Source organism: Chloroflexota bacterium (genome assembly GCA_018825785.1).
Taxonomy (GTDB): Bacteria; Chloroflexota; Dehalococcoidia; order JACVQG01; family JAHKAY01; genus JAHKAY01.
Map to the genome: position 1 here is coordinate 1 of JAHKAY010000014.1, position 45,845 is coordinate 45,845.

The window sequence follows — 45,845 nt, forward strand, 5'->3', positions numbered from 1 at the left end:
GAGGCATGTCTGCTGATTGTCTTATACTCAATCCGCAGTGAGCGGCAGTTCTGCGAGCGGCTTCAGTACGACCTGCTGTTCAAGTGGTTCCTGGACCTGAATATCATGGATCCGGCTTTTGATTCAACGACCTTCAATCTAGCTACCTCCCCCCACATCATAACACAACAAAGAAGGCCCCCCCGACGCCCGCGCCACCCCCTCCACCACCCTCACCGTAAGCAATATCTAGCGACAGAAACAGGGGAAAACAGACTTTGTGGTTACTCTCCCCAAACAGTTGTGTCTTCCTAACCAAGTGTTTTTGTAATGATGTTGGCTATAACCGAAGTAATGACATTCGGTATCCAGCTTTGCTTTAGGGAGTCTAAGACTGCACTGATGCGCTTCTTGTCTGGAGTTGTGGAGCGTAGTTCGGCTGCCAGATTGTCTAGAGCCTTTACTAGTGCTGACATATCTTGCTGAATTGCAGCGTTAGCAGCTTTCTGAGCTATTTCTATATTGGCTCCGCTTAAGCTTGATACAAACCCAGTTGTTATTGACCCAGGCCCACCGCCGACGGCTGTAACGGAAAGGCCGGTTCCCCCGCCTCTTGCGATAGCCTGTGTCCCTATTACATGAATTTCAAAATTGAATTGACTCGGGTTCTCTGCAAGTGATTTTGCAATCGCCTCAATTAGTTCAGCAGCTTCTCGGATTTCCACCTTTCACCTCCACATCTTCAGTTCAAAACTCCTTAGCTTGGCCATAGGAGAACCCTGTCCATTCTTCTCCTGACGGTTGGATTCAAATGCTCCTTTACCCTGCCCCCTACCTCACCACCAAATTCAGCAGCCGGCCGGGGACGAAGATGGCCTTTTCTATCGCTTTGCCCGCAAGGTGGGCCTGGACCTTCTCCCGGGAGAGCGCCAGTTCTCTGGCCTGCTCTTCGGTGATTGAGGCGGGGACCTGGACCCGGTCCCGCAGCTTGCCGTTGACCTGGATTACAAGCGTAATCTCATCCTCCCTGGCCAGCTCGGGGTCGTGTTTGGGCCAGGGCTGGAGGTGTATAGAATAAGGCTGGCCCAGCCTCTCCCAAAGCTCCTCCGCGAGGTGGGGGGCGGTGGGGGCCAGGAGCAGGAGCAGGGCCTTTCTCGCCTCCTCCCAGGCCGAAGGCTCCACGTCCGCCGCCTCCTTCACCTTCCCCATCAGGTTGGTGAGCTCCATGAGGGCGGCCAGCATGGTGTTGAAGTGGAAGTCCTCCATGTCCTCCGACACTTTCTTTATGGTCTGGTGGAGTGCCCGGCGCAGGGCCTGGGTGGCCTGGGGTTGGGGGCTTCTGGGGGTATAGGGCTCCATGACCAGGTTCCAGACCCGGCTGAGCCAGCGGGCCATGCCGGAGATGCCGCTATCGTCCCACTCCCCTCCATGCTCCCACGGGCCGATGAACATGAGATAGGCCCGCACCACATCCGCCCCCAGCTCCTCCACATAGGGGTCGGGGGTGATGACATTTCCCCGGCTTTTGGACATTTTATGCCTGTCCACCACGATGACCCCCTGGGAGAAGAAACGGGTGAAAGGCTCCCCGAAGTCCACCAGCCCCATGTCCCTCAGGGCCTTGGTGAAGAAGCGGGCATAGAGGAGGTGCATGGTGGCGTGCTCTGCCCCCCCGGTATAGAGGTCCACCGGCAGCCAGCGCTGGAGCTTCTTTTTGTCCCAGGGATAGCGCCGGTAATGGGGGCTGGCATAGCGGAAGAAATACCAGGAGGAGCACATGAAGGTGTCCATGGTGTCCGTCTCCCGCCGGGCGGGGCCGGAGCAGTTGGGGCAGGTCGTGTTGACGAACTTCTCGTGATATTTAAGAGGGGACTCCCCCGTTGGCCGGAACTCGGCATCGGGGGGGAGGAGCACCGGCAGGTCCCTTTCGGGCACGGGGACGATACCGCAGGTGTCGCAATAGACCATAGGGATGGGGGCCCCCCAGTACCTCTGGCGGGAGATGAGCCAGTCCCGTAGCCTGTAGCTCACCGCCTTCTTCCCCCAGCCCTTCTCCTCCAGGTATGTAGTAATTGCCTCCTGGGCCTGGGTGCTGGGCATGCCGTCAAAGGGTCCGGAGTTGACCATGGCCCCCGGCTCCACCCAGGCCTCCTCCAGCTCCCCCCCGTTCCAGCCAGGGGGGGCCACCACAGGGATGATGGCCAGGCCGTATTTCCTGGCGAAGGCGAAGTCCCTGGTATCATGGGCGGGGACCCCCATCACCGCCCCCGTCCCGTAGGTGGGCAGGACATAGTCGGCGGTCCAGATGGGCATCCTCCGGCCGCTGAGGCGGTTGAAACAGTAGGCCCCGGTGAAGACCCCCTCCTTCTCCTTCTCCTCCGCCAGGCGCTCCCTCTCTGCCCGGCCCCGGGCCCAGGCGATATAGCGCTCCACCTCCTCTTTTCTCTCGGGGGTGGTGAGCTCACGGACCAGCGGGTGCTCCGGGGCCAGGACAAAGAAAGTGGTGCCATAGACGGTATCGGGGCGGGTAGTGAAGACCCTTACCTCCCTGCCGTCCTCCAGTCCAAAGGATATCTCGGTTCCATAGCTTTTGCCCACCCAGTTGCGCTGCATCAGCTTTATCTTGTCTGGCCAGTCAGTACCTTTGTGTTCCATGAGCTCGTCGGCGTACTTCGTGATGCGGAAGAACCACTGCTCCAGTTCCCGGCGGGTCACCGATGTAGTACAGCGGTCACACTCTCCCACCCCCACCACCTGCTCGTTGGCCAGGACCGTCTGGCATTTGGGGCACCAGTTCACCGGTGCCTTGCCCCGATAGGCCAGCCCCGCCTTGTAGAGCTTGAGGAAGAACCACTGGGTCCATCTGTAGTATTCCGGCAGGCAGGTGATAACCTCCCGGTCCCAGTCATAGCTGGCCCCCATAGAGCGGAGCTGCCGGCGCATGTTCTCAATATTCTTCATGGTCCAGGTATAGGGATGGATGCCCCGGGCGATGGCTGCGTTCTCCGCCGGCAGGCCGAAGGCATCAAAGCCCATGGGGTGCATCACATTGAAGCCCTGCATCCTCTTGTACCGGGCACAGGCATCGGCGGGGGCCATGGCATACCAGTGGCCGATGTGCAGGTCTCCCGAGGTATAGGGGAACATGGTGAGGGCATAGAACTTGGGCCGGAGGTCGCCCTCCCGGGCCTCGTAGAGGCTGCCCTGCTCCCAGCGGGCCTGCCACTTCCTGTCTATTTCCCGGGGGTTATAGCTGAGAGGCATATTCCTCCTGAGACAAAGAGTCTTTCAGGAGAAAATCTTAGCCTAAGAGGGAGGGGGCGTCAACGGGCGGGGTCTTTTATCGGTGGGACCCGGCTTCAGTGTGCTCACTGAGGGGCAGGAACCTGTTTCCAATCAAGTAGAGGGCCGCAAAGAGCGCAAAGGTGCCAAGAACAATTACTATCTCTGTCAAACTGGGGATAAAATTAAAATTCACCACGTGTGCCTCCGCTCCCGCGGAGGTGAGTTGCCCAGCAGCCACAAAGTCAAATCTTGCTACGAACATGCCGATCATCACCAGAAACGCGGCGAGGCCGACCCCAAGAAGCGTTCGCGTTTTCGGAATAAGCAGGATAATCAGGGGCACGAAGAGTCCCAGGAATACTTCAAACACCCAGAAGCTCAACGCCAGCCTCCCGTTTACAAGGAGCTGGGTAGCATCAACCTTGTCCTGTGTGGAGCCGTAAAGGCCGGCTACGATTCTCCAGGTGGTGAACAAGAGAAACAGAGCCAGGAAGACGAGAAGGAGTTTGCCCAGGGCAAGCACCAGTCCACGCACAGCACCCATCTCTTTTCCGCCGAGCTTATACGTCAGAATTATGACCAGGGCCAACAGCGCTGCCCCCGAGACCAGGGCAGACAAAATGAAGTATATGGGCATGTAAGGGCCATACCACAAGGGCGAAGCCTTTACCACGCCAAACACCGCTCCCAGGGTGCCGGGAGCGGCAATAGCTAAGACAAAGCCACCTATCCCGGCGAACCAGGCAAAACTCTTGTATTTCTTTAAGCGCTGCTGAGCGGCGGCCTGGCTTCCTGCTGACGAGGGGTTACTGGAGACCGGAGACCTCCTCAGCATCTCCACCCTGCTCAAATAGAAGAACTCGACTATGAGGACCACGAGGTACAAGCCGTAAAGCACGCCCATCCACCAGATAGCCGACGAGAAACCAGGAGTGAGGACAGCCCAGATGGGCAACCTCCAGGGCCGCTCCAAGTCGCCAGCAAGAGCCCAGAAACCGGCGACGAGAGAAATCATGGCAAAGAAAACGGCCCTTCTGGCAAGGGGTTCATACCTTTCCATGCGGAACACATGCCCTAAGGAAGAGATGAGACACATCCCTGAGGCTGAGACCGCAAAAAACACGTAGGTGGAGATAAGAACTCCCCAGGGCATCCATCGCGAGGCGTTATATACACTCTCATGGCCCCGCCAGAAGCCGTACAGGATAGCCGCGGCTCCAAGAGCCGCCAGGGCGAGCAGGACCACAACCCACACCAGGAATGGAGTGAGCTTGCCCCCCCCCGTTTTCCCGCTAAGGCGGTCCTTCGTCCCTCGTTACCCTTCAAGGGTCATCCTCTCAGTTGACTCCTTCCGGGAGTCTCACATAATAGACCTTCGGCTTTGTCCCATATTCTGGTTTGAGGACCTGGACCGATTCCACCAGCAGCTTTGTCACCGGGCTTTCAGGGTCCCTGAGGTCGCCAAAAATCCTGGCCTGCGTGGGACACACTTGCACACAAGCCGGTTGCAGGCCCTTGACGACCCGATGGTAGCAGAAAGTGCATTTATCGGCTACCTTTGTCTCAGGATGAAGGTATCTCACCCCGTAGGGACAAGCGACTATGCAGTATTTGCAGCCGATACAGCGCTTTTCATCTACAAGAATGACCCCGTCCTTTGTGGTATAAGTGGCCTTGACCGGACAGACTGATACACACGGGGGGTTCTCGCACTGATTGCAGAGCTTGGGCACGAAGAAAGTCTCTTTAATCTGCAGACCCTGGTAACTCGGATTTTCACTCAAGGGTGGGAAGCCGGCTATGCCGGCATCAGGCGAGTCCTTCAACACCTCGCCATTCTCAGTTATTACATATCTATCTACCCAGGTCCTGTAGGACTCCGGTTCCATTGGGACGTGGTTCTCCTGCTTGCAAGCTAGAACACACTTGCCGCAGCCTATGCATTTGCTGGTATCAATGGCAAATCCCCAGTAGTGCTCGTCGGCACTGTAACCGTTGCCTGTCTGCCCCTCGGCGCGGGACTTGAGGAGCAGGCCACCAGTAACGACGACCAGGGTCACGCCTCCGGCAGTCTTCAGGAAATGGCGGCGGGATATTCTCTCTTCGTTCATTGCACTGAACCTTTGTGGCAGTTGAGACACATTTCAGCGGTGAACCCTACGTGGTCCTTGGCAAGTTTGGGGGCACGAAATACCCCCTTTTCGTGGCACGACAAGCAGACGCCGATACGCCCTTGAAGGGTATGAGGAACAGGGGGCGACTCTGCGATTGGGCGGATATAGGGAGAGTGACAATCCAAGCAAGGCTTCTCCGGGTAGTGTGCCTCGGAAATTATCTGGGAAAAGGTGCTGGGTTTGGACTCTAGCTTGTTATGACATGACATACATAGGTCCCCGGAAGTATCTACAGGAACTATCAGTGAGCTGTTGTCCACATGGGCTTGCGAAGGGCCATGACAGGTGTCACAATCTGCAGTCTTGTGCGCAGAGTCCAGCCAATCATTGTAGATATCGAGATGGCAAGCTTGGCAACGAGATGACTCGCTGTATTCTATGCTGAGATTGGCAATTCGTTCTATAGATTTCTCCTGAAACGCAGGGATAGATGACCCCAGGACCACTTTGATACCGACGAACAAAACGAGTACTAAAGCTGCTGCTACGGCGACCGCGATTCCCAGCTTCTTCATGCGCCTCGCTCAGGTCAGCCAGATATCTCTAAGTGCATTTTGCGATACAATACCACAAAAATTGTGTCAATACCAGAGCACCTGCCACCCATGCCTCCTTTCCACCGCATCGGTTGCCAGTTCTAGCGGTGCCCCAGGGCCCGCACCAGGTCCTTCACGCTGTTCACCACCACCCGCCTTCCCCCCACCACTTCCGCACTGTTCTGAGACATATTCAGGTAGATGAACTTTATCCTGGGGTTTTCCCTCCAGAGATGGAAGGAAAGATGGGACCAGCTATCGGGCAGGTCGGCATCATCCACAATAATGCACTCGGGGTGGGCCTGCTCCACCTGGGTGGCAGCCCCCTCATGGTCCAGGTCCACGCCGATGACTTCCAGGTCCGTCCTCCCCTTAAGAAGACCTTCCACCGTCTGGGACAAGAGGGAGCGCCGATAGAGAACCACTACCCTCTTGCCCATGGCCGTTTCCGTTTTCATTGTTCCTTTTGTCACAAATGGTATAGGATAGTCCGGCTACACCACATCGGCCTGAGGCTCTATTTCAGGGCCCAAAAAAGGCCCACGCGCTGCCGGGCGGATGGGCCTTGACGGGCAGTAGTAGAGCCTTGGGACTAGGTCTCCTTTACCAGGCCCTGGCGGAGGGCGTAGGCGGCGGCCTGGACCCGGTTCTGGAGTTGGAGCTTCGCCAAGATATTGTGAACATGGTTCTTGACCGTCCGCTGGCTGATGCCCAGGCGGCTAGCGATCGCTTTGTCAGAGAAGCCCTCCGAGAGGAAGCGCAACACCTCCATCTCCCGGCGGGTGAGGTTGGGCGGGGGGAGGAGAGAGGGGGTTTCCTGTTTCTTGGCCTGCTCGGCGAACTCCTCCCACAGCTTGCGGGCTATCACCCTGGAGAGCGCCACCTCCCCCCGCAAGACCCCCAGCAGCATATCTATCAGGTCCCGCGACTTCACCGTCTTGAGCAGATAGCCTTCAGCCCCAGCCTTAATGGCCTCAAAAAGGTCCTCCTCCTCCTCTGACACAGTGAGTATGACGACGCGGGTGTGGGGCATCTCCTCCTTTATCCTCCGGGTCGCGTCCAGGCCCCCCATCCCGGGCATGAGGATATCCATCAGGATGACATCGGGCAGAAGTTCCCGGGCCTTCTCCAGGGCCTCCTCCCCCGAGGCCGCCTCCCCCACGATCTCAATCCCGTCTTGAGTGGAGAGGAGGGCTGCCAGCCCTTCCCGAAAGAGGGCATGGTCATCCACCAGAAGCACCGTAGTCTTGTCCTGCATCCCTACCTCCTTGATAGCTGGACCCTCACCCGGGTGCCATGCCCCGGGGTGGTATCAACCTTGAAGGTGCCCCCTATCTCCTCGGCCCTTTCCCTCATTGTTTGGAGGCCGAACCGGGGCCCCCGTTCTTGTAGCACCTGGGCCAGGTCAAAGCCCTGGCCATCGTCTTCTATGACTATCTCTATCACCTGGTCCTGGACCCGGACAGCAATAGTGACCTGGGTGGCCCGGGCGTGCTTTCGGACATTGGTCAGGGCCTCCTGGACCACCCTCAACAGCTGCACCTGGGCTAGGGGAGGGATATCAGGCTCCCCCACCCCCTCTACCCTCATCTCCGTCCTCAGCCCCGTTTGCTCCCCAAAGCGCGTGAGGTAGTCCTGGAGGGTAGCCAACAACGAACGGTCGGGCCGGCGGGTGGTCCTCAGGCTCAGGATGGACTCCCGCACATCGGCCACAGCGCTGTGGACCGCCTGTTCCATCTCCCCCAGCGCCCTCTTGGCCTTCTCCACCTGTCCCGAGGAGAAGAGCTGGTCCAGGGCAATGAGCCTCAGGCCCAGATAGCTCAGGGTCTGGCCCAGGCTATCATGCATCTCCCGGGCAATCCGGTCCCTCTCCCCCAGGATGGCCAGCTCCCGGTTCCTGGCCTCCACCTCTGCGGTGCGCTCCCGCACCTTCTCCTCCATCTCCCGCCCCCACCTCTCCAGTTGAGAGCCGGTCTCCTCCTGGGCCTCCAGGCGCTCCTGGATGGCTTTCTCCAGCTGACGGCGCCTTTCCGCCTCAAATACGCTGAGCACCCGCACCAGGAAGAAAACGATGACCAGGGCAGTGAGGGCCCAGAAGGCCTGAGGGGGCACCCGGACCCATCGGAAAAAAGATGCGTAGTTAAGGAGCGAGGCGGGAAAGAAGGGCCCGGGGGGGACAATGAGCCCGGCGACAATGGCATTGAAGAAGAAGGCCCCCGCCACCACAAGGCTGTCCCGGCCCTCCCGGAAATAGCTGTGGAGGCGGAACCACCTCCACTGGCCGGCCATGGCCAGCCCCGCCAGGAGAGAACCCGGCAGGTAGAGGAGATAGCGGGCCAGGATATCGGCACTCCCCAGCCATGCCTCCTCCAGGCCAAGGAAGGCCCTGGTCGCGCTCGGATGGCACTGGAAGCAGGCGCCCGTGGGCCTTTGCGCCTCAAGGGCGGGGAACCATACCAGGTGGGGGGCCACCACCGCCAGGAGCCATAACCCGAAGAGCCCCAGGGGCAGCGCTTTGAGCCAGCGCTTGCCCCCCGAGTTGGCGGAAATGAGGCTCGCCCCGAAAAGGGCCAGGGCAAGGGTCGAGATGGCCAGGGCAAGGGTCCTCACCACCCGCCAGGAAAAGGCTGCCCCCCCGGGGTCCCCTATCAATAGACCCATGTCTAGCCAGGGCACCGCGCTGTGCAGGATACCAAAAGCGGCCAGATACTTCAGACTGGAGGCCAGAGGCAGGGCAGTGGTGCGGCGGGACTCCAGGGCTACCGTCAGGCCCATAACAAACCAGGCCAGCCCGTAGACAAAAAGGACTAGAACCAGCACCCCGGGGCTGATCTGAGCCATTGTCCTCTTCCCTTTCTCTAGGCCCGAAGGCCTATCCCATTATATACCTCTGAACAGGTTTGTTGAAAAACCTGGCTAAACAGAATCTCAACCCAACCTCTACTAGTTTTGGGACTATCGTTTGATGCGTTCCCCGCAGCCGGGGGCTAAAATGAATCTTGAAGTGAAAGCTATCAAGAGCGTAGCCAACATGGAGAAGAGGCCCCTGGGCCTGAGGCAGATTTACCTCTGGCCCAGTCTAGCCCTGATGGCCCTCATTACCATCATGGGCGTGGCCATCCCCTGGAAGCTCGTGGGCAGCAACCGAGTGATAGGGGCGGAGACTATCATTCCCCACCTGCTGGCCTGGACCGTCGTCTTCCTGGCCTTTTCCCTGCTCATATCCTGGCTGAGCCAGAGGCTTTCTCTCCAGCTTGGGCACCTGGCCCGGGCTGTGGAGCGGGTGGCGGCGGGGAACTATCAGGAGAGGGTCCCGGTCCAGGGCAGCCGGGAAATGCGCCACCTGGCCTCGGCCTTCAACCATATGTCCGAAGCCCTGGGGGAAAGCCGGGGGCGAGAGATAAAACTCCTGGAGGAAATGAGCCAGATGGAGGCCCTGAATGAGCTGGAACGGCTGAAGACGGACTTTCTGGCCACCATCTCCCACGAGCTGCGCACCCCCCTCACCCTCATCACGGGCTATGCCGAGCTCCTTTCCTCTCGGGAGAAGCTCTCCCCCAGGGGCCAGGAGATGGCGCAGACTGCGCTCCGGGAGTCCCAGCGTATGGCCAGTCTGGTGGATGACCTTCTCGACCTGTCCCGGATGGAAACAGAAGGGCTGGAGCTGCACAAGGAGCCGGTAAACCTCATCAGGCTGATAGAGGAGAGGCTGGCCTATTTCTCCGCCCTCTCTCCCCAACACCACCTGGAGACCCGCATCCCTCACGGCCTGCCCTGGATTATGGCCGACAGGGCCCGCATAAGTCAGGCCATCAACAACCTGCTGGACAATGCTATCAAGTACTCTCCCAACGGGGGCACCATCACGGTGGACCTCCTGCGCCAGGCTACGGCGATCGTGGTCAGCGTGGAAGACAAGGGGGTGGGCATCACCCCGGAAAAACAGAAGCTGCTGTTTACCAAGTTTTACCGGGCCGACGAATTTCTTAAGCTCGCCGTCCGCGGCACCGGCCTGGGCCTGGCCCTGTGCAAATATATCGTGGAGGCCCACGGCGGCCGTATTTGGGCGGAGTCCCAGAAAGACCTGGGCTCAACCTTTTCCTTCAGCCTCCCCATCTACCAGAACGCCGCCATGGCCCCATCCAAGAGCATCGCCCTATTTCCGCCTGCGCCCCAGCACCAGGCCGGTGTAGAGGGAAACCAGCAGAAGTAGGTCCGCTACCGGCCACCCCACCTCGGACCGGGCCCGGGACTGGCACCCCAGCCCGGACGCTGGAGGGGGCGCCGGTGTCAGAGCAGGAGTGGCAGCGGGGGTGGGGGTCGAACACTTTACATGCCAAACTAGGCCGTGGAGGATTCGAACCCCCGACCAAGGGATTAAAGGAGCCTATGCCCCCCTCCCATCCTAGCCCATCACATACGAACTGGGCCTCTGTAGTCCAACCCCCGGGGGGGATTTTATATCTGTCGGTGTTGTGCTGTCCCAGGGGGTCTCTTTCAGTGGATTGGCAAAAGGATTGGCAAAATTCCCTGCCTGGGCCCCTGGCTCATCCCCGAGGAGAAGCCCTACGTCCCTATCCCGCGCTTGTCTTGGGAGATTTGATAAACCGGGCCAGTTGTGCTACAGTAATAGAAACCCTGGGTGGTCGAAGCAGTTCGAACCGGTGGGCCTCCAAGGACCCCCGAGTAGGTTCCGAAAGGGGAGACGGAGACGAGAACCGGGAAGACTGGTGAGGTCACTCGGGGTTTCTTCTGTCCCCGTGGCTTCAGCCTTCGCTGGGCTTGAGGAGAGCCGCATGGGGCAGCTCGCGAGGTACCCTTGGCAAAGACAAAGGAGAAGCAGAACGATGAAGAAGGCGGCCCTGCTCCTGATGGTCTTGGCCCTTTGGTCTGCCTTCTCTTCTCCGGCCATGGCCCAGCCCCCGGTATGCCTCTTCTATGGCCTGGCTCGGGTTGATGGGGCCCCGGTTACGGGGGGGACAGTGGTCTCTGCCTGGGTGCAGGGGGTGAAGGTGGCAGAGACCACCACTGCCGATGATGGAAGCTACAGGCTTATGGTGGTGCAGCCGGAAGGGCAGGTCTTCTCCGGCGCGACGGTGGAATTCAAGATAGGTGAGTCCACTGCCCGGCAGAAGGGGGTCTGGGTGGCGGGGGAAGCCTTTAACCTCAACCTGGACTATGGGGCCCCCACGCCTGCTCCTACACCCACGCCGACACCTACCGCCACTCAACCCCCTCCAGAGCAGCGGGGCGGTCCCGGCTTCAGCGCCGCACTGATAGCTATTGCGGCGGCTGTGGTTGCGGCCTTCTTAACATGGTTTTTCGTGTGGTCGAGACGTCGCAGGAAGTAGGAACAGCAGAGGGTGAACTAGGTCTGTCCAAACCGTCTGGCGGGAGATACGTAGTGACTACGGTGTCTGCGAATGTCTAGGTGGTCAAGGACTAATTGACTCTACGGTCTTCAATTCCCAGGAATGCAGGAATGGTTGGGTTTCCTGAGCCGGAGGGTCACTTCGTATCTATTGGTTTGGTGCCGGTTCCCAAGGGACTGGAGGGCTATTCCCCGACCGGTTTTGCCGAGTTTGCTGAGAATATGGAATATGTTAGGACTTCTCAAGGGAGTTTTTCAGCAGCATGCTAGGTGAGTTGGGATTCTTCCTCCCACTGGAGAGCGTGCCCTAGATATTGCTTACGGTGAGGGAGGTGGAGGGGGCGGCGCGGGCGGCGGGGAGGGGGCCTTCTATGAATTCCGAGAGGGACTTGCCGGGGGGGACCATAGGATAGACATTCTCCTCGGGCTCCACCATGAAATCGATTAGATACGGCCCGGGGCTTTCCATGGCCCGGTAGATGGCGGGGAGGACCTGGTTGCGCTGGGTGACCCTCTCGCTGGGGATGCCGTAGGCCTCGCCTATCTTGACGAAGTTGGGGTTCCAGAGGGGGGTGGCCACATAGCGGCGGCTGTAGAAGAGCTCCTGCCACTGGCGGACCATGCCCAGAAAACCGTTGTTAATGATTGCCATTTTCACCGCTGCCCTCTCCTGGGCGATGGTCCCCAGCTCCTGTATGGTCATCTGGAAACCCCCATCCCCTGCCACGCACCAGACTGTCTCCTCGGGGCAGCCTATCTTGGCCCCCAGGGCGGCGGGCAGTTCAAAGCCCATGGCCCCCAGCCCACCGGAGGAGATGAGGCTGTTGGGGCGGGTGTAGCGGAAATACCGGGCGGCCCACATCTGGTTCTGCCCCACCCCGGTGACAATGATGGTCCTGCCCTGGGTGGCCTCGTAGATGGAGTGGATGACATACTGGGGGAGGAGGTTTTCCCCGTCTGGGATGGAGGTATCGGGGTGTTCCTGCTGCCAGTGCTGGACCTGGGCTATCCAGTCGGGACGGGTCCGGGTCTGGACCGCCTTGTTGAGCCCCTTGAGGACCAGCCGGCAATCCCCCACGATGGGCACATGGGCAGGCACATTCTTGCTAATCTCGGCCGGGTCAATGTCTATGTGGATGACCTGGGCCAGGGGGGCGAAGGCGCTGACCTTGGCCGTGGCCCGGTCATCAAAGCGCATCCCCACGGCGATGAGGACATCGGCCTGGCCTACAGCCATATTGGCGGCCGCCGTGCCATGCATGCCCATCATCCCCAGGCTGAGGATGTGGTTCTGGGGGAAGGCCCCGGTGCCCAGGAGCGTTGAAGCCACCGGTATCTGGGCCTTCTCGGCCAGCTCCTGCAGTTCCTCGTGGGCCCCCGAGATGTTGACCCCCCTCCCCACCAGGATAAGGGGTTGGGAGGCGCTGTTGATAAGCTGGGCGGCCCGCTTTATCTGGGCGGGGTGGCCTGTCAGGGAGGCCTTATATCCCCGGGGGACGGCCCTCTCCGGGTAGGAGAACTCCGTCTCCTCGGTAAAGACATCCCTGGGGATATCAAGGAGGACGGGGCCGGGCCGGCCCGTCCGTGCCAGGAAGAAGGCCTGCTTGATAGTCCGGGCCAGCCCCTTCACATCCAGTACCAGGTAGTTATGCTTGGTGATGGGGAGGGTGATGCCGGTGGTGTCCACCTCCTGGAAGGCATCCTTGCCGATAAAGGGACGGGCGACCTGCCCGGTGATGGCGATAAGGGGAGAGGAATCCAGGTGGGCGCAGGCGATGCCGGTGACCAGGTTGGTGGCCCCGGGGCCAGAGGTGGCGAAGCAGACCCCCACCCGGCCTGTGGCCCGGGCATAGCCGTCGGCGGCGTGGGCCGCCCCCTGCTCGTGCCTCACCAGAATATGGCGTAGCTGGGGGTACTGGGGCAGGGTATCATAAAGGGGGAGGACGGTTCCCCCGGGAAAGCCAAATACCACCTCCACCCCTTCCCTGACGAGGGCCTCGCAAACTATCTGGGCCCCGGTGAGCTTCATCCCTTGCTCTCCATAAGGACGGCCCCCTGGGAGGCGGAGCTCACCCTTTCCGCATAGCGGGCCAGGTATCCCTTTTCCACCCTGGACCTCCAGGGGGAAAGGGCCTTGAGACGCCGGGCCAGCTCTTCCTCCGCCAGCTCTACATCCAGGCGGTGGCCTGGGATGTCTATCCTGATTATGTCGCCGTCGCGGAGGGCGGCAATAGGCCCCCCGGCCGCGGCCTCGGGCGAGACATGGCCTATTGCGGCGCCCCGGGTGGCCCCGGAAAAGCGGCCGTCGGTGATGAGGGCCACCCTGTCGTCCAGGCCCATCCCGGCAAGGAGGGACGTAGGGGTGAGCATCTCCCTCATACCCGGCCCTCCCCGGGGGCCTTCATAGCGGATGACGATGACCTCGCCTTTCTTCATCTCTCCCTTCAGGATATACTGGGTGGCTTCCTCCTCGCTGTCAAAGACCCGGGCGGGGCCCCGGTGGACCAGCATGGAGGGGGCCACCGCCGCCGCCTTGACCACCGCCCCCTCTGGGGCCAGGGTGCCGAAGAGGACGGCAATGCCGCCTGTGGGGGAATGGGGGCGGAGGCGGGGGCGGATTACTTCCTGGTCCCTCACCTTTGCCCCGCTGAGCACCTCCCCCATAGGTTTGCCCGTCACGGTCATGGCCTGGGAGTGGAGGAGGGGGGAGAGCTCCTGCATCAGGGCGGGGATGCCCCCAGCCCGGTCCAGGTCTTCCATATGGTATACCCCGGAGGGGCTGATTTTAGTGAGGTGGGGGGTGCGGCGGCTTATCTCGTCTACCTGCTCCAGGGGGAAGGCGATGCCGGCCTCGTGGGCCAGGGCCATGAGGTGGAGGAGGGAGTTGGTGCTACCCCCCAGGGCCATATCCACGCTGAAGGCATTGTGGAGGGCATCCCGCGCGATGATGTCCCCTGCGCGGAGGCCCTTCCGCCAGACCCTCACCGCCTGCCTTCCCGCCTCCCGGGCCAGGGCAGACCTCCGGGCATCCACAGCGGGGATGGTGCCATTGCCGGGGAGGGCCAGGCCCAGGGCTTCAGTAAGGCAGTTCATGGTATTGGCAGTAAATAGTCCGGCACAGCTACCGCAGCCGGGGCAGGCGGCCTGGGCCAGCTCCTCCAGCTCCGCCTCGGTCATCTCCCCCCGGGAGGCCCGGCCCACGGCGTTGAAGACATCGCTCAGGTCCACGCATTTCTCCCCCTCCTTCCCCTTCAAGCGGCCTGCCAGCATGGGGCCGCCGCTGATAAAGATGGAGGGGAGGTTAAGGCGGACAGCGGCCATGAGCATCCCCGGGATTATCTTGTCGCAGTTGGGGATGAAGACCAGGGCGTCAAATGCGTGGGCCTGGGCCAGGGTCTCCGCCGAATCGGCAATCAGCTCCCGGCTGGGCAGGCTATATTTCATCCCTGGGTGGTTCATGGCCAGGCCGTCGCAGACGGCGATGGTGTTCACCTCAAAGGGCACCCCGCCCTCTTCCCTCACCCCCTGTTTTACCTCCTGGGCGATAAGGCCGAGGTGCCGGTGGCCGGGGACAATCTCAGAAAAGCTGTTGACGATGCCTATGAAGGGCTTGTCCAGGTCCCCCGGGCCCAGTCCCAGGGCATAAAGGAGGGAGCGGTGGGGGGCCCGCTCTATGCCCCTCTTTACCTGGTCGCTGATCATTCCTTTTCTATTTCCCCTATTTTTTCAATGCGGCGCAGGTGCCGACCGCCCTCAAACTCCGTGGTGAGGAAGGCCTGGACGATTTCCTTTGCCTTTTCGTCAGAGGTCTCCTCGGCGGAGAGGCTGAGGACATTGGCATCTATATGCTCCCGGGCGCGGCGGGCCAGGAAGGTGTCCAGGGCCAGGGCGGCCCTGATACCGGGGAACTTGTTGGCGGCAATGGCCATGCCGATGCCGGTGCCGCAGACCAGGATACCCCGGTCAAATTCCCGCCGGGAAACAGCCCCGGCTACCTTGGAGGCGATGTCCGGATAGTCCACGGGGTTGGTATCATAGGAGCCAAAGTCGTGATAGGTATGCCCCATCTCCGTGAGGGATTCCATCAGTTTCTTCTTCAGTTTGAAACCACGATGGTCGCAACCAATAGCGATCTTCATCTCAGCACCTCCAGGGCTGCTTCTAGGCACTTTTCTATCTCTTCTCGGGGGATGGCCCCTTCTCTCAGGACCAGGGGGGCCTTCCCCGTGAGGTCCACAATCGTGGACTCCCTGCCTCCGGGAGTGGGACCGCCTTCCAGCACCAGGTCTATCTTTTCCCCCATCTGTCCTCTTACCTCTTCGGCTGTCCGGGCGGGGGGGTGGCCGGAGAGGTTGGCACTGGTCCCGGTGATAGGAGCGCCCAGGCCCTCTATCAGGGCCAGAGGGGTGGGGTGATGGGGCTGCCTCACCGCCACCTTGCCCGAGCCCGCCGTAACCAGCTCCGGCACTGCCTCAAGGGCCACCAGCACCAGGGTGAGGGCCCCCGGCCAGAACCTTTCGGCCAGGGCCACGGCCTGAGGTGGCAGAAAGGCGAGCCCTGAGACCTGGTCCAGGCCCCCCACAAGGACGGGCAGGGGCTGATGGCGGGAGCGGCCCTTGAGCTCAAAGACCCTCTCCACCGCCCTGGGGAGGAAAATATTTGCCCCCAGGCCATAAACCGTATCGGTGGGGAAAGCCACCACCCCCCCCCGCCTCAGCACCTCTATAGCCCTCGCTATCTCCTGAGGCAGCTCCATAATCCTTAATCCTTGGCGCAGAGTATAGCACAATGTTATGGCGGATGCACCCATTCCCTTGACCCCCGCTCTTGCCAGGTGTTAAATTGAAGGCATGAAGAGGATAGCTACCACCGGGGATATTGAGGTCTCCACCTACCTGGAGATTGCTAAGGAGAAGGCGGGGGAAAAGCCCCTGCCGGAGGTAGAGCGACCTATCCGGGAAGGGGTGGTGGTAATTGACTTCGGCTCCCAGTATAGCCTGCTCATTGCCCGGAGGGTGCGGGAGCTTCAGGTCTACTGCGAGCTGGTCCCCTATGATGCCCCCTATGAGCGAATAGCCAACCTGCGCCCCCGGGGCTTTATCCTCTCGGGGGGCCCGGCCTCGGTCTATGAGCCCGGCGCGCCTATGGCTCCCGGCTATGTCTTTGAGAGCCGGCTGCCCGTCCTGGGCATCTGCTACGGGATGCAGGTTCTCACCCACCAGCTGGGGGGCAAGGTGGTCCCGGGACAGAGGCAGGAATATGGCCATGCCCTCCTCCATCTGGGGGCCGATTCTCCCCTCTTCGCTGGCCTGCCCTCACCCATGACGGTGTGGATGAGCCATGCTGATCTAATCGGGGAGATGCCCTCTGGATTCAAGAGCCTGGCCTATACCGAAAACTCCCCTATTGCTGTCATGGGCAATGAGCAGGGGGTCTTTGGCCTCCAGTTCCATCCTGAGGTGGTCCATACCCCCTACGGAAAGGAAGTCCTGCGCAATTTTCTCTACCGGGTCTGCGGCTGCGGGGGGAACTGGACCCCGGGCAATTTCATCGCCGAGAGCATCGCCCGCATCCGGGAGCAGGTGGGAGAGGGGAGTGTCATCTGCGCCCTCTCCGGGGGGGTGGACTCCTCGGTGGTGGCCACCCTTATCCACCGGGCGGTGGGCGACCAGCTCACCTGCATCTTCGTCAACAATGGCCTCCTCCGCCTCCAGGAGCCGGAGCGCACCCTCAACACCTTCCAGAAGAACCTGGGGATGAACATCCGCTACGTGGACGCCACGGAGAGGTTCCTTGAGCGCCTGGAGGGCATCACCGACCCGGAGCAGAAGCGGCGGGCGGTGGGGGAGGAGTTCATCCGGGTCTTTGAGGAGGAGGCGGCCAATATAGGGCAGGTGGAGTTCCTGGGGCAGGGGACCCTCTACCCCGATGTCATAGAGTCCTCCAGCCCGGATAGCCGGGCCTCGGCCCGCATCAAGACCCACCATAATGTGGGGGGGCTTCCCAGCCGGATGAGCCTCAAGCTGCTGGAGCCCCTCAGGTATGTCTTCAAGGACGAGGTGAGGGAGGTGGGGATGGCCCTGGGGCTGCCCGAGGAGATGGTGTGGCGCCAGCCCTTCCCCGGGCCGGGCCTGGCCATCCGTATCATCGGCGGGGTGAGCAGGGAGAAGCTGGACATCCTGCGGGCCGCCGACTGGATTGTGATGAACGAGATAAAGAAGGCCAAGCTCTACCGCCAGCTCTGGCAGAGCTTTGCCATTCTCACCGATGCCCGCAGCGTGGGCGTGATGGGCGACCACCGCACCTATGGCTATGTGGTCGCGTTGAGGGCTGTCACCAGCGAGGATGCCATGACCGCCGACTGGGCCCGGCTGCCCTACGACCTCCTGGCCCGCATATCCGCCCGCATCGTCAACGAGGTCCCTGGCGTCAACCGGGTGGTCTATGATGTTACCTCCAAGCCCCCCGCCACCATTGAGTGGGAGTAACTCCGGCTACCATGATTCTTCCTTGCAGTCACGACCCCAATGCCACCAATCAAATAGAACCTGCGATTGAGCTTCTGCAGCACTTGGATGCGAAGCACCCGGATATTCTTGTAGCCCACGGACTGATACCAGAGGACTATCACCCAAAGTTGGTTTTTCGATCCGCTGTTGAGAGCATCAGGGGGACCTACATCGCCTCGTCACTCACTCAAAGGCAAGGCCTTGTAGGACGTGTTCTTGAAAGAATGAGGCAAGGTGGTTCAATTGTCGAATACCAGCCGCAAGGGCCGCACGAGAGATTTGATTTCCAGGTTATGATGGCAAAGAAGCCGAAGGAGATGGCCGCCGTAGAGGTGAAGGGTGGAGAAGGTAACAGCATAAATATATCTGACAGACCCCTTTGGTGTAACGAGTTCATCCTGTGGTGCCACCTTGATGGAGCTATTGTTAATCAGCCGTCTCACGGAGCGGCCGCCATCATTTTCAACAGAGTGTCAAGCGAAATGGTCAAACGTGGCAAACATGTTGATGCTATAATATTCAAAGACAGTCGGTGCAATACTTCGCTTCGCGTTTGTCCCAAGTACCAAGGTAAAACGCCTTCCACAGAACTCGGCGTTGCTCCAGACATTTTTCTCTTGCCGCAAACAATGCCATCAAAGGAAGATCCAAATCCTCCCCCTCACAACCTGGACAGCCTCCGCCTGCCTGCGAGAATCCTTGAAGCGCACGGCGTAACCTCAAGCCGTCTTGAGGACCACGTATGGCAGGTCACTATTGGTTTGACCCAGGGCGAGACACGCACGTTAAGAGAAACTAAAATCTTTCACAAAGGCCACCTACTTGAAGTTAGGAGAACCGCAAGGTAGGCCATGGTACAAGGCGACCAACTAACACTATTTCAGGGGGACAGTCTTGAGTTAGATGTGAGCGTCTGGGCCGGCTCCTTCAATGCCAGGGAAAGCTCGATGCATCAATTGGCTCCCTATGTCGGGAAGCTTAAGTCGGGCATGGTTAGGGTATTAATAAGCCTATACTCTCAGCCCGGTGATATCGTTCTTGACCCGTTTTGCGGCTCTGGGGTCGTGCCTTTAGAGTCTGTACTGATGGGACGACATGCAGTAGCCAATGACCTCAGCCCATATGCGTATGTGATAACAAGAGGAAAGCTTTCCGCGCCGAAAAGCAAACATGATGCTCTGCGTCAAGCGGAGGAGGCTATTCAAGAAATCGAGCATCGCGCGCCTACTGTTGAGTGCAATAGTGCTCCCGATTGGGTCCGCAAGTTTTTCCATCCTCAAACGCTCAAAGAGGTTCTCGTGGGTTTTGATGTTCTGAGGGAACGTCAGGACTACTTCCTTATGGCCTGCCTCCTCGGCATCCTTCATCATGTTCGGCCGGGCTTCCTGTCCTACCCGGCAAGCCACCTGACTCCATACTTACGTGTCAAGAAGTACCCTCGCGAACTATTCGCTCACATGTATTGCTACAGAGATCTAGGGTCAAGACTGTTAGCCAAAGTGGAACGAGCCTATCGGCAAACTATGTTTGCACCTCCTATGGAAGAGGTTTCATGGAAGGTTCTGCAAGAGAATGCCATGAATCTGTCGCTAGCCAGTGACTGTGTTGACGCTATCATTTCAAGCCCGCCATACTTTGGCGCGCTGGATTATGCAAGGGACAATAGGCTTAGACTTTGGTTTCTCGGTACTTCCGACTGGAAGCAATTGGACCGCTCTCTCACAGCTAACGACAAGGTCTATGTACCTCAAATGGCAAAATCCTTAGCAGAAATGGGCAGGGTCTTAAGGACTGGGGGGCATTGTGTCCTTATACTGGGGGATGTTCAGCGTAATGGGGCTAGAAAGGATACGGCTAGTGTCATTTCGGAATTGGCTCTCGAAGTAAGTGAAGGTCAAATGGTTACGAAGTCCATTTATTCGGACGAGATACCCGACATTCGGCGCTCAAGGAGAGGAACAAGAACAACCAAATATGAGCGCATATTGGTGATGCAAAAGGCTGGGTGATTTGTTGTGAAGATGCTTGTTGTCGGCTCCGGGGGGAGGGAACATGCCCTGGCCTGGAAGCTGGCCCGGAGCCCGGGGGTAAAGGAGCTGTTTATCGCCCCGGGAAATGCCGGAACGGCCAGCCTGGGGACAAACCTCCCCATCAGGGCCAACGATATCCCTGCCATAGGGGAGGCCTGCCGCCGCCTGGGAATAGGCCTGGTGGTGGTGGGGCCGGAGGCCCCTCTGGCAGCGGGGATTGCCGACCACCTGGAGGGGTTGGGCATCAAGGTCTTCGGGCCCTCACGGGCCGCCGCTCAGATTGAGGCCAGCAAGGTCTTCGCCCGCCGCCTGATGGAGAAGTACCACATCCCCTGTCCCAGGGGCGTGGTCTTTGAAGATTACTCCCAGGCCCGGAGCTATGCGGAGTCCCACCCCTTCCCCCTGGTGGTCAAGGCCGATGGCCTGGCGGGGGGGAAGGGGGTAACGGTGGCCCGCAACCGGGAGGAGGCCCTCCAGGCCCTCCACCAGGCTATGGTGGCCCGGGCCTTCGGAGAAGCCGGGGAGAGGGTCGTCATTGAGGAATACCTCACGGGGAGGGAGGTCAGCCTCCTGGCATTCACCGATGGCAGGACGGTGGTGCCCATGGCCCCCGCCTGCGACTATAAGCCCGTGTTTGACGGGGACAGGGGTCCCAACACCGGGGGGATGGGGGGCTACACCCCCCCAGGCTTCTTGCCCCCCGGGCTTATGGAGGAGGTAGAGAGCGCCGTCCTCCGCCCGGCGGTGGAGGCCATGGCCAGGGAGGGGAGGCCCTATAAGGGGGTGCTCTACGCCGGGCTCATGCTCACCGGGGAGGGGCCGAAGGTGCTGGAGTTCAACTGCCGCTTCGGCGACCCCGAGACCCAGGTGATGCTCCCCCGCCTCGAGACCGGCCTCCTGGACATCATGCTGGCCGTCGTTGCCGGGGAGCTGGACAGGGCCAAGATAGACTGGTCGGAGAGGGCCTGTGTGGGGGTAGTGATGGCCTCGGGGGGCTACCCAGGGGAATACAGGAAAGGGTATCCTATCTCTGGCCTGGACCGGCTGCCCCCTGATGTCCTGGGCTTCCATGCCGGGACCAGGGCAAGGGACGGCCAGGTCATCACGGATGGAGGCAGGGTGCTCACCGTTGTTGGCCTCGGGGAGAGCGTCCCCTTGGCCCGGCAGAGAGCCTATGAAGGGGTGGGCCTCATCCATTTTGAAGGCTGTCACTACCGGCGGGATATAGCCCTTGTGGAGGAGATAGGCCCCCAAAAGGCCTCGAGGCTTCTTGGGGGGCCCCGGGATGATCTTAGAGGAGGTGGTCTGATGGCTCTGGTAGGAGTAATGATGGGCTCCCGGACCGATTCCCCCTATGTCCAGCCCTGCCTGGACATGCTCCGGGAGCTGGGGATAAGCTGTGAGGTGAGGACCCTCTCCGCCCATCGCCAGCCCGATGCCGTGCGGGAGTATGCCCTCACCGCCCGGGACCGGGGGGTGGAGGTGATAATAGCGGGGGCAGGGATGGCCGCCCACCTCCCCGGGGTGTTGGCCTCCTGGACAGACCTGCCCGTTATCGGCATCCCCCTCTCCACCTCGGAGCTGGAGGGGCTGGACTCCCTCCTGGCCATCGCCCAGATGCCGCCGGGGGTCCCCGTGGCCTGTATGGCGGTCAACGGTGCCCGCAATGCCGCCGTCTTTGCCGCCCGCATCCTGGCCCTAAAGCATGATAAAATAGGCCAGGCCCTGGAAAACTACCGCCAGCGGCTCCAGGAGGCGTGAGTGATTGAGCGCTACTCCCGGCCGGAGATGAAGCGGGTCTGGTCGGAGGAGAACAAGTTCCAGAAGTGGCTCCGGGTGGAGGTCGCCGTCTGCCAGGCCTGGGCTGAGCTGGGGGCCATTCCCAAGGAGGCTGCCGATAAGATAGCCCGGGAGGCCCGCTTTGAGCTGAAGAGGATTGAAGCCCACCTCAAGGAGACCCACCACGATATGACCGCCTTTCTCCGCGCGGTGGGGGAAAGCCTGGGGGAAGAGGGGCGCTTTGTCCACTTCGGCCTCACCTCCTCCGATGTAATAGACACCGCCCTGGCCCTCCAGTTCCTGGAGGCGGCGGACCTCCTGGAAAGGGACCTGGGGCAGCTCCTAGAGGTGCTGGAGACCAGGGCCAGGGAGCATCAGGGAACCCTGATGATGGGCCGGACCCACGGGGTCCATGCCGAGCCTACTACCTTCGGCCTCAAGCTGGCCCTCTGGGCCCAGGAGGTCAAGCGCCACCGCCAACGCCTGGCCGAGGCCAGGAAGATGGTGGGGGTGGGCAAGGTATCGGGGACGGTGGGCACCTATGCTACAGTCCCCCCGGAGGTGGAGGAGCTCGCCTGCCGCCGCCTGGGCCTGGAGCCCGACCCCATCTCCAACCAGATTGTCCAGAGAGACAGGCATGCCCAGTTCATCACCACCCTGGCCCTCATCGGCTCCTCCCTGGAGAAGTTTGCCACGGAAGTCAGGTCCCTTCAGCGCACCGAGGTCCTGGAGGTGGAGGAGCCCTTTGAGCCCGGCCAGACGGGGTCCTCGGCCATGCCCCACAAGCGGAACCCGGAACTTTCAGAAAGGGTCTGCGGCCTGGCCCGGCTCCTCCGGGGCTTTGCCCTCACCGCCCTGGAGAACATCGCCCTCTGGCACGAAAGGGATATCAGCCATTCCTCCGCCGAGCGCATCATCTTCCCTGATTCCTCTCTGGCCCTGGACTACATGCTGGCTACCTTCACCTATGTGATGAAGGGGCTCCAGGTCTATCCCCAGAGGATGAAGGAGAACCTGGAGCGGACCCAGGGGGTCATCTTCTCCCAGCGGGTCCTCCTGGCCCTGATTGAGAAGGGCCTGGACCGCCAGGAGGCATACCGGATTGTCCAGGAGAATGCCACAAGGGCCTGGAAGGAGGGGAGGCCCTTCCTGGAGCTCCTGAAAGGGGACAGGCGGGTGAAGCTCTCCTCTCGGGACCTGGAGGCCCTCTTTGACTACGGCTACTACACCCGGTATGTGGGCCAAGTCTTCCAGCGCCTGGGGCTGGCGGGGACGCCGGCCCGGGCCTGAACGGTTGCTCCATTGTCCACCCTCCTGAAGGTTGACCTTCCCCTGCCCCTCTTTCACCGGGGGAAGGTGCGGGACAACTACGACCTGGGGGACCGGCTGCTCATGGTGGCCTCGGACCGCATCTCGGCCTTTGATGTGGTCCTGCCCAATGCCATCCCGGACAAGGGCAAGGTCCTCACCCAGCTCTCGGCCTTCTGGTTTGAGAAGACAAGCCGCATCATCCCCAACCACCTCATCGCCCTGCTCCAGGCACCGGAACAGCTAAAGGGCCTGGTCCCCGGAAAGAAGCCTCCCCTCTATCTCCTGGGCCGCTCCATGCTGGTGAAGAAGGCAGAGAGGCTGGCCGTGGAGTGCGTGGTGCGGGGCTATATCTCCGGCTCGGCCTGGGCGGAGTATTCCAGGGAGGGGAAGGTGTCCGGCCAGGCCCTTCCCCCGGGCCTGAAAGAGAGCGAAAGACTGCCCCAGCTCCTCTTTACCCCCACCACCAAGGAAGAAAAGGGGCATGACCGGCCCATCACCCCCCAGGAAATATCCAGGAGCCTGGGCCCGGCCCTGGCGCGGGAGGTGGAGGAGAAGAGCCTTGCCCTCTACTCCCTGGCCCACCAGTATGCCCTGGAGCGGGGCATCATCATCGCCGATGCCAAGATGGAGTTTGGCCTCCTGGGAGGGAGGCTCATCCTGATAGACGAGCTCTTCACCCCCGATTCCAGCCGCTTCTGGGACCGGGCGCGCTATTCCCCCGGGGGGCCCCAGCCCAGCTATGATAAGCAGCCTGTCAGGGACTGGCTAGTGAGTTCGGGGTGGAACCAGGAACCCCCAGCCCCCGCCCTCCCCGACTGGCTCATTAAGGAGACCTCGGAATGCTACCGGGAGGTCTACAAGAAGCTTACTGGAAAGGAGCTCATCTGAAGTTGTTTGTGGCTAAGGTGTACATAACGCTGAAGCCCACGGTGAATGACCCCCAGGGGCTAACCATCAAGGGGGGGCTGGAAGTGCTGGGCTTCTCCTCGGTGAGGAAGGTGAGGGCAGGGAAATACCTGGAAATATGGCTGGACGGGGGGAGCAAAGAGAGGGCGAGGAAAGAGGTGGAGGAGATGTGCCGCCAGCTTCTGGCCAACCCTGTCATTGAGAACTACCGTTTTGAGCTGGAGGAGACCCCGGCTGTTTGACAGGAAGCAGCCCAGGGGTTATATTTACGCCAAATGGGGGAGAGGCGTATCCTGGTGGCCCTGGTGGAGGACCGGCCTGGGGTGCTGAGCCGGGTGGCCAGCCTTTTCCGCCGCCGGGGCTTCAATATAGAGAGCATAGCGGTGGGCCACACCGAGCAGCCGGGCCTATCCCGGATGACCATTGTGGTGGGTGGGGAGGAGGCGGAGGTGGAGCAGGTAAGGAAGCAGCTGGAGAAGCTGGTGGATGTGGTCAAGGTCTTTGATGTCTCCGGCGCCAGCAGCGTATCCCGGGAGCTGGCCCTCATCAAGGTCAAGGCCACCCCCCAGAACCGCAGCGAGATAATGCAGATAGTGGACATCTTCCGGGCCAATATCGTGGATGTGGCCCCCGATTCCCTGATTGTGGAGGCCACCGGGGACGAGGGCAAGCTGGAGTCTCTGACTAACCTCCTGCGGGGCTTTACTATTAAGGAGCTGGCCCGCACCGGGTGCATAGCTATGTCCCGGGGCCTCCAGGAGAAGAAGAAAAGCCCTCCAGACATTGCAGACAACCCCCCTCTGGGGTAAGACCGCAAATAAGACCAGGAGGAAGACTATGGCTAAAGTCTATTATGACCAGGATGCTGACCTGGGGCTACTCAAGGGCAAGACGGTGGGGGTGGTGGGCTTCGGCAGCCAGGGCCATGCCCATGCCCAGAACCTGAGGGATAGCGGCATTCAGGTCCTGGTGGCGGAGGTCCGCGGGAGCCCGGGTTGGAAGAAAGCCGAGGAAGCGAAATTCGAGCCTGCCCCTGCCGCAGAGGTGGCCGCCAAGTCGGATGTGCTGGCCATGCTGGTCTCGGACCATCTCCAGAGGGAGGTCTATTTCAACGCTGTGGAGAAGGGGCTGGCCAAGGGTAAGGCCCTCCTCTTCGCCCACGGCTTCAATATCCATTTCCACCAGATTGTCCCGCCCCCGCAGGTGGACGTGATTATGGTGGCCCCCAAGGCCCCAGGCCCCCGCGTGCGCCAGCTTTTCACCCAGGGCATAGGCGTCCCCGCCCTGGTGGCAGTGCAGCAGGACGCCTCGGGGAAGGCCAAAGGCATAGCCCTGGCCTATGCCCGGGGCATCGGCTGCACCAAGGCTGGGGTCATTGAGACCACCTTCGCTGAGGAGACGGAGACCGACCTCTTTGGGGAGCAGACCGTCCTCTGCGGTGGGGTCTCGGCCCTAGTCAAGGCGGGCTTTGAGACCCTGGTGGAGGCGGGCTATCAGCCCGAGATTGCCTATTTTGAGTGCCTCCATGAGTTGAAGCTCATTACGGACCTAATACAGCAGGGGGGCCTCTCCTACATGAGGGCCTCGGTAAGCGATACGGCGGAGTATGGCGATTACAGCCGGGGTCCCCGGGTGATAGATGCTCGGGTGAAGGAGACCATGAAGCAGATTCTGAAGGAGGTGCAGGAAGGCACCTTTGCCCGGGAATGGATTACGGAGAACCAGGCAGGCCAGCCCAGCTTTACTGCCCACCGGCGGCGGGAGCAGGCCCACCTCATAGAGCAGGTTGGTGCCCGCCTCCGGGCCATGATGCCCTGGCTTAAGGCCTGACCTGAGAGGGGTTTCCAGTGGACAGGGTTATTGTTTTTGACACCACTTTAAGGGACGGGGAACAGGCGGCAGGGGCTATGCTCAACCCTCAGGAGAAGCTGGAGATAGCCCGGCAGCTGGATGTCCTGGGGGTGGATGTCATTGAGGCCGGCTTCCCCATAAGCTCCGCGGGGGACCTGGAGGCGGTGCGCCTCATCGCCCGGGAGGTGAGGCGGCCTGTCATCTGCGCCCTGGCGCATGCCCAGCGCGACGCCATCGACCAGGCTTGGCTGGCGGTGAAAGAGGCCAGAGCGCCCAGGCTCCATGTCTTTCTATCTGCCTCGGATATCCACCTCGACTATCAGCTCAAGAAGACCCGGGAGGAGGTCCTGGAGCGGGCCCGGGAGATGGTGGCCCGGGCCAGGGGCTATTGTGATGATGTGGAATTCTCCCCCATGGATGCCAGCCGCACCGAGCCCGCCTTTATTTACCAGATACTGGAGACGGCGATTGACGCGGGGGCGCGGGTGGTGAATATCCCCGACACCGTAGGCTATGCCATACCCCAGGAATTCGGAGACCTTATTGCTGGCATCGTCCAGAATGTGCCCAATATAAGCAAGGCCACCATCAGCGTCCACTGCCACAATGACCTGGGGCTGGCGGTGGCCAATAGCCTGGAGGCCGTCCGGCGGGGGGTCCGCCAGGTGGAGTGCACCATCAATGGTATTGGGGAGCGGGCCGGCAATGCCTCCCTGGAGGAGGTCGTCATGGCCATCAAGACCAGGAAGGACCTCTTCAACCTGACAACGGGTATAGACACCGCTCAAATATACAAGACCAGCCGCCTGGTGAGCGAGCTTACGGGCTTTGCTGTCCAGCCCAACAAGGCTATTGTGGGGGCCAACGCCTTCCGCCACCAGTCCGGCATCCACCAGGACGGGGTGCTGAAGAAGGCCATTACCTACGAGATTATAGACCCCATGGAGGTGGGCATCCCCGCCAGCAGCCTGGTCCTGGGCAAGCTGAGCGGCAGGCATGCCTTCAAGGAGCGCCTGGCCGAGCTGGGCTATACCCTGAAGGAGGAGGCTTTCAACCGGGCCTTCCAGGCCTTCAAGGAGCTGGCCGAAAAGAAAAAGGAGATAAGGGACCGGGACATTGAGTCCGTAGTGGCCCAGGAGCTGCGGACCATTTCTGAGGTCTATCACCTGGAGCATGTTCAGGTCTCCTGCGGCGACCACAGTGTCCCCACCGCCACTGTCAAGCTCATCGGCCCCGAGGGACAGGTGGTGGCCCATTCCTCCACAGGCACCGGGCCCGTGGATGCGGTCTATAAGGCCATTGACCAGATAGTAAAGGTGCCCTGCAGGCTCACGGAGTTCTCCGTGAACTCGGTAACCGAAGGCATAGACGCCGTTGGGGAGGTGGTGGTGAGGGTGGAGAGCGGGGCGGTTACCTACACCGGGAGGGGTGCCGCCACGGATATCATCGTGGCCAGCGCCAGGGCCTATATGAATGCCCTCAACCGCCTCCTCCGGGCCAAGCAAGCCGCCTGAATGACCCTGGCGGAGAAGCTCCTGGCGGCCCGTACCGGCCGGAAATCGGTGAGCCCGGGGGAGTTCCTCTCCGTGCCGGTGGACCTTGTCCTGGCCAACGATGTCACCGCCCCCCTCGCCATCCAGGAGTTCCGCCGCCTGGGGGTGGGCCGGGTCTTTGACCCCAAGAAAATCGTCTTCGTCCCCGACCACTTTGTCCCCGCCAAGGACGTCCCCTCGGCGGAGCAATCCAGGGTGATGAGGGAGTTTGCCCAGGAACAGGGGGCAGTCTATTTTGAGGTGGGGAGGGCAGGCATTGAGCATGTGCTCCTTCCGGACAAGGGCCTGGTCCTCCCGGGCCAGATAGTTATCGGGGCCGATTCCCATACCTGCACCTACGGGGCCCTGGGGGCCTTCGCCACGGGCATGGGCTCCACCGATATTGCCTGCGCCATGGCCAGCGGGGAGACCTGGATGAGGGTCCCCCATACTATCAGGTTTGTCTATCACGGCCTCCTCCCCAAATGGGTGGGGGGGAAGGACCTGGTCCTTTTCACCATCGGCCAGATAGGGGTGGACGGGGCCCTCTACGCCTCTATGGAGTTTGATGGAGAGACGATAAGAGAGATGTCCATGGACGGGCGTTTCACCATGGCCAACATGGCGGTGGAGGCGGGGGCCAAGGCGGGCCTCTTTGCCGTGGACGAGAAGACCCTGGAATACCTCCGCCCCAGGGCCAAAGGCCCTTTCCAGGTCTATACCTCGGAAGGCCCCTATTCCCGGGTGCTGGAGTACGATGTCTCCACTCTTGAGCCCCAGGTGGCCTTTCCCCACCTCCCCAGCAATACCCGTCCCCTGAGCCAGGTTGGGGACTTGCAGATAGACCAGGCGGTCATCGGCTCGTGCACCAACGGCCGGATAGAGGACCTGAGGATGGCAGCAGGAATCCTCAAAGGCAGGCAGGTGCACCCCGGGGTCCGCCTGATTGTCATCCCTGCCACCCAGGAGATATACCTCCGGGCGGCAAAGGAAGGGCTCCTGGAGGCATTTGTCCTGGCGGGGGCGGCGGTGAGTACCCCTACTTGTGGCCCCTGCCTGGGGGGCCATATGGGGGTGCTGGCGGAGGGGGAGAGGGCCATCGCCACAACCAACCGCAACTTCAGGGGCAGGATGGGGAGCACCAGGAGCGAGGTCTATCTGTCCAGCCCTGCCGTGGTGGCCGCCAGCGCCGTATTGGGCAGGATAGGCGGGCCTGAGGAGCTGGGGCTGTGAAGCTGAAGGGCCGGGCCCATAAGTTCGGGGCCAATATAGATACCGATGTCATCATCCCCGCCCGCTACCTGACCACCACCGACCCCGGGGAGCTGGGCCGGCACCTTATGGATGGGTTGGGGGAGGGCTTTGCCAAGAAGGTCTCCGCCGGGGATATGCTGGTGGGGACGACCAACTTCGGCTGTGGCTCCTCCCGGGAGCACGCCCCCCTGGCTATCAAGGGGGCCGGCATCTCCTGCGTTATCGCCCAGAGCTTTGCCCGCATCTTCTTCAGGAACGCAATCAACATCGGCCTCCCCGCCCTGGAGTGCCCCCAGGCGGAGGAGATAGAGGAGGGGGACCTCCTGGAGGTGGACCTGGCCTCGGGGGAGATAAAGGACCTCACCCGGGGCCGGATGTATAATGCCGTCCCCTATCCCCCCTTCATGCTGGAGATAGTCCGGGCGGGGGGCCTGGTGGAATACACAAGGAGGAAGCTTTCAGGGAAATGAGGTTTGAGATTTTGGTCCTCCCCGGCGACGGCATCGGCCCCGAGGTGGCGGCGGAGGGGGTGAGGGTCTTGGAGGCCGTGGGAAAGCGCTTCGGCCACGGGTTCCTTTTCCACTACGACGATGTGGGGGGTATTGCCATAGACAGGCACGGGGTGGCCCTCAGGCCGGAGACTCTGGAAAGGGCAAGGAAAGGCCGGGCGGTGCTCCTGGGGGCGGTGGGGGGGCCCAAGTGGGATGACCCCCTGGCAAAGGTGAGGCCCGAGGATGGCCTCCTGGCCCTGAGGAAGGGACTGGGCCTCTTCGCCAACCTCCGTCCGGCGAGGGCCTGGCCCATGCTCCTGGATTCCTCCCCCTTCAAACCCGAGGTCCTCAAGGGGGTGGACCTCATCGTGGTGCGGGAGCTAACCGGGGGGCTATACTTCGGCCGGCCCAAGAAGCGCTGGCAGAGCCCCCGGGGCCGGAGGGCGGTGGATACCCTGGCCTACTCAGAGAAGGAGATTGTCCGCATCCTGAGGGTGGGCTTTGAGCTGGCCCGGACCCGCAGCCGGAGGCTCGTCTCCGTTGATAAGGCCAATATCCTGGAGTCCTCCCGCCTGTGGCGGGAGATTGCCACGGAGCTGGCCCCGGAGTATCCCGACGTGGAGCTCCAGCACATGCTGGTGGACGCCTGCGCCATGAGGCTCGTCCGCCGCCCCTCGGAGTTTGATGTCATAGTCACCGAGAACATGTTCGGGGACATCCTCACCGATGAGGCCTCGGTGCTGGCGGGGTCCCTGGGCATGCTCCCCTCGGCCAGCCTGGCCGGGGTGCCCCAGGCGGGGAAGCCCACCTTTGGCCTCTACGAGCCGGTCCACGGCTCGGCCCCCAAACATGCGGGGAAAGGTATAGCCAACCCCCTGGCCACCATCCTCTCCGTGGCCCTCCTGCTGAGGTATTCCCTGGGCCTGGAAGAGGCGGCCCGGGCGGTGGAAAAGGCGGTGGAGGCCGTCCTGGCCGGAGGCGCCCGCACCCGTGATATAATGGGGCCATCCGGCAGCTATGTGAGCACGGGGGACATGGGCAGGCTGATAGCTGATAGATTGGGGTAGCGGACAGGGGGTTTCTTCTTGACACAGGTCTTTATCTACGACACCACCCTCAGGGATGGGGCCCAGCGGGAGGGGCTGTCCTTCTCGGTGGAGGACAAGCTCAAGATTGCGAAGAAGCTGGACGAGCTGGGCATCCCCTTTGTTGAGGGGGGCTGGCCGGGCTCTAACCCCAAGGAGGAGGAGTTCTTCAGGAAGGCCCGGGGGCTGAAGCTGGCCCAGGTCGCCCTGGTGGCCTTCGGCTCCACCCGCCGGCCAGGGACAAAAGCCGAGGAGGATGCCAACCTCCTGGCCATCCTGGGGGCGGGGGTGGGGGTGGCCTGCCTGGTGGGGAAGGCCTGGGCCCTCCAGGTGACCCAGGTGCTGGAGACCTCTCTTGAGGAAAACCTGAGCATGGTCCGTGACTCGGTGGCCTTTTTGAGGGGCCGGGGCCTGAGGGTCTTTCTTGATGCCGAGCACTTCTTTGAGGGCTATAAGGACAATCCCGGCTATGCTCTTGAGGCCCTGAGGACGGCGGCCGGGGCGGGGGCGGAGGTCCTGGTCCTCTGCGATACCAACGGCGGGTCGTTGCCCCACGAGATAGAAGCCGGGGTGAAGGCTGCCCTGAGAATCGGGGTCCCCCTGGGCATCCATGCCCACAATGACGGCGAGGTGGCGGTGGCCAACAGCCTGGCAGCGGTGATGGCGGGGGCAGTCCAGGTGCAGGGGACAATCAATGGCTACGGGGAACGCTGCGGCAATGCCAACCTCTGCTCCATCATCCCCGCCCTCAAGTTGAAGCTGGGGATAGACTGCCTCAGCAAGGCCCAGCTCTCCCGGCTCACCGAGGTATCCCGCTATGTCAGCGAGATAGCCAACCTGGCCCCCGATGCCCACCTGCCCTATGTGGGGGCCTCCTCCTTTGCCCACAAGGCGGGGCTCCATGTCTCCGCCATGATGAAGTGGGACCGGAGCTATCAGCATATAGACCCCGCCCTGGTGGGCAACCACCCCCGCGTGCTGGTCTCGGAGCTCTCGGGCCGCAGCAGCATCCTTTTCAAGGCCAGGGAGAAGGGGTTTGAGCGCCTGGAGGAGGTGGAGGCACAGAAGGTCGTGGAGCGCATAAAGGCCCTGGAGAGCCAGGGCTTTCAGTATGATGGGGCCGAGGCCTCCTTTGAACTGCTCCTCCACCGGGCGCAGCCGGGATACAAACCCCCCTTTGAGCTGGTGGACTTCCTGGTGGTGGTGGAAAAGCGCCGCCGTCCCCCCCAGGCGGGGGAGGAGGGCCTGCTGGCCGAGGCCATGGTCAAGGTGAAGGTGGAGGGGGAGCTGGTCCACACCGCCGCCGAGGGGAACGGCCCTGTCAATGCCCTGGACGCGGCCTTGAGGAAGGCCCTGGTCCGCTTCTACCCCGCCCTGGAGAGGGTTAAGCTGGTGGACTACAAGGTGCGCATCCTGGAGGAGAGCGCGGGAACGGCGGCCCAGGTGAGGGTGCTCATTGAGTCCAGCGATGGGGAGGCGGAGTGGCGGACGGTGGGGGCCTCTCCCAACATCATTGAGGCCAGCTGGCAGGCCCTGACCGATAGCCTGGAATACTGGCTGTGGAAAAGGGCCTGAAGGACCCCCTGTCGGACCTCTGTAATGGTGCCCTCTTTACCCTGAAGGGGCTGGGCTATCCTCACACTGCCCTTTTCCTCAAAAGGGGCAGGAAGCTGGAACTGTTGGCCTCCCGTGGCCGCCTTTCCGGACTGAAGATTACCGGGGGGAACCTGCCCCGGAAGATGCCTTCCAGCGTGGTCTTTCACCTGAAATCGGGGCGCAGGCTGCGGGGCTATCTGGTCCTGGAAAAGGGGGACCGGGTCCTCTCCCCGGGTGAGCGGGAGCTTCTGGGGGGGCTGGCCCGGCTCCTGGGGCAGGCGCTGGAGGCCCTGGAAAAGGCTCAGCAGGAGGGCCTGGTGGACAGCCTAACCGGGGTCTATAACCGGAACTACCTGGAGAAGCGCCTGGAGGAGGAGCTGGCCCGGGCCCGGAGAAAGGGGCGTCCCTTTTCCCTGGTGCTGGTGGACACCCACGGTCTGAAGGAAATCAACGACCGCTACGGCCATGTGGTGGGGGACGAGGCCCTGAAGGCCGTGGCCCGGCTGTTCCGGGACAACCTGAGGGTGGGCGACGGGGTGGCCCGCTACGGGGGGGATGAGTTCGTCCTCCTCATGCCCGAGGTCTCGGCCCAGGAGGCTGAGAGGGCCATGGGCCGGTTGACGGGCGTCTTTTCTCGCTCCTGCTTTTCCGCAGGGGGTGAGGAGTACCCCCTCCCCGCCTTTGGCTACGGGGTAGCCACCTTTCCCCAGGACGGGGAGGGCCCGGCCCAGATCCTTTCCGCCGCCGACCAGGCCCTCGTCAGGGCCAAGACCCGGCTGGTCTAACCTGTCCGGCCCTGGGACAAGGGCCGGGGGTCGGGTGCGGCTCTGGTCAGGGCCTCAGGTCTTTTTTCCCGGTGGGGCTTCGGCCTGGGCTACCAGGGTCTTGAGCTGGGACAACAGGTCCTGGAGGGCCTCCTGGGCCTGGAGGTTCTGGCAGATCTGGGTCTGGGAGAGCTGGTTCAGGGCGGCCAGTTCCCTCACCTTTTGTTCCAGGGTCTGGGTTCTGGCCTCCAGTTCCTGGCGGGCCTGGTGCTCGGCCCGGTAGAGCTGGTGGAGTTCCCGGGCATAGACCCTCATCTGCTCCGGGCTCGAGCCTTGGGGCCTGTTTTCGGCCCTATCAGCCACTGGCCTTCTCCCTTCGGCCCCTTTCCAGGACCTGGGCAATCTTGTCCAGGAGGGCGATGGGGCTGAAGGGCTTGACGAAATAGTCGTCGGCCCCTGCCTCCCTCCCCCTTTCCAGGTCCTCCCTGGTGCCCCTTGCGGTGAGCATTATGACGGGGGTATTGGTGGTCAAAGGGTCCCCCTTGAGCTGGCGGCAGGCTTCAAAGCCGTCCATCCCGGGCATCATCACATCCAGAAGGACCAGGTCAAAAGCTTCCTTCTTGGCCAGGCAAAGGGCGTCCATGCCGTCAGCGGCCTCCACGATGGTGTGGCTGTCCCCCAGGGTGACGGCCACCAGCGTCCTTATGTCCGGGTCATCGTCCACTATCAGTATTCGGTGCATTCGCCCCCTTTTCTTACAGGGATGGAGAAGAAGAAGGTGGAGCCCTGGCCCGCCCGGCTCTCCAGCCAGATGCGGCCTCCGTGGGCCTCCACCAGGTGTTTGGAGATGCTCAGGCCCAGGCCTGTCCCCCGAACCCTGCCTACTTGTTCGCTTTTGCCCCGGTAGAACTTCTCAAAGATTCTCTCCTGCTCCTCCCTGGGGATGCCGATGCCTTCGTCCGAGACACTCACTATCACCCCGGCCCCGTTTCTCCGGGAGGAGACCCGGATGGTGCCCCCCCTGGGGGAGTACTTAACAGCATTGCTCAGCAGGTTGCGCAGGACCTGGGAGATGCGGGCGGGGTCTATCTCCACCAGTTGTATCTCTTTCAGGCAGGCATCAAAGGAGTGCTTGAGGCAGGAAGCCTGGTAGTCGTTGACACAGGCCTCAATCAGCCTGTTGAGGTCAACATTCTCACTTTTCAGCTCCAGGGTCCCCGTCTCAATGCGGGAGATATCCAGCAGGTCGTCCACGATAGTGGTCATGTGCCTGGCCTGGTCATAGATGCGTTGCACCATGGGCTGGAGCTTGGCGGGGACCTGCTCCTTCTTTATCATGAGCTCGGAGTAGCCCACCAGCATGGTGAGGGGGGAGCGGAGCTCGTGGGAGACCCGGGAGACAAATTCTGTCTTAAGTCTGCTGAGGTGGCGCAGGGCCTCCACCTCCCCTACCTGGGCAAAGAGGCGGGCATTATGCACGGCTACCGCCGCCGCCCGCCCCAGGGTGAACAGGAGCTGGATGTCCTCCTGGCCAAAGGGATGGGGGTCGGGAAAATACAGGGTAAGGACCCCCAGGGGGGTGGTCCCGAGAAGGACGGGCACCGCTATCAGAGAGCCGGCCCCGGCCTCCAGCGGGGATGTCTCCGAGCCGGGGTAGACGATGGGCTGTCCGGTGAGATACACCACCCTGTTGGTGGCTTCGGAGGGGTTGATGTGGGGGCTGGCCTGGAACTGGAAAGAGCCCTGGCTGTCCAGGAAGGAGCTGGAGCGCAGTTCATGAGTCTGGGGGTCGTAAAGGGAAAAGATGGCCTCCCCGCCCCCAAGGAGCTGCCGGGCGCTGCGCAGGACATTTTCAACCGCGTCCTCCAGGGACAGATTAGAACCCAGCCGCGTGAGGAGCTCGGAGAGGAGCGTCAGCCTCTCCAGGTGGCGCCCCTGGCCCTGAAACAGCCGGTAGTTCTCGGTAGCTACTGTCAGCTGGGCAATGACGGGCTCCAGCACCTGTATCTCTCGGAGGCCGAAGGCCTGGGGGTGGCAACTGAGAAGGGCCAGGTAGCCCCACACTGTGTCCCGGGTCACGAGGGGCAGGCGCAGGACGGAGCGATATCCCCGCTGGGCATAGACCTGGTCTATGGGGAAGTGGTCCTCCAGCTTGAGGTCCAGGATGAGATGGGGCTTGCGGTGGACTTTCAGCCATTCCAGGGGGGTCTTCTTCAGGGCCCTTATCTCCTCCTCCCCCTTTTCCAGCACCCCCTGCCCCAGGTCCAGGGCCATCTCTGTTATCTCGCCGTTCCCCTCTTCCAGTACAGCCTCGGCCCGCTCCAGGTCCACCAGGCGTTTCACTTCCCGGGCAAAGGCCATGAACCCCTCTTCTATCTTGAGGCTGGAGATGAGGACCTTGGCTATCTCCCAGGTGGCGGAAAGCTGCTCCGTCTTTTCTTTTAGCTCTTCATAGGAGATGGCATGGCGGATTGCCATAGCTGTGTTGGAAGCGAAGGTGCCCAGAAGGCGGAACTCCTCGGCGGTGAAGGCCAGGGTATGAGGGCCGGTGAGGATTACGGAGCCCAGGGCCTCCTGGTTGGCCATCAGGGGGATAATGACCAGGGTCCGCTTGTCCTTAAAGAGGGGCATGGCTTTTAGCTTTTCCGGTATGAGGGAAGGCTCGGTGAAGATAAGGGTTCCCTTGCCCTGGGTAACGGCCTGGGCCAGGGTTGGGGGGAGGTCCATCAGGTCTATTTCCAGGCCCTGGGTCCCCTCCTCCCTGGCCCCGTGAGCAGCCAGGACTCTCAGGCGCTGCTCCTTCCTGTCCAGCAGGGCGACAAGGGCCAGGGTGGAGTTGTTGGGCACCAGCCGGGCCAGGGCCTGTTTCAGCCTCTCTCTCAGCTCCTGCCCCGACCCCAGAATGGTGGACACCTCGTATAGGGTGGAAAGCTCCCTGGTCCTTTCCTTTACCTTGGTCTCCAGCATGTCGCCCCAGCCCTTCAGTTCCTGCTGTGCCTCATGGAGCCTCTGCCGCATTGTCTCCAGGGCCTGGGCCAGGGTCTCTGCCTCCCCCAGGCCGGTGGTGGGGATGGGGGTCTCCAGGCCCCCCCGGGCCAGGACCTGGGCGGCGGAGGTGAGCCTCTTCATCGGGGTGGACATCCTGTGGATGGCAAACCAAGCCAGGGCCAGTACCCCCGCAAAGCCCAGCCCCGCCAGGACTCTCCCCCACCTCCACCAGGAGAGAAGGGAATCCAGCCCTTCTGCCAGGCCCTGCCCCATTGTCTCCTGGGCCATCCAGAGCCCTCCAAAATAGAGCACCCAGAAGAAGAGGGTAATACCCAGAAAGACAATAACGACCAACTTCCCCTCCAGCCCCGAGGGGAACGCAACCCACTGCCGTTTCATCGGGACATCTTTCCTAGGCCTATTCTGCCAGAATGGTCCCCCCCGCCTATGACCCTTTAGTCCCCTTCAGGGGGGGACATTCGGGTGGGGAAAGGGGGCCTATTCGTACCGGAGGGCCTGGATGGGGTCCAGACGGGCGGCACGGGAGGCGGGGTAGAAACCGAAGAAGATGCCGATGGCGGCGGACAGGGAGAAGGACAGAAGGACTACGGGCAGGGTGACGGCGGGCTGAAGGGCCACCTCGCCCATCCTGATGCCGGAGACCAGGCCGGAGAGGCCCATCCCCAGGAGGATGCCGACTATGCCCCCCGCCAGGCTGAGGAAGGTGGCCTCCAGAAGGAACTGGAGCATAATATGGCGCCGCTTGGCCCCCACCGCTTTGCGGATACCTATCTCCCGGGTGCGCTCGGTGACGGAGACCAGCATGATGTTCATGATGCCGATGCCCCCCACCAGCAGGGAGATACCGGCGATGGCTCCCAGGAAAATGGTGAAGATGCCCGTCACCTGGCCCACTATCTGGAGCACATCCTCCTGGCTGATGATGCTGAAGTCCTCCTCCTCGGAGGAGCCGTGGCGCTCTAGGAGGATGGCCCTCACCTCTTCCTTGGCCTGTTCTACCAGCTGGCGGTCAGCTACCTGGACGGTGATGACCTGGAGGGAGAGTTCCCCCCCGGCAGTCGTCTGGCGGGCCAGCCCTGCCTGGAAGGTGGTGATGGGGACCAGGACCAGGTCATCCTCCATTCCCATGGCCCCCCCTTTGCTCTCCAGCACGCCGATGACCCGCAGGCGGAGGGGCCCCACCCGGAGCCACTGCTCCAAGGCATCGCCATCGGGGAAGAGGGTCTGGGCTACCTGGTTCCCCAGGACCGCAACCCTCGCCCTGGATTCCTCCTGCTGAGGGGTGAAGAAGTCCCCTTCCGCCAGGGAGTAATTGCGCACCTGGACGTACTCCGGGGTCACCCCCCGGACGAAGGTGGTGGTATTCAGTCCCCCGGCCACTACCGGGACGGTGGTGTTGACCTGGGGGGCCACGGCCGCTACCGAAGGGGCCCTCTCCGGGTCCATGAGGGCTCGGGCATCTTCCAGGGTGAGGCTGGAGCCGGTTCCCACCAGACCCCTCATGCCCATCTCCGTCGGCGGGCCGGGATAGACCCAGAGGAGGTTGCTGCCCAGGCCCTGAATCTGGCCGGCTACCATCTGCTGGGCACCGCTGCCCAGGGCCAGAAGGGAGATGACGGAGGCGACGCCGATGACTATCCCCAGCATGGTGAGGGAGGAGCGCAACCGGTGGGCGGCCAGACCCCTCAGGGCAATGAAGAAGACATCACCAGCCCTCACCCCTTCTCCTCCCGCAGGATTCCGTCCCGGATGAAGAAACGCCTCTGGGCCCGGAGGGCGATATCCCTTTCGTGAGTTACCAGGACAATGGTGAGCCCCTCCTTCCGGTGGAGGTCCTCAAAGAGCTTCAGGATATCCTCCCCGGTGCGGCTGTCCAGGTTCCCCGTGGGCTCATCGGCCAAGAGCAGGGAGGGCCTGTTTATCAGGGCCCGGGCGATGGCCACCCTTTGCTGTTCCCCGCCGGAAAGCTCATTGGGGCGATGGTCGGCCCGCTGGGCCAGCCCCACCTTCTTCAGGGCCTCCCAGGCCAGTCCCCGCCGACCCCCTTTCCCGGCATAGATGAGGGGCAGCTGCACATTGCTCAGGGCGCTGGTGCGGGGCAGGAGGTTATAGGTCTGGAAGACAAAGCCCAGCTTCCGGTTCCTCACCGAGGCCAGGGCATCATCGGAAAGGCGGCTCACCTCTTCCCCATCCAGGCGGTAGCTCCCAGAGGTAGGACGGTCCAGGCAGCCTATTATGTTCATCAGGGTGGACTTGCCGGAACCGGAAGGGCCCATGATGGCTGCCATCTCTCCCCGCTCAATCTTCAGACTCACCCCCTGGAGGGCAAGCACCTGCCCCCGCCCCAGATGGTAGACCTTGGTGATGCCCTCCATCTCAATCATGCCGGATAGCCTACCGGCCGAAGAAAAGCCCGCCCCCGGAGGAAGGGGTAGGGGTGGAGCGGGATGACTCCACCTGGACCTTCTCTCCCTCCTTCAGGCCTGAGGTAATCTCGGTGTAATCCCCGTCGGAGGGGCCTGCTACCACTACCCTCTCCTCCAACCTCTCCCCTGCCACCACCTTCACCACCCTCTCCTGGCCGCGGCGGGAAAGGGCCCGGTTGGGCACCAGGAGTACATTCTCCCTCTTGTCCACCAGGATTTCGGCTGTGACAGTGAGGCCCTCCCGTAGGGTGATACCGGCCTGGACGGCTCCATCAGGAGACCTGGGGCCCTCAAGGGAGAGGAGGACGCGGTAGTTTATCAACCCGGCCTGGCGCTGGGCCAGGGGAGCAATGGCTTTGACCTGGCCCTGGAAAGTTACGGTGGGCAGGGCGTCAAGGACAGTCCTGGCCTCCTGGCCGGGGCGGATTTTGGGGATATCCTGCTCATCCACCAGGGCCTCCACCTCCAGACGGGAGGTATCCACCAGGACAAAGACGGCGGCATTGGCCGGGGCATATTCCCCCGCCCTGAAATTGGTGGCCGCCACCACCCCGTCAAACGGGGCGGTGATGGTGGCCCTGGACAGGCTCTCCCTGGCCTGGTCCAGGGAGTCCTGGGCCGCCCTTAGCTGGGCCTCCCGTAGCTCTACCTCCTTCAGGTCGGGGCCTTTGAGGATATCGTTGAGCTGGGCCTGGGCGGAGGCGTGGGAGGCCTGGGCGGAGGCCAGCTGTTCCTCCCTGAGCTTGACATCCTTGGGGTCAGCGCCTGAGAGGATATCGTCGAGCCCGGCCTGGGCGGAGGTGAGGGAGGCCTGGGCGGAGGCCAGCTGTTCCTCCCTGAGCCTGACATCCTTGGGGTCAGCCCCGGCGAGGATATCGTCAAGCTGGGCCTGGGCAGAGACGAGGGAGGCCTGGGCAGAGGCCAGCTGCTCTTCTCTGAGCTTGACATCTTTGGGGTCAGCGCCTGAGAGGATATCGCCAAGCTGGGCCTGGGCGGAGGCGAGGGAGGCCTGGGCAGAGGCCAGCTGTTCCTCCCTGAGCTTGACATCCTTGGGGTCAGCCCCGGCGAGGATATCGTCAAGCTGGGCCTGGGCGGAGGTGAGGGAGACCTGGGCAGAGGCCAGCTGCTCTTCTCTGAGCTTGACATCTTTGGGGTCAGCGCCTGAGAGGATATCTCCAAGCTGGGCCTGAGCCTGCTTGAGGGAGGCCTGGGCGGCGATAAACTGGAAGTTCAGGCGTTCTATCTCCAGGGGGTCGGGGTTCTCCAGCAGGGAGAGGTTCTCCTGGGCCTGTCTCAGGGCCTCCTGGGCCCGGGAGAGGCTGTTCTTGGCGGCAGCTTCTGCCCTGGCCTGCTGGAGGCGGGTGACCTCCAGGTCGTCCCTGGCCTTCAACAGGGCTTTCCAGGCCTTGTCCACGGAATCGGGGACTGATTCAAGGCCAAGGGCCACCCTGGGGTCAACATAGATGGTCTCCTCCAGGAGGAACATGCCGTAGTTCTTCATGAGGAGGTCCTGGTAGGCCTTCCTGGCCTCGGCCAGTTTCTCCTCGCCGTCCTTCACGGTCCTGGACCAGGCCTTCCCGGTGGCTTCCACCTCTTTCTCTGCGGCCAGGAGGGCTTCTTGGGCCAGGGCCACTGCGTTTCTGCCCCCCGTAAGGTCCTCCTCCGGGGGATTTTCCAGCCGGAGCTGGGCATCCCGGGCCGCCAGGAGAGAAGCCTGGGCGGTGTTCACGGCAGCCTCGGCCCGGGCTATATCGGACTGTTTATAGGGGTCTCTGGCCCTGTCCAGTGCGTCCTGGGCTGAGGCGAGGGTGGCCTTGGCTGAGGCGACCTGGGCCTGGGCGCGGGCGGTATCGGACTCCTCATAAGGGTCCTTGGCTCTGTCCAGTGAGTCCTGGGCCGAGGCGAGGGCGGCCTTGGCGGAGGCGACCTGGGCCTGGGCGCGGGCGGTATCGGACTCCTTGTAGGGGTCTTTGGCTTTGTCCAGTGCGTCCTGGGCTGAGGCGAGGGCGGCCTTGGCGGAGGCGACCTGGGCCTGGGCGCGGGCGATATCGGCATCTTTATAGGGGTTTTCGGCCTTATCCAGGGCATAGCGGGCATTTGCCAGGTTGGCCTCGGCCTGGCGGACGGCCCCTTCCAGGGGGGCCATCTCCAGGCGGGCAAGCACCTGCCCTTTCCTTACCTCCTGGCCCACCTCCGCCAGGAGCTCCTGCAGGTTGCCGGGGCTGGCGAAGGCCAGCTTCTGCTGGTTGGGCAGGTTGAGGTTGCCGCTGGCCATGACCATGACCTCCAGATTGCCCCGCCTGACCTCCACCTCCTGGGCGGTGGGGGTGGGGGTGGGAGCGGGGCGAAAAATCCGGCAGGAAAAGAGCCCGGCCAGGGAAAGGAGGAGGAGAAGAACACAGACCTTCTTGCTTATAGCCATCATATTATTGATGATAACCTCCCTAGAAGCTAGCGGGGCCGACCCAGGGGCATAATATACAGGGGTCGGGTAGCTTTTTCCAGGCCCAGGACGCGGGAGACCTCCTCGTCATCAAAGGCCCCCACCATCACGGTGCCCAGGCCCAGGGCCAGGGCCTGGAGGTGGACATTCTGTCCTATGTGTCCCACCTCAAAGTGGACATACATCTCCCCCCTCTTGCCGTACTGGGCCGTGGTCCTCTCGTAGATGGCGCAGACCACCAGGTCCACCGGCGCCTCCCGGAGGAACCTCTCGTTCAGGGCGGCGGCGGCCAGCTCTGCCCTCTTGTCCCCGCTGGCGAGAAGGTGGAGGGCGTGGGCTTCCGGCTCATAGTGGTAGATGCCTTCTGCCAGGCCCTCCACCCCGTCTTTGCCCACGACCCCATAGAGCTCCAGGGGATAGGTGGCCCCGGCGGAGGGGACGGCCCTCTTCCAGCCGCTGGTGAGGCCCTGGCATGCCCAGAGGACCTGCCCTAGCTGGGCCAGGGTGAGGGGCTGGGGGGAGTAGCGCCGGAGGGAGCGGCGGCGGGAAATGGCCGTCTCCACCGAAAGGATCCCGGTGGTGGCGGGAGGGGGGAGGGGGACGGGGTTCACCCCTTTACTACCCCGATGGGGCGGGCCTTGGCCACCTTGCGGGAGAGGCCGGCGTTGTGGGCCACCTCCACCACCTGGGCCACATCCTTGTAGGCGCTGGAGAACTCCTCGGCCAGGCCGGACCAGCTCCCTGTTTTTACCGTGATGCCCCGGCGGGCCAGCTCCTGGGCCACATCATGTCCCCTCAGGCTCCTCTTAGCGGCGGCCCGGCTCTGCAGCCTCCCCGCCCCGTGGCAGGTGGAGCCGAAGGCCTCCTTCATCCCCTGCTCTGTGCCCACGGCCACAAAGGAATACCGGCCCATATCTCCAGGGATAAGCACCGGCTGTCCCACTTTCTGGTAGCGGGCAGGGACGTCGGGGTGTCCAGGGGGGAAGGCCCGTGTGGCCCCCTTGCGGTGGACCACCAGGGTGAGCTTCTGTCCGTCGACCCTGTGCTCTTCCACCTTGGCGATGTTGTGGGCCACATCATAGACCATCCTCATCCCCAGCTCCTGGGGGCTTCTCTTGAAGACCTGGCTGAAGCTCTCCCTGGCCCAGTGGGCCATGGCCTGGCGGTTGGCCCAGGCGTAGTTGGCGGCAGAAGCCATGGCGGCGAAGTAGCTCTGGCCCTCGGGCGAGGAGAAGGGGGCACAGGCCAACTGGCGGTCGGGGAGCTGTATGCCGTAGCGGCGGGCAGCCTCCTCCATCACTTTCAGGTAGTCATCACATACCTGGTGGCCCAGGCCCCGGGAGCCGGAGTGGATAAGGAGCAGGACTTGCCCCACCCGCTCAATGCCCATGGCCCTGGCGGCCGCCGGGTCGTAGACCTCCTCCAGGACCCCCACCTCCAGGAAGTGGTTACCGGAGCCCAGGGTGCCTATCTGGGGCAGACCCCGGTCTTTGGCCCGGGCACTGACCCTGTCCGGGTCGGCCCCCTTCATGGCACCGCTTTCTTCTGTGGCCTCCAGGTCTTCCGCCCAGCCGTAGCCCTTCTCCACCGCCCAGCGGGCCCCGTGGAGCAGGACCTTGTCCAGCTCCCTCTTGTCCACCCTTATCCGCCCCGAGGTCCCCAGCCCTGAAGGGATATCGCTGTAGAGGCGGTTGACCAGCTCTTCAATCTTGGGCTGGACCTCCTCCCGGGACAGACTGGTGGTGAGGAGGCGGACCCCGCAGTTGATGTCATAGCCCACCCCGCCAGGGGAGATGACACCGTCCCTGGCCCTCATGGCGGCCACCCCCCCGATGGGGAAGCCGTAGCCCCAGTGGATATCGGGCATGGCCATGGAGTAGCTTACTATCCCGGGGAGAAAGGCCACATTGGCCACCTGCTCCAGCGCCTGCTCCTCTTTTGTCTCTTCCAGCAAGGCCTCGGAGGAGTAGATGAGGCCGGGGACCAGCATCCCCGGCTTGTAGCTCTGGGGTATTTCCCAGCGATAGTCGTCCCTTTTCTTCAGGGGCCCCTCCCAGCGAGGCATGGTCCCTCCTTTCTAGATGTCAAACAGGACCTGGACCCGGTAGCCGTCCCCCTTCTCTACCTTGAGCATGTGGTGGGTTGCCGCCTTGACCCCAATCTTGATGGGGTGGCGGGAAAGGTCGGCCTTCTCGCCGTAGGCCCGGGCCACAAGGCGGGTGGGCTGAAACTCCTGGAACTCAAAGCGGGAGAAAAGCAGGTTCTCCACATCAAAGAGGTATATGAGCCCGTTGAGCCACTCCACCAGGAGCCCCTCCGGGTCTTCGGCCTGCAATACCAGCTCCCGGCTGGTTATCTCCTTCACGGTCTCCGGGTCGGTTATCAGGCTGAAGAGGCCCAGGGCGGCGCTGGCGAAGGCCTCCTCCAGCCCCTTGCCATGGGCCACAATGCCTATATCAGCGGTGTGCTCTATGACCTCAAACCCCACATGGACATTATAGCTTAACAGGGGGGAGGGGGCAGCCCGGAAGGGAGCTGCAGGTTTAGACTGGCCAAAACCGCAAGCGTATCACCCGGCATTACGGAGCCAGCCCAACCCCCTGGTGGCCCCCAAGCGTCCCAACTCCGCCGGTTGAGGGAAACGGGAGTCCCGGACCGGAAGCCAGGGGCTGTGTCACCAGCGAAGACGTCATTGTAACTAATTGGAATCATTTTTTTATTGACTATTATCTAGCCCGTACCTTATACTGACTGGTTGGTGAACAATTTCACTAAAGGAGAGAAATAAGGATGAGTTCAGTCAAGCAGGGGCAGAAAGGAACAACGCGAAGGGAGTTCGTCAAGGGGGCCGCCGGTGTTGCCGGGGTGGCCGCTGTGGGGGCACTGGCCAGCTGTGTGCCTCTTACACCAGTTGCGCCTGCCTCAGCAACTCCGGAGCCCCAGAAGTGGGACAGGGAAGCCGATGTGGTGGTCCTGGGGACGGGGATAGGCGCTACGGCTGCCCTGGTGGCCCATGATGGCGGTGCCAAGGTCCTGATACTGGAGAAGGCAGCCGAATTTGGCGGCACCACCCGCATAACAGGCGGCGGGGTGGCCGTCCCCAATAACTATCTCATGAAGCAGGCTGGTATTGCTGTCACCAGGGAAAAGGCCCTCACCTATCTTAGAAGGGCCGCCGAGGGCCAGGCCTCAGAGGAGCTGATGGCCGCCTTCATAGATAACGCCAATGTGGCGGCTGAATGGCTGCGAGACAGGGCCGGTTTTGTATGGCAGCGCAGTGCATCACCCACCCCGGGTTTCGCGGACTACTATCCCTATGAGGGTACTGTCCACGCGGACCACAAGATTAGTATTCTGCGGGAGGACAAAGTTGGCGCTGGGGGAGGGCTTTCCAAGAGCTTGAAAGAGGCCATAGATAAGCGCGGTATTGAGGTCATGCTAAAAACGCCGGGCAGGAGGCTTATCACCAATGCCGCAGGCGAGGTTATCGGGATAATAGCTGAATCCGAGGGCAAGGAGATAACAATCAAGGCCAGGCGCGCCGTCATCATCGGCACGGGTGGCTTTGAGCACAACAGGGAGATGGTGCTCCACTTCCTACGGGCGCCCATCCACGCCGCCAACTCTAGAGCCGAATGCACGGGAGACGGGCATTTGATGGCTATGGCACTGGGGGCGGACCTGAGGAACATGAATGAGTGCTTTGGGCTGCCCTTCTTCAAACCGGTCCCCGATGCGTATTCAGGGATAGGCGACTGGCAGATGTATAGGGGGAAACCGGGCGCGGTCACAGTAAATAAGCACGGAGAAAGGATCGGCAACGAGTCCGCGGCCTATGACCCGGCAGAGAGGGCTTTCTACACCTACGACACGGGCACTTTTGAGTGGAGAAACATTCCCTCTTTCTGCCTCTTCGATTCGGGCTATACCAAGTACTACGGTTTGCCGGGAGTAGCGGTAGGGGCTGTGCCCGCATGGATGACAAAGGCTGACACCCTTGATGCCCTGGCCACGGCCCTGAAGGTAAATGTCGCCGGGCTCAAGAGCACAATGGACACCTTCAACAGGAACGCTAAGGAGGGGGTTGACCCTCTCTGGCACCGAGGCGAGACCGATTTTGACAAGTGGACTGCCGGTGACCTGAAGCGGACGGACATCAAGAACCCCTGTCTTGCCCCGCTGGAGACGCCGCCCTACTACGGGGCTGCAATCTGGCCAGGGATGTGTAGCACTGCTGGCGGTCTGAGGGCAAACGGGAATGCCCAGGTGCTCAACGTCTGGGGCAAGGTCATTCCCAGACTCTACGTCATAAGCGCCACCATGGCTGCTGCGACGGGTGTAGCCTATCCCTGGGGTGGCACCCCCCTTGGGCTAAGTATGACCTTCGGCTATGTTGCGGGCAAACACGCTGCCGGCCTGACCCCTTGGATGTAGGACCCAGCTTCTAGCTAAGGCGTAATCGCCTGGTGGGAGAGGCCTCAAGATTGAGGCCTCTCCCGTTTCTATTGGCGGATTCCCTCCTCGCGCCGGCATGCTGGGCCATCGCCGGGCCCCAGTCCCTGTGGCGGGGCAAGCCCTCCGGGCCTTGATAGCAGGCGGGGATTAAAGTAGAATCATACTAGGCCCGCTAGCTCAACTGGTAGAGCAGCTGACTCTTAATCAGCAGGTTAGAGGTTCGAGTCCTCTGCGGGTCACCACAGATTTGGCCAGGGGACTCAAAACCTGATAACCCCTGAAAGAGGCAAATAGGGTGCAAATCTGAGTTGCACCTGATAACATGTCGTTGAGGGGCGCCCGCAAAATGAGATGGTGGTCAAAGTTCAGGTCGCAACTGGGCTCTCGGCCCTCGTGGGGCGTTTTGCCCTCTGGTGCCGGGTGGAAGGCAAGAGCCCCAGAACGGTGGACTTCTATGAGGGGAACCTAAGGCGGTTTCTCTGGTATTGCCAGAAGGAGGGTTACCCTCAGGATGTCCAAGACATTACCCCCGAGCATCTGGCAGACTTCTTCCTGTATGTTGGCGGTGCCGAGAAGAGGTGGGGGATAGGGGGCAACGGCTCGGAAAGATGCCGCCCAAAGGCCTCCAGGACCACACTTAGACACTACTATCGCAGCCTAAAGGTTTTCTTTGCCTGGTTGATTAGAGAGCGGATGCTCAATGAGTCCCCCCTGGCCAGCTTCAATGCTCCCCGCCCTGAGAAACCTCTAATCGAACCCTATACTGAAGACGAAATCCGCCAGATGCTGGACGTGTGCCAGTGGGACTGGGAGCACAACGCCCGCTTCCTCGGCAGCCGGAACAAGGCAAACATCCTTGTTCTTCTGGACACGGGAGTCAGGCGGTCTGAGCTAGAAGGGCTGAGGCTTGAAGACACAGACCTAGTACTACTACGTTAAGTATGTTTGACAAAGGCCTTATGTTCAGCGCATACTATGGTCATGGATACGACACGCGCGCAACGGGAACGACTGAAGGGATTTCTGGACGACATGTTGGTGACCTTGGGCCGTTCTGAA

Annotated in this window: 40 protein-coding genes, 1 tRNA gene and 1 pseudogene; 21 read left to right on the top strand and 21 right to left on the bottom strand. The window is 62.0% G+C overall.

The window, feature by feature from the left end:
- A pseudogene (locus KJ624_02635) lies at nt 1-138 on the top strand (transposase).
- Between the two features lie 152 nt (nt 139-290).
- Here KJ624_02635 and KJ624_02640 read toward each other — a convergent pair.
- From KJ624_02640 to KJ624_02675, 8 genes are all read right to left on the bottom strand, one after another.
- A complete protein-coding gene (locus KJ624_02640; GenBank protein ID MBU2008738.1) occupies nt 291-704 on the bottom strand; it encodes a hypothetical protein in 414 nt (137 codons plus the stop codon).
- 106 nt (nt 705-810) lie between these two features.
- A complete protein-coding gene (gene leuS, locus KJ624_02645) occupies nt 811-3,243 on the bottom strand; it encodes a leucine--tRNA ligase (protein MBU2008739.1) in 2,433 nt (810 codons plus the stop codon).
- 76 nt (nt 3,244-3,319) lie between these two features.
- Nucleotides 3,320-4,510, bottom strand: coding sequence for a polysulfide reductase NrfD (gene nrfD, locus KJ624_02650; protein MBU2008740.1), 1,191 nt, complete (start codon nt 4,508-4,510; stop codon nt 3,320-3,322).
- A 91-nt stretch (nt 4,511-4,601) separates the two neighbouring features.
- Nucleotides 4,602-5,375 carry a 4Fe-4S dicluster domain-containing protein gene (locus tag KJ624_02655; GenBank protein MBU2008741.1) on the bottom strand — a complete coding sequence of 258 codons (774 nt, stop codon included), beginning with the start codon at nt 5,373-5,375 and terminating at the stop codon, nt 4,602-4,604.
- Entirely contained in the window at nt 5,372-5,953 is a 582-nt protein-coding gene (locus KJ624_02660; GenBank protein MBU2008742.1) for a hypothetical protein, read from the bottom strand. Before KJ624_02660 ends, KJ624_02655 begins: the two co-directional genes overlap by 4 nt.
- Nucleotides 5,954-6,075: 122 nt before the next feature.
- Nucleotides 6,076-6,432, bottom strand: a complete 357-nt coding sequence (locus tag KJ624_02665; protein MBU2008743.1) for a hypothetical protein — start codon at nt 6,430-6,432, stop codon at nt 6,076-6,078.
- A 134-nt stretch (nt 6,433-6,566) separates the two neighbouring features.
- Nucleotides 6,567-7,232, bottom strand: coding sequence for a response regulator transcription factor (locus KJ624_02670; protein ID MBU2008744.1), 666 nt, complete (start codon nt 7,230-7,232; stop codon nt 6,567-6,569).
- Nucleotides 7,233-7,234: 2 nt separating this feature from the next.
- Nucleotides 7,235-8,815 carry a sensor histidine kinase gene (locus tag KJ624_02675; GenBank protein ID MBU2008745.1) on the bottom strand — a complete coding sequence of 527 codons (1,581 nt, stop codon included), beginning with the start codon at nt 8,813-8,815 and terminating at the stop codon, nt 7,235-7,237.
- A 163-nt stretch (nt 8,816-8,978) separates the two neighbouring features.
- On the opposite strand from KJ624_02675, the gene KJ624_02680 reads away from it, so the two are divergent.
- Both KJ624_02680 and KJ624_02685 read left to right on the top strand, forming a co-directional pair.
- Nucleotides 8,979-10,187: a cell wall metabolism sensor histidine kinase WalK gene (locus KJ624_02680; protein ID MBU2008746.1), complete on the top strand. Its 1,209-nt coding sequence runs from the start codon at nt 8,979-8,981 to the stop codon at nt 10,185-10,187.
- 634 nt (nt 10,188-10,821) lie between these two features.
- The gene (locus KJ624_02685) at nt 10,822-11,325 is read left to right on the top strand and encodes a hypothetical protein (protein ID MBU2008747.1); all 504 of its coding nucleotides are present in this window, start codon (nt 10,822-10,824) and stop codon (nt 11,323-11,325) included.
- A gap of 327 nt (nt 11,326-11,652) precedes the next feature.
- On the opposite strand, the gene ilvB is transcribed toward KJ624_02685, so the two are convergent.
- The 4 genes from ilvB to KJ624_02705 are packed head-to-tail and all read right to left on the bottom strand — an operon-like array spanning nt 11,653 to nt 16,083.
- Entirely contained in the window at nt 11,653-13,374 is a 1,722-nt protein-coding gene (gene ilvB, locus KJ624_02690; GenBank protein MBU2008748.1) for a biosynthetic-type acetolactate synthase large subunit, read from the bottom strand.
- Nucleotides 13,371-15,047, bottom strand: coding sequence for a dihydroxy-acid dehydratase (gene ilvD, locus KJ624_02695; protein ID MBU2008749.1), 1,677 nt, complete (start codon nt 15,045-15,047; stop codon nt 13,371-13,373). The genes ilvB and ilvD overlap by 4 nt, the downstream gene beginning before the upstream one ends.
- Nucleotides 15,044-15,484 carry a ribose 5-phosphate isomerase B gene (gene rpiB, locus KJ624_02700; protein ID MBU2008750.1) on the bottom strand — a complete coding sequence of 147 codons (441 nt, stop codon included), beginning with the start codon at nt 15,482-15,484 and terminating at the stop codon, nt 15,044-15,046. Before rpiB ends, ilvD begins: the two co-directional genes overlap by 4 nt.
- Complete coding sequence (locus tag KJ624_02705) at nt 15,481-16,083, bottom strand: threonylcarbamoyl-AMP synthase (GenBank protein MBU2008751.1); 603 nt, start codon at nt 16,081-16,083, stop codon at nt 15,481-15,483. The genes rpiB and KJ624_02705 overlap by 4 nt, the downstream gene beginning before the upstream one ends.
- 112 nt (nt 16,084-16,195) lie before the next feature.
- Between KJ624_02705 and guaA the strand changes: the two genes are divergently transcribed.
- From guaA to KJ624_02780, 15 genes are all read left to right on the top strand, one after another.
- Nucleotides 16,196-17,833 (top strand): glutamine-hydrolyzing GMP synthase, encoded by a 1,638-nt coding sequence (gene guaA, locus KJ624_02710; protein ID MBU2008752.1) that lies wholly within the window; start codon nt 16,196-16,198, stop codon nt 17,831-17,833.
- Between the two features lie 83 nt (nt 17,834-17,916).
- Nucleotides 17,917-18,702, top strand: coding sequence for a hypothetical protein (locus KJ624_02715; GenBank protein ID MBU2008753.1), 786 nt, complete (start codon nt 17,917-17,919; stop codon nt 18,700-18,702).
- A 57-nt stretch (nt 18,703-18,759) separates the two neighbouring features.
- Nucleotides 18,760-19,863, top strand: a complete 1,104-nt coding sequence (locus KJ624_02720) for a hypothetical protein (protein ID MBU2008754.1) — start codon at nt 18,760-18,762, stop codon at nt 19,861-19,863.
- Nucleotides 19,864-19,869: 6 nt separating this feature from the next.
- Nucleotides 19,870-21,645 (top strand): phosphoribosylamine--glycine ligase, encoded by a 1,776-nt coding sequence (gene purD / locus KJ624_02725; GenBank protein ID MBU2008755.1) that lies wholly within the window; start codon nt 19,870-19,872, stop codon nt 21,643-21,645.
- On the top strand, nt 21,646-22,953 hold the full coding sequence (locus KJ624_02730) for an adenylosuccinate lyase (GenBank protein MBU2008756.1): 1,308 nt from the start codon (nt 21,646-21,648) through the stop codon (nt 22,951-22,953).
- A 12-nt stretch (nt 22,954-22,965) separates the two neighbouring features.
- Entirely contained in the window at nt 22,966-23,862 is an 897-nt protein-coding gene (locus KJ624_02735; protein MBU2008757.1) for a phosphoribosylaminoimidazolesuccinocarboxamide synthase, read from the top strand.
- Complete coding sequence (purS, locus tag KJ624_02740) at nt 23,814-24,122, top strand: phosphoribosylformylglycinamidine synthase subunit PurS (protein MBU2008758.1); 309 nt, start codon at nt 23,814-23,816, stop codon at nt 24,120-24,122. Before KJ624_02735 ends, purS begins: the two co-directional genes overlap by 49 nt.
- A 33-nt stretch (nt 24,123-24,155) precedes the next feature.
- On the top strand, nt 24,156-24,689 hold the full coding sequence (gene ilvN / locus KJ624_02745) for an acetolactate synthase small subunit (protein MBU2008759.1): 534 nt from the start codon (nt 24,156-24,158) through the stop codon (nt 24,687-24,689).
- Between the two features lie 28 nt (nt 24,690-24,717).
- Nucleotides 24,718-25,710: a ketol-acid reductoisomerase gene (gene ilvC, locus KJ624_02750; GenBank protein ID MBU2008760.1), complete on the top strand. Its 993-nt coding sequence runs from the start codon at nt 24,718-24,720 to the stop codon at nt 25,708-25,710.
- 17 nt (nt 25,711-25,727) lie between these two features.
- A complete protein-coding gene (locus KJ624_02755) occupies nt 25,728-27,245 on the top strand; it encodes a 2-isopropylmalate synthase (protein MBU2008761.1) in 1,518 nt (505 codons plus the stop codon).
- Nucleotides 27,246-28,496, top strand: a complete 1,251-nt coding sequence (gene leuC, locus KJ624_02760; protein ID MBU2008762.1) for a 3-isopropylmalate dehydratase large subunit — start codon at nt 27,246-27,248, stop codon at nt 28,494-28,496. It begins immediately after the preceding gene.
- The gene (locus KJ624_02765; GenBank protein ID MBU2008763.1) at nt 28,493-28,987 is read left to right on the top strand and encodes a 3-isopropylmalate dehydratase small subunit; all 495 of its coding nucleotides are present in this window, start codon (nt 28,493-28,495) and stop codon (nt 28,985-28,987) included. Before leuC ends, KJ624_02765 begins: the two co-directional genes overlap by 4 nt.
- A complete protein-coding gene (gene leuB / locus KJ624_02770; GenBank protein MBU2008764.1) occupies nt 28,984-30,075 on the top strand; it encodes a 3-isopropylmalate dehydrogenase in 1,092 nt (363 codons plus the stop codon). The genes KJ624_02765 and leuB overlap by 4 nt, the downstream gene beginning before the upstream one ends.
- Before the next feature lie 18 nt (nt 30,076-30,093).
- Nucleotides 30,094-31,668: a citramalate synthase gene (gene cimA, locus KJ624_02775; protein ID MBU2008765.1), complete on the top strand. Its 1,575-nt coding sequence runs from the start codon at nt 30,094-30,096 to the stop codon at nt 31,666-31,668.
- Nucleotides 31,653-32,474: a GGDEF domain-containing protein gene (locus KJ624_02780; protein MBU2008766.1), complete on the top strand. Its 822-nt coding sequence runs from the start codon at nt 31,653-31,655 to the stop codon at nt 32,472-32,474. Before cimA ends, KJ624_02780 begins: the two co-directional genes overlap by 16 nt.
- A gap of 54 nt (nt 32,475-32,528) precedes the next feature.
- Here the strand turns inward: KJ624_02780 and KJ624_02785 are convergent, their stop codons facing one another.
- From KJ624_02785 to KJ624_02825, 9 genes are all read right to left on the bottom strand, one after another.
- Nucleotides 32,529-32,816 carry a hypothetical protein gene (locus KJ624_02785; GenBank protein MBU2008767.1) on the bottom strand — a complete coding sequence of 96 codons (288 nt, stop codon included), beginning with the start codon at nt 32,814-32,816 and terminating at the stop codon, nt 32,529-32,531.
- Nucleotides 32,809-33,195: a response regulator gene (locus tag KJ624_02790; GenBank protein MBU2008768.1), complete on the bottom strand. Its 387-nt coding sequence runs from the start codon at nt 33,193-33,195 to the stop codon at nt 32,809-32,811. The genes KJ624_02785 and KJ624_02790 overlap by 8 nt, the downstream gene beginning before the upstream one ends.
- The gene (locus KJ624_02795; protein MBU2008769.1) at nt 33,180-35,840 is read right to left on the bottom strand and encodes a GAF domain-containing protein; all 2,661 of its coding nucleotides are present in this window, start codon (nt 35,838-35,840) and stop codon (nt 33,180-33,182) included. The genes KJ624_02790 and KJ624_02795 overlap by 16 nt, the downstream gene beginning before the upstream one ends.
- 99 nt (nt 35,841-35,939) lie before the next feature.
- Nucleotides 35,940-37,109 carry an ABC transporter permease gene (locus tag KJ624_02800; GenBank protein ID MBU2008770.1) on the bottom strand — a complete coding sequence of 390 codons (1,170 nt, stop codon included), beginning with the start codon at nt 37,107-37,109 and terminating at the stop codon, nt 35,940-35,942.
- A 68-nt stretch (nt 37,110-37,177) separates the two neighbouring features.
- Nucleotides 37,178-37,846: an ABC transporter ATP-binding protein gene (locus KJ624_02805; GenBank protein MBU2008771.1), complete on the bottom strand. Its 669-nt coding sequence runs from the start codon at nt 37,844-37,846 to the stop codon at nt 37,178-37,180.
- 10 nt (nt 37,847-37,856) lie between these two features.
- Nucleotides 37,857-40,313 (bottom strand): efflux RND transporter periplasmic adaptor subunit, encoded by a 2,457-nt coding sequence (locus tag KJ624_02810; GenBank protein MBU2008772.1) that lies wholly within the window; start codon nt 40,311-40,313, stop codon nt 37,857-37,859.
- Between the two features lie 26 nt (nt 40,314-40,339).
- On the bottom strand, nt 40,340-40,942 hold the full coding sequence (locus KJ624_02815) for a SagB/ThcOx family dehydrogenase (GenBank protein ID MBU2008773.1): 603 nt from the start codon (nt 40,940-40,942) through the stop codon (nt 40,340-40,342).
- Nucleotides 40,939-42,396, bottom strand: coding sequence for an RtcB family protein (locus KJ624_02820; protein ID MBU2008774.1), 1,458 nt, complete (start codon nt 42,394-42,396; stop codon nt 40,939-40,941). Before KJ624_02820 ends, KJ624_02815 begins: the two co-directional genes overlap by 4 nt.
- Nucleotides 42,397-42,408: 12 nt before the next feature.
- Nucleotides 42,409-42,819 (bottom strand): archease, encoded by a 411-nt coding sequence (locus KJ624_02825; GenBank protein MBU2008775.1) that lies wholly within the window; start codon nt 42,817-42,819, stop codon nt 42,409-42,411.
- 302 nt (nt 42,820-43,121) lie between these two features.
- On the opposite strand from KJ624_02825, the gene KJ624_02830 reads away from it, so the two are divergent.
- From KJ624_02830 to KJ624_02840, 3 genes are all read left to right on the top strand, one after another.
- Entirely contained in the window at nt 43,122-44,765 is a 1,644-nt protein-coding gene (locus KJ624_02830) for an FAD-binding protein (protein MBU2008776.1), read from the top strand.
- A gap of 187 nt (nt 44,766-44,952) precedes the next feature.
- Nucleotides 44,953-45,028 (top strand) — tRNA-Lys (locus KJ624_02835).
- Nucleotides 45,029-45,137: 109 nt separating this feature from the next.
- Entirely contained in the window at nt 45,138-45,725 is a 588-nt protein-coding gene (locus KJ624_02840) for a phage integrase N-terminal SAM-like domain-containing protein (GenBank protein ID MBU2008777.1), read from the top strand.
- Nucleotides 45,726-45,845: the final 120 nt, after the last annotated feature.

What these genes read in the sequence shown, in the direction of transcription:
- leuS (MBU2008739.1), bottom strand. Translation starts at nt 3,243, where the DNA reads ATGCCTCTCAGCTATAACCCCCGGGAAATAGACAGGAAGTGGCAGGCC.
- KJ624_02655 (MBU2008741.1), bottom strand. Translation starts at nt 5,375, where the DNA reads ATGAACGAAGAGAGAATATCCCGCCGCCATTTCCTGAAGACTGCCGGA.
- KJ624_02660 (MBU2008742.1), bottom strand. Translation starts at nt 5,953, where the DNA reads ATGAAGAAGCTGGGAATCGCGGTCGCCGTAGCAGCAGCTTTAGTACTC.
- KJ624_02665 (MBU2008743.1), bottom strand. Translation starts at nt 6,432, where the DNA reads ATGAAAACGGAAACGGCCATGGGCAAGAGGGTAGTGGTTCTCTATCGG.
- KJ624_02670 (MBU2008744.1), bottom strand. Translation starts at nt 7,232, where the DNA reads ATGCAGGACAAGACTACGGTGCTTCTGGTGGATGACCATGCCCTCTTT.
- KJ624_02675 (MBU2008745.1), bottom strand. Translation starts at nt 8,815, where the DNA reads ATGGCTCAGATCAGCCCCGGGGTGCTGGTTCTAGTCCTTTTTGTCTAC.
- KJ624_02685 (MBU2008747.1), top strand. Translation starts at nt 10,822, where the DNA reads ATGAAGAAGGCGGCCCTGCTCCTGATGGTCTTGGCCCTTTGGTCTGCC.
- ilvB (MBU2008748.1), bottom strand. Translation starts at nt 13,374, where the DNA reads ATGAAGCTCACCGGGGCCCAGATAGTTTGCGAGGCCCTCGTCAGGGAA.
- ilvD (MBU2008749.1), bottom strand. Translation starts at nt 15,047, where the DNA reads ATGATCAGCGACCAGGTAAAGAGGGGCATAGAGCGGGCCCCCCACCGC.
- rpiB (MBU2008750.1), bottom strand. Translation starts at nt 15,484, where the DNA reads ATGAAGATCGCTATTGGTTGCGACCATCGTGGTTTCAAACTGAAGAAG.
- guaA (MBU2008752.1), top strand. Translation starts at nt 16,196, where the DNA reads ATGAAGAGGATAGCTACCACCGGGGATATTGAGGTCTCCACCTACCTG.
- purS (MBU2008758.1), top strand. Translation starts at nt 23,814, where the DNA reads ATGCTACCGGGAGGTCTACAAGAAGCTTACTGGAAAGGAGCTCATCTG.
- ilvN (MBU2008759.1), top strand. Translation starts at nt 24,156, where the DNA reads ATGGGGGAGAGGCGTATCCTGGTGGCCCTGGTGGAGGACCGGCCTGGG.
- ilvC (MBU2008760.1), top strand. Translation starts at nt 24,718, where the DNA reads ATGGCTAAAGTCTATTATGACCAGGATGCTGACCTGGGGCTACTCAAG.
- leuC (MBU2008762.1), top strand. Translation starts at nt 27,246, where the DNA reads ATGACCCTGGCGGAGAAGCTCCTGGCGGCCCGTACCGGCCGGAAATCG.
- leuB (MBU2008764.1), top strand. Translation starts at nt 28,984, where the DNA reads ATGAGGTTTGAGATTTTGGTCCTCCCCGGCGACGGCATCGGCCCCGAG.
- KJ624_02790 (MBU2008768.1), bottom strand. Translation starts at nt 33,195, where the DNA reads ATGCACCGAATACTGATAGTGGACGATGACCCGGACATAAGGACGCTG.
- KJ624_02795 (MBU2008769.1), bottom strand. Translation starts at nt 35,840, where the DNA reads ATGAAACGGCAGTGGGTTGCGTTCCCCTCGGGGCTGGAGGGGAAGTTG.
- KJ624_02800 (MBU2008770.1), bottom strand. Translation starts at nt 37,109, where the DNA reads ATGCTGGGGATAGTCATCGGCGTCGCCTCCGTCATCTCCCTTCTGGCC.
- KJ624_02805 (MBU2008771.1), bottom strand. Translation starts at nt 37,846, where the DNA reads ATGATTGAGATGGAGGGCATCACCAAGGTCTACCATCTGGGGCGGGGG.
- KJ624_02810 (MBU2008772.1), bottom strand. Translation starts at nt 40,313, where the DNA reads ATGATGGCTATAAGCAAGAAGGTCTGTGTTCTTCTCCTCCTCCTTTCC.
- KJ624_02820 (MBU2008774.1), bottom strand. Translation starts at nt 42,396, where the DNA reads ATGCCTCGCTGGGAGGGGCCCCTGAAGAAAAGGGACGACTATCGCTGG.
- KJ624_02830 (MBU2008776.1), top strand. Translation starts at nt 43,122, where the DNA reads ATGAGTTCAGTCAAGCAGGGGCAGAAAGGAACAACGCGAAGGGAGTTC.
- KJ624_02840 (MBU2008777.1), top strand. Translation starts at nt 45,138, where the DNA reads ATGGTGGTCAAAGTTCAGGTCGCAACTGGGCTCTCGGCCCTCGTGGGG.